Below are 57,130 nucleotides of genomic sequence, written 5' to 3' on the forward strand. Positions count from 1 at the left end.
TGCCGCTTCGTTTTCGCTGCGGCGCGGGGTGTGCATATTACGCTTTCCCGCTTCAGAGTCAAGCGTTTATTTTCGCTTTTCTCTGCTGACCCGGCGGCGTGCGTGCCGTTGTTCCGTGTCAGTGGAGGCGCATTATAGGGAGTTATTCTGAAGTGACAAGCACAAAATACAAAAAACTTTTCGTTCGCTCACTTTTCAAACTTAACGCTTATTTATGTCGCGAATCGCCCGTTAAATGTGCGATTTCTCGCGCAAAACTAGCTACCTGCGACCAGTCGGTATAGACCACTTCTTTACGCGTGTCGGTTTCGCCCCCCGTCATCTTCATAATAAGACGGATCATAAAGCGGTCATACCAGCGGTAGCGAGGGTAGCGCAGCGCGCCGGCAAAGACGGCGCACAGTTCTGGCTGCCACGGCGAGTTGAGTAAAAACTTGCGCGTGTAGCTGTTGGTCTGCGGCGTGCGCTTCTCGGGTTTACGCGCGACCAGATTGACCGAGTAGAACGCGCCGGGCAACGTATTAAGCTTCGCCGTATGCTTTTTCACAAAGCGATCCAGCGCCGGATGGAAATGCCCGTAACGAATAGATGCACCAATCACCACGCGATCGTACTCCTGCCAGGTAATCTGATCCGCACGGTTCAGGTTTACCACATCCGAGTAAATCCCCAGCTCTTTGAGTTCAGATGCCAGATAGGCGGCAATCTCACGCGTTTGCCCGTCTCGCGTAGAGAAAAGAATCAGTGTTTTCATCAACGGCTCCTTACTCGCGCCAGAATGTAGGGGTGAACAGCACCAGCAGCGTAAAGACCTCAAGACGACCAAACAGCATATTGGCGATGAGGATCCATTTCGCGACAGGGTTCATACTGGCAAAGTTATCCGCCACCACGCCCAGGCCAGGCCCGAGGTTATTCAATGTTGCGACGACGGACGCAAAGGCGGAGAAATCATCCACTCCCGTCGCGATAATCGCCAGCATACTGACGATAAAGACCAGCGCATACGCCGAGAAGAATCCCCACACCGCTTCGAGGATACGTTCCGGCAGCGCGCGGTTCCCCAGCTTGATGCTGTAGACCGCGTTCGGGTGGACCAGACGCTTCAGCTCACGGTTGCCCTGCTTAAACAGCAGCAGAATACGGATCACCTTCAGACCACCGCCCGTCGACCCCGCACAGCCGCCGATAAACGCGGAACAGAGCAGAAGCACCGGCAGGAACAGCGGCCAACGGGCGATGCTGTCCGTGGTAAACCCGGCGGTCGTCGCCATCGACACCACCTGGAAGAAGGCCTGGTTAAGCGTGGTCAACGCGGAGTTATAGACATCATGGAACCAGAGCACCAGAGTACAGATGATCACCAGCGTCAGCTGGACGCCAATAAACATGCGGAACTCAGGGTCACGCCAGTACACCTTCAGGCTGCGCCCGCTCAGTAAAGAGAAGTGCAGACCGTAGTTACAGCCTGAAATCAGCAGGAAAATGGCAATGATAGTGTTAATCGTTGGGCTGTCGAAGTAGCCCACGCTGGCATCGTGGGTAGAGAACCCGCCAATCGCAATCGTCGCAAAACTGTGCCCGATAGCATCAAACGCGGGCATCCCGGCAAACCATAGCGCCAGCGCACAGGCGACAGTCAGCAAGACATAAATCAGCCACAGGGTTTTCGCCGTCTCGGCAATACGCGGCCGCATCTTATTGTCTTTCAGCGGCCCGGGCATTTCCGCGCGATAAAGCTGCATCCCCCCGACGCCCAGTATTGGCAGGATAGCCACCGCCAGGACGATGATCCCCATACCGCCGAACCACTGCAGCATCTGACGATAAAAGAGAATCGCATGCGGCAGCGAATCCAGTCCTACCAGCGTCGTCGCCCCGGTCGTCGTTAAGCCGGAGAAGGATTCAAAGAAGGCATCCGTGATGCTCAGGTTAGGCTGTTCAGAGAAGATAAAGGGCAGCGAACCGACGCTCCCCAGCACCGTCCAGAACAGGACCACAATCAGAAAGCCTTCGCGAGATTTCAGTTCACCTTTCTGACGACGGTTCGGCCACCACAGCAGGGAGCCGATCGCCAGCGCGACAAAGAAGGTCTGGGTAAATGCCCGCCCCGCGCCGTCTCGGTAGATAAGCGCCACCAGTCCAGGGAGAATCATCGTCCCGGAAAAGAGTATGACCAGCAGTCCAACGATTCGGGTTATGGCACGAAAATGCATCTCTGCCGCTTCCTTTGGTATTCAAAAGTGAGGTGGGGATTATTCTTCAATCGGCAGCAATTGCAACGAACCACGACTAAAATCAGCGAGTTTTGCTGAAAAAGCAGCCAGTTCCGCCTGAGGAAGCGCCACGCGTAATTGCACCATTGCCTGATATTCACTGTGTGCGATGACACCGTTAAACTGCCGCAGCAGCGCTTCAATACCCGATAGCTGGGCGTAATCGCATAATAAAGTATATTCGGTAAGCGGCGTTTTGCGGGTAGTGACCAGCATATTAAGCGCCTGCTGCACGCCCCCGCCATAGGCTTTAACCAGCCCACCGGTGCCTAACAAAATGCCGCCGTAGTAGCGCACCACCACGGCGGTTATTTCGCCCACGCCGCTGCCCATTAGCTGGGAGAGCATGGGTTTACCGGCCGTGCCCGCCGGTTCACCGTCATCGGAAAACCCCAGCTGCTGCGAATCGTCCGGCGGCCCTGCAACCCACGCCACGCAGTGGTGACGGGCGTCAGGATGCTCAGCCCGGACGGACTCGACAAACGCTTTTGCCGCCTCTACGCCGTCGGTATGCGCCAGCAGCGTAATAAAGCGACTTTTCTTGATTTCCTCAACAAAGGTGACCGGTTCAGCCGGTATTAGCCAGCTTTCCATCAGGCCAGCTTCAGGTCTCGCGTCATATTCTCGATACCGTTTTCGTGAATCACCACGTTATCTTCGATACGAATACCGCCAAACGGCTTCAGCGCGTCAATTTTTTCCCAGTTGAAGTGCTTGCTGAACTGGCCATCACGCCACGGCGCCAGCAGGGATTCGATAAAGTAGATCCCCGGTTCAATCGTCAGCACCATGCGCGGTTCCAGAATGCGGGTGCAGCGCAGGTAAGGATATTTAGACGGTGCCGCCAGGTGTGTACCGGTATCATCCTGCATAAAGCCCGCAACGTCGTGCACCTGCAGGCCCAGCGGGTGACCAATGCCGTGCGGCATGAAGGGCCCGGTCAGATCGTTCTCGACCATCGCCTCTTCGCTCATGTCTTTCACAATCTGGTGCTTACGCAGCAGTTTGGCGATGCGCTGATGGAACTGGATGTGGTAATCCACATAGCTGGTGCCCGCCTTCATGGTGGCAATCAGCGCCAGCTGTTCATCGTTCACGTCTTTGATCAGCTGCGCGAACTCGGTGTCCGCATTCGCCGCCCAGGTGCGGGTCAGGTCGGCCGCGTAGCCGTTGTACTCTGCCCCTGCGTCCAGCAGGAAGCTGCGCATTTCCGACGGAACCTGGTGATCCAGTTTGGTGTAGTGCAGGACGGACGCGTGCTCGTTGAGCGCGACAATGTTGCTGTACGGCACGTCGGTATCGCGATGACCGGTGGCGGTCAGGTACGCCTGGTTGATATCGAACTCGCTCATGCCGGACTGGAAGGCTTCATGCGCCGCACGGTGACCGTTCACCGCGGTCTTTTGCGCTTCACGCATGCAGTAAAGTTCGTAGTCGGTTTTGTACGCGCGGTAATAGTGGAGGTAATCCAGCACCCCTTTCGGGTTGAGTTTGTCTGCCGCAATATCCAGGCCCAATGCACGCTCCGGAACAGGGCCAATATAGGCGATGTTGCCACGTGCGGCAGGCAGCTGGCCGCCAATACCGTCCGCTTTTGGCAGCGCAATGACCTCAATCTCTTCCGTCCAGAAAGAGGTCGGCAGCGGCTCAACGTTGTGCCAGTAATCGACCGGCAGGTAGAACCACAGTTTCGGCTTGTTCACGCCATCCACCAGCAGCCAGCAGTTGGGCACCTGCGTCACCGGCACCCACGCCTTAAACTGTGGGTTCACCTTGAACGGATAAGCGTGGTCATCCAGAAAGGTATTCATCAGCTCGCCGGAGTGGATCAGCAGCGCATCCAGCTTAAAGCGGGCCAGTACATCGCGGGTACGTTCCTGTAGGGTAACGATATGATTTTTATAAAGCGAAGCCAGTGAGTCCATCATTATTCCTTTCGTTTTTTGACCTCAAGTCATCGCATCTTAGCACACCTCACTCCGCCTGCGTGATTTCCACCGACCGTGATCAATGCAGCAATTTCTTAATGAGTAATTTGCATTTTATTAACATAAATCCCACACTCCGATTCATCTGGTATGACCAGATCCAATTGCTGGATTCAGGAGACTGACATGCTCTACAAAGGCGACACCCTGTACCTCAACTGGCTGGAAGATGGCATTGCCGAACTGGTGTTCGATGCCCCCGGCTCAGTGAACAAGCTTGATACCGCGACGGTGGCCAGTCTTGGCCAGGCGCTGGATGTTCTTGAAAAACAACCTGAATTAAAAGGGCTGCTACTGCGTTCGAACAAAGCGGCCTTTATCGTCGGTGCCGATATCACCGAGTTCCTTTCGCTGTTCCTGGTCCCGGAAGAACAGCTGAGCCAGTGGCTGCACTTTGCCAACAGCGTCTTTAATCGTCTGGAAGATCTGCCTGTCCCGACTATTTCCGCCGTTAACGGCTATGCGCTGGGCGGTGGCTGCGAGTGCGTGCTTGCGACCGACTATCGCCTGGCGACGCCGGACCTGCGCATCGGCCTGCCGGAAACCAAGCTGGGCATTATGCCGGGCTTTGGCGGCTCCGTTCGTATGCCGCGCATGCTCGGTGCCGACAGCGCGCTGGAGATCATTGCCGCGGGTAAAGATGTCGGCGCAGAACAGGCGCAGAAAATTGGCCTGGTCGACGGCGTTGTAAAACCTGAGAAGCTTGTTGAAGGCGCACTCGCCATTCTGCGTCAGGCCATTAACGGCGATCTGGACTGGAAGGCCAAACGCCAGCCGAAGCTGGAGCCGTTAAAACTCAGCAAGATTGAAGCCACCATGAGCTTCACCATCGCCAAAGGCATGGTGATGCAGACGGCGGGTAAACACTACCCGGCGCCAATCACGGCGGTGAAAACCATCGAAGCGGCTGCCCGTCTCGGACGCGATGAAGCGCTGAAGCTCGAAAATCAGAGCTTTGTCCCGCTGGCGCACACCAATGAGGCTCGTGCGCTGGTCGGTATCTTCCTGAACGATCAGTTTGTGAAAGGCAAAGCCAAACAGCTGACCAAAAACGTTGAGACGCCAAAACATGCGGCGGTACTCGGCGCGGGCATTATGGGTGGCGGCATCGCTTACCAGTCAGCCTGGAAAGGCGTGCCGGTGGTGATGAAAGACATCAACGAAAAATCCCTGACGCTGGGCATGACCGAAGCGGCCAAGCTGCTGAATAAACAGCTTGAGCGCGGGAAAATTGACGGACTGAAGCTTGCAGGCGTGATTTCCACCATTCAGCCCGTGCTGGAATACAGCGGTTTTGATCGTGTCGACGTGGTGGTCGAAGCCGTCGTCGAGAACCCGAAGGTTAAAAAAGCGGTGCTGGCGGAAACGGAAGACAAGGTTCGCCCGGATACCGTGCTGGCCTCTAACACCTCCACCATTCCAATCAGCGAACTGGCGAGCGTGCTGAAGCGTCCGGAAAACTTCTGCGGGATGCACTTCTTCAACCCGGTACACCGTATGCCGCTAGTCGAAGTGATCCGTGGGGAAAAAACCTCTGACGACACCATCGCTAAAGTGGTGGCCTGGGCCAGCAAGATGGGCAAAACGCCGATCGTCGTTAACGATTGTCCGGGCTTTTTCGTCAACCGCGTGCTGTTCCCTTATTTCGCCGGTTTTAGCCAGCTGCTGCGCGACGGCGCGGACTTCCGCAAAATCGACAAAGTGATGGAAAAACAGTTCGGCTGGCCGATGGGACCGGCGTATCTGCTGGACGTTGTGGGCATTGATACCGCCCACCACGCCCAGGCGGTAATGGCGGCAGGCTTCCCGCAGCGCATGCAGAAACACTATCGCGACGCGATTGACGCGCTGTTCGACGCTAACCGCTTCGGTCAGAAAAACGGTCTGGGCTTCTGGCGCTATAAAGAAGACAGCAAGGGCAAACCGAAGAAAGAAGAAGACGCGGCGGTGGATAGCCTGCTGGCCGATGTCAGTCAGCCGAAACGCGACTTCACCGACGATGAGATCATCGCCCGCATGATGATTCCAATGATCAACGAAGTGGTGCGTTGCCTCGAAGAAGGCATTATCGCCAGCCCGGCGGAAGCGGATATGGCGCTGGTATACGGCCTGGGCTTCCCTCCGTTCCACGGCGGCGCGTTCCGCTGGCTGGACACACTCGGCAGCGCCCGCTATCTCGATATGGCTCAGCAGTATCAGCACCTCGGCCCGCTGTATGAAGTGCCGGAAGGGCTGCGTAACAAAGCGCGCCATAACGAACCCTACTATCCCGCAGTTGAGCCAGCCCGTCCGGTTGGCGAGCTGAAAACGGCTTAAGGAGTCACAATGGAAAAGGTTGTCATTGTTGATGCGATTCGCACCCCGATGGGCCGTTCAAAAGGCGGCGCGTTCCGTAACGTGCGTGCGGAAGACCTCTCCGCGCACCTGATGCGTAGCCTGCTGGCGCGTAACCCGGCGCTGGATCCGGCTGCGCTCGACGATATCTACTGGGGCTGCGTGCAGCAGACCCTGGAGCAGGGCTTCAACATTGCCCGCAACGCGTCGCTGCTGGCGGAGATCCCGCATTCGGTTCCGGCCGTCACCGTTAACCGCCTGTGCGGTTCATCAATGCAGGCGCTGCACGACGCGGCCCGCATGATCATGACCGGCGATGCTCAGGCTTGCCTGGTCGGTGGCGTCGAGCATATGGGTCACGTCCCGATGAGTCACGGGGTCGATTTCCACCCGGGGATGAGCCGCAACGTGGCGAAAGCTGCGGGGATGATGGGTCTGACCGCCGAGATGCTCTCCCGCCTGCACGGCATCAGCCGCGAAATGCAGGATGCCTTTGCCGCGCGTTCTCACGCTCGCGCATGGGCCGCCACGCAATCTGGTGCCTTTAAGAACGAGATCATCCCTACCGGCGGCCACGATGCAGACGGCGTTCTGAAGCAGTTCAGCTACGACGAAGTCATCCGCCCGGAAACCACCGTCGAAGCGCTATCCACGCTGCGTCCGGCGTTTGACCCCGTCACCGGTACGGTCACGGCAGGGACCTCGTCGGCGTTGTCCGACGGCGCCGCCGCGATGCTGGTAATGAGCGAAAGCCGCGCCCGCGAGCTGGGATTAACGCCTCGCGCTCGGGTACGCTCGATGGCGGTCGTGGGCTGCGATCCGTCGATCATGGGCTACGGCCCGGTTCCGGCTTCAAAGCTGGCGCTGAAAAAAGCGGGCTTAACCGCCAGCGACATCGATCTCTTTGAGATGAACGAAGCGTTTGCCGCGCAGATCCTGCCGTGCATTAAAGATCTGGGGCTGCTGGAGCAGATCGACGAGAAGATTAACCTCAACGGCGGCGCGATCGCCCTCGGTCACCCGCTGGGCTGCTCCGGGGCGCGTATCAGCACGACGCTGATCAACCTGATGGAACGCAAAGATGCCCAGTTTGGTCTGGCAACGATGTGTATCGGGCTGGGTCAGGGTATCGCGACGGTGTTTGAGAGAGTGTAAGGCTATAACGTAGGCCCGATAAGCATCGCGCCATCGGGCTTTTGCCGGGAGGCGCTGCGCTTTCCCGGCCTACGAGAGGTACCTCGCCGCCAGTCGTGTCACTGGCGAAGAGAAACAGTTTAGTTGCCGTTCTTCCCGCCTGTCAGGGGCGGGTTTTTTATTTAAATGAAGGCAAACGCATCGCCAAACAGGCGGTCTTCACGCGCATCACGTTCGTTACAGAACAGATCGCGGGCGATTTTCGCCATCTCGAAACGCCCAGCAATGTAGATATCATGCCCCGCCAGCGTACCGTGATCCTGCAGCACTGCCGTCAGCACCGTCCCGCTACGCCCGCGCCAGCCCTCTTCCGGCTGCTCAACCACCGGCTCAATGCGCAGGTTAGGATGGGTGACGCTCAGCGCTTCCAGTTCAGACAGGTCATACAGGTGTTTCTCTTCACGGCCACCCCAGTAGATCGTGATATCACGGTCGGGATTACGCGCCAGGGCGGTCAACAGAATGGAGCGCACGTAGGAGAAGCCTGTACCACCGGCAATCAGGATCAGCGGACGGTCTTCGTCATCGCGCAGCCACGCATCACCGTGCGGAATATCCACTACGATCTCGCGCTCTTTCAGAATGCGGTCCATGACGGCCATCGCATACAGGTTAAGCTCTGACGCACCGATATGAAGCTCAATAAATTCCTGCTCCGCTGGCGTGGAGGCCATGGAGAAAGGACGCTTATCACGCTCATCCATCACGACCATCAGATACTGACCCGCGCGGAAAGAGAATGGCGCTTCTGGCACTAAACGGACGCGATATACGGTGTCGGTGATGGCATCTACCGAGGTCACTTTACAGCTTAAGGTTGTCATTCGCTCTCTCTGTCGGGAAGTCTATAGGGCTTAACGGTCAGCTCAGGGTTTACCGTTATTCATTATGGCCAGCTCGTCCCAGATCGCGTCAATGCGCGCGGTCACAGCAGGATCTTTTTTGATCGGGCGCCCCCATTCACGGTCGGTTTCGCCAGGCCATTTATTTGTGGCATCCAGTCCCATCTTTGAGCCAAGACCGGAAACCGGCGAGGCAAAATCCAGATAATCAATCGGCGTGTTTTCGACTAACACCGTATCGCGCGCCGGGTCCATTCGCGTGGTAATGGCCCAGATTACGTCATTCCAGTCGCGGGCGTTAACGTCATCATCGCAGACAATAACAAATTTGGTATACATAAACTGGCGCAGGAAAGACCACACGCCCATCATCACGCGTTTAGCATGGCCTGGATACTGCTTCTTCATCGTGACCACCGCCATGCGATATGAGCATCCTTCAGGCGGCAGATAAAAATCAACAATTTCCGGGAACTGCTTTTGCAGGATCGGCACAAACACTTCATTCAGCGCCACGCCCAGTACCGCCGGTTCATCCGGTGGACGCCCGGTATACGTGGAGTGATAAATCGCATCTTCACGCTGCGTAATGTGCGTCACGGTAAACACCGGGAAGTTATCCACTTCGTTGTAATAGCCGGTGTGGTCGCCGTAAGGGCCTTCTGGCGCCATTTCCCCCTGCTCAATGTAACCTTCCAGCACAATTTCTGCACTGGCCGGGACTTCAAGATCGTTAGAGATACACTTCACGACTTCGGTTTTCGTCCCGCGCAGCAGGCCAGCAAAGGCATACTCCGAGAGCGTATCCGGTACGGGCGTGACGGCCCCGAGAATGGTGGCCGGATCGGCGCCCAGCGCAACGGACACCGGGAAACGTTCACCTGGATGCGCAGCACACCACTCCTGGAAATCCAGCGCGCCGCCGCGATGCGACAGCCAGCGCATAATAAGCTTATTCTTGCCAATCAACTGCTGGCGGTAAATACCGAGATTCTGGCGTTCTTTGTGCGGGCCGCGCGTGACGGTCAGTCCCCAGGTGATCAGCGGCGCGGCATCTTCCGGCCAACACTGCATGATAGGGATTTTAGTCAAATCAACTGCATCGCCTTCCAGCACCTTCTGCTGGCACGGCGCGCCGCGCAGGCGTTTAGTGGGCATGTTCAGCACCTGCTTAAACTGCGGCAGCTTGTCGAAGAGATCGCGGAAGCCTTTCGGCGGCTCCGGCTCTTTCAGGAAGGCCAGCAGCTTACCGACTTCGCGCAGGGCTGTGACGTCTTCCTGCCCCATCCCCAGTGCGACGCGACGCGGTGTACCAAACAGGTTGCACAGCACCGGCATGGCGTACCCTTTCGGATTTTCAAACAGTAACGCGGGGCCACCGGCACGCAGGGTGCGGTCAGCAATTTCTGTCATCTCCAGATAAGGATCAACAGGAAGTGTAATACGTTTGAGTTCACCCTGCTTTTCCAGCAGCGTCAGGAAGTCGCGGAGATCGTGGTATTTCATGCAGTTAATCATGGCCTCTCTGTAAGCGCTTCATTATACGGCGTAAGCCTGCTTGATGCTGTAATTTTGTTAAATTAGCGTGAAGTTATGCGTTCTGTCCCATTTTCGCCCATTATAATCAACTTAGCGATCCCGCCAGGGTTTTGATATGCTTGCGCCCCGAACTAAGGGAAAGAGTGATTATGCAGGCCTGGTATTTACTGTATTGCAAACGCGGGCAACTTCAGCGCGCGCAGGAACATCTTGAACGTCAGTCTGTCAATTGCCTGACGCCCGTGATCACGCTTGAAAAGATGCAGCGCGGGAAGCGCACAACCGTGAGCGAGCCGTTGTTCCCGAACTACCTGTTCGTGGAGTTCGACCCGGAGGTGATCCACACCACCACCATCAGCGCCACGCGCGGCGTCAGCCATTTTGTTCGCTTTGGCGCTCACCCTGCGACGGTTCCCTCATCGGTGATCCACCAGCTGTCGATTTATCAGCAGCCCGAAGGCCTTACCGACCCGGAAACGCCCTACACGGGCGATAGCGTCGTGATTACTGAAGGGGCTTTCGAAGGCCTGCAGGCGATTTTTGCCGAGCCGGACGGGGAAGCGCGCTCCATGCTGTTGCTTAATCTGCTGAACAAGCAGGTGCTGCAGAGCGTTAAAAACACAGACTTCCGTAAACTTTAAACGTTTATCCCGAACAGCTTACGCACGTTGTCATCCGTCTGTGCGGAAAGCCAGTGCGGATCGTCTCCGCGCCACGTCGCGACGCGCTCAACAATGTGCCCCAGATAAGCGGGCTCATTGCGTCGCGATGCCGGTTTGGGTTTCATATCGCGCGGCAGCAGATAAGGCGCATCCGTTTCAAGGAGCAACCGGTCAGCCGGGATCGCTGGCAACAGTTCCCGAAGCTCAAGCCCGCGGCGCTCATCGCAAACCCAGCCGGTAATCCCCAGATAAAGCCCGCGATCCAGGCACTCCAGCGCCTCCTGCCGTGAGCCGGTAAAACAGTGCAGCACTGCGCCCGGCAGTTTCTCAAGCCACGGATCCAGCAGAGTCAGGAAACGCTCATGCGCGTCGCGACAGTGCATAAATACGGGCATTTCAAGCTCTGCCGCCAGCGCAAGCTGGGCAGTGAACGCCTTTTCCTGCTCTTCTGGCGTGGAAAAGTTACGGTTGAAATCGAGGCCGCATTCGCCAATCGCCACCACTTCCGGTGTCTTCGCCAGCCTGCGCAGGGTTTCACCGCTTTCCGGGGTCCACTGGCTGCTGTCATGTGGGTGTACGCCCGCGGTAGACCAACAGCGTTCGTAGCGTTGCGCCAGCTGCTGCGCCTGCTCGCTCTCATGCAGGTTGGTGCCCGTCAGCAGCAGTCCTTTCACCCCGGCGGCAAACGCGCGCGCAACCACCTCATCGCGATCTTTCGCAAACTGCGAGCTGGTCAGGTTAAGTCCGATATCAAACATGCGAATCCCCATATAACAACCGCCCTGACGGGCGGCTGGTTTTACTCTTCAGTGGTCTTGTCGGACGTCGCGTCTTCGTCATCCGACCGACGTCCTTTACCCACGTAGAACCGTGAGAAGAAGACGCCGACCTCAAACAGGCAGTACATCGGTATGGCCAGCAGCGTCTGGGAGAACACATCCGGCGGTGTCAGCAGCATGCCAACCACAAATGCGCCGACCAGGATATACGGGCGCTTCTTACGCAGGTCATCCGGCGTGGTGACCCCTACCCAGCAGAGCAGCACAATGGCCACCGGTACTTCAAAGGCCACGCCGAACGCCATAAACAGCGCCATCACAAAGCTGAGGTAGCTGGCGATATCTGTCGACACCTGGACGCCTTCCGGCGCGGTATGCGTCAGGAAGCCGAAGGCCAGCGGGAAGACAACGAAATAGGCAAACGCCATGCCGATATAGAACAGCAGCGAACTGGACACCAGCAGCGGGATGACCAGCTTACGTTCGTGCTTATACAGTGCTGGCGCCACAAAGGCCCACACCTGGTACAGAATCACGGGCGCAGAGGCAATCAACGACACCCAAAAGGTGAGCTTGATGGGGGTAAAGAACGGAGAAGCAACGTCTGTTGCAATCATCGTTGCGCCCAGCGGCATCTGCTTGATCAGCGGCGCAGAAACCACCTGGTAGATATCGTTGGCGAAATAGACCAGGCATAGAAAAATAACGAGAACCGCAATAATGCAGTTTAACAGGCGCTTACGCAGCTCTATGAGGTGCGTAATCAGCGGTTGAGTATCATCTACAGCCATGTTTACGCTTTATCACTCGACGAGGGGGATGATTCGGAAACGGGCGCGGCGGGTTTTGCCTCGGCAGCGTTAACCACGGGCTTTTCCGGCTGCACCTGCTTTTTCACTTCGGTTTCCTGCGGCGTCTGTTCAGGCGCAGCAGCCTGATGTTCAGCGCTGGCAGGCGTTACGCCTTCACGCTGCTCTTCGCTGCCCTTCACCACCGGGTTATGGATGGTGTTCGCTTCATCGCTCGCTTTTTCAGGATCGTTAATGCTGTAGGAGCGCTTCATGGATTCCGCCGCTTCGCGCAGCTCATCCATTGACGCTTTCAGTTCCGGCGTCAGGTTATCCATGCTCGCCTTCTCAACCTTTTTCAGGCTTTCCTGAAATTCCTGCAGCTTAAGCTCCTGAGCCAGTTCATTCTGAACGGTCGATGCCAGCGATCTCAGCGCTCGAACCCAGCCCGCAACGGTTTTCACCGCCACCGGCAGACGCTGAGGCCCCAGCACGATCAGGCCAATCACAAAGACCAGCAGGAGCTCACTAAAACCAATGTCGAACACGACTTACACCTGCTCTTTATCGTGGCGTTTAGCGTCTTCTTTTTTGGCTTCTTCTTGCTTGTCGGAGATGGATTTAGCAGTAAAGTCAGCGTCCTGGCTGGTTTTATCCTGCTTGCTCTCATCATCGCTCATCGCTTTCTTGAAGCCTTTGATAGACGCGCCCAGATCGGAACCAATAGAACCGAGCTTTTTGGTGCCAAACAACAGCACGACGATGACGGCAATGATCAACAATTGCCAGATACTGATACCACCCATACACGTTCCTCAGGGATAGATGATTAATGAGTCAGGTCGCATTATACGTATGCGACCCGTCGATAGCGACGCAAACTCAGCGCGTTTTTCGCCATCCGGCAAGCCAGACAACCACCCCGGCGGCCATCAGCCAGGCGGGCATCATCTGCCACTCCGGGCGGTTGATTAGCAGCAGCGTACCGCTCAGCAGCAGCGTTGCGCCAATCCCAAAGAGATAGCGTGACTGCCCCTGACGAACACGGCTGGACTGAAGTTCGCGAGCGATTTTATCCATGCTGTGCTGAAGGTTCTTGCTCTGACGCAAACTGTCATAAACCAGTTCAGGAATTTCAGGCATTTTTTCTATCCAGAACGGGCCTTTCTCTTTCAGCGAGCGAACCAGCGCCGGAATACCCACCTGATCCTTAATCCAGGATTCAAGGAAAGGTTTCGCGGTCTTCCACAAGTCTAACTGAGGATAGAGCTGTCGGCCTACACCCTCAACGTAAAGTAATGTTTTCTGAAGTAAAACTAGCTGTGGCTGAACTTCCATATTAAAGCGGCGAGCCGTGTTGAACAGATTCAACAGCACATGTCCGAAGGAGATTTCCGCCAGCGGTTTTTCAAAAATCGGTTCGCAAACGGTCCGGATCGCAAACTCGAACTCTTCGACGTTGGTGTCCGGCGGCACCCAGCCGGAATCGACGTGGAGCTCGGCCACCTTACGGTAGTCGCGGTTGAAGAACGCGATGAAATTCTCGGCCAGATAGCGTTTATCTTCTTTATTCAGCGACCCCACAATCCCACAGTCGATACCGATATACTTCGGATCCTCAGGGTGCTCGTAGCTCACAAAGATATTGCCCGGGTGCATGTCCGCATGGAAAAAGCTGTCGCGGAACACCTGGGTGAAGAAGACCTGAACGCCACGCTCGGCCAACAGCTTCATGTTCGTTCCCTGCTTCTCCAGGGCCACCACATCCGAAACCGGAATACCGTAGATACGCTCCATCACCATCATGTTCTGGCTGCAGTAGTCAGAATAGACTTCAGGGACATAGAGCATCGGGCTGTTTTCAAAGTTGCGACGCAGCTGAATGGCGTTTGCCGATTCACGCAGCAGGTTAAGCTCATCAATCAGCGTTTTTTCATATTCCCGCACCACTTCCATTGGACGCAAACGACGTCCGTCCGGAAGCAGACGCGGCACCCAGCGCGCCAGACGATAAATCAGCTTCATGTCTGCTTTGATGATGGGCAGGATGTCCGGACGAATGACCTTAATAACCACTTCCTTGCCATTTTCTTTCAGGCGCGCGGTGTGTACCTGAGCGATAGAGGCCGATGCCAGTGGCTGAATATCGAAATCGTCAAACCAGGTCTCAATGGGAATGTTGCCCATGGCCTCTTCAATTTGCTTTTTCGCGCGCGCACCGTCAAACGGTGCGACGCGGTCCTGCAGCATCGCGAGTTCATCAGCAATCAGCGGCGGGAAGAGATCGCGGCGGGTCGAGAGCATCTGCCCGAACTTAATCCATACCGGACCGAGCTCCTGCAATGCGAGGCGCAGGCGCTCACCCAGCGGCTGACCTTTATGGCGATTAGGCATCCAGAAGAGCATCCGCCGCCAGATGCGAAGCGGCAGCGTGATACGCATTTTGGGGATAAGCTCGTCGAGCCCGTAGCTCAAAAAGGTGCGAATAATGAAATAGAGGCGCCGAATTTCACCAGGCGTCATTTGCCCTCCAGTTTTTCCAGCCGTTTGGTTAAGGCATCAACCGCACGTTCAACAGCCGCGGTCTCTTCCGCAAACCATGCCACTTCCAGTGGACCGGGCGCCATTCGCCACTCCTCCGTCAGCACTTCCGCCGCATAGCGTTGCTGACGTTGCAGGCTTTTACGCGCAAAGGAGGTGCCACCCTGAAGGACTTTCCCGATACCTTCAGCGGCAATGTCGCCGATAAAGGGCGCGAGCAGTTCTGCCGGGTCGAACTCCGCCAGATCGGTGAGCGCAACGAAGTTCTGCACGACCTGAATGTCGCCTTCCACTTCCAGCTCACCGCTGCGGATAAGCGCCGTTAATTGCTGGCGATCGCGCAGTTTTGGCAGCACCCTCATGTGCGTGATGACCGAGCAGTTGGCGTCACCTTCCCACGCCCCCAGAACGTCAAGCTGGCGTTCGCTGAAGACCAGCACAAGCGGCGTCGAGAACTCTTTTAAAACAATACGTAATACCTTCCCGTTTAGCCGCTGACGCGCTGCTTTAAGCGCCGGAGCACGATAGAGAAAAGCATTCAGTACGTTTTCGATACCTGCGGTGACTAAGGGTTTAAAGGGCACGGGACACCTCCACTCAGAACTTGTAACCGCGATGCAGCGCGACGACACCCGCCGTCAGGTTGAAATATTCAACGTTCTCAAATTCTGCATCCTGCATCATGGCTTTTAATGTGTCCTGATCCGGGTGCATACGGATAGATTCCGCCAGATAGCGGTAGCTTTCCGCGTCGTTGGCCACCAGCTCACCGATGCGTGGCAGAACGTGGAAGGAATAGGCGTCGTAAGCTTTGCTCAGCGGCTCAATAATCGGTTTGGAGAATTCGAGCACCAGCAGGCGTCCACCCGGCTTCAGCACGCGATACATGGAGCGCAGCGCTTTTTCTTTGTCGGTCACGTTACGCAGACCGAAGGAGATCGTGATGCAGTCAAAGGTATTGTCCGGGAACGGCAGCGCTTCGGCATTTGCCTGCACATATTCCACATTCCCCACCACGCCGATGTTACGCAGCTTTTCGCGGCCCATTTTCAGCATGGAGTCATTAATATCGGCGAGGACAACGCGCCCGGTTTCGCCCACCAGACGAGAGAATTTTGCGGTTAAATCGCCCGTACCACCGGCTAAATCCAGCACCGTTTGTCCGCGACGCACGCCGCTACAGTCAATGGTGAAGCGCTTCCACAAGCGATGAATGCCGAACGACATCAGGTCATTCATCACATCGTACTTCGCCGCCACGGAATGAAATACGTGGGCCACCATGTCAGCTTTCTGCGCTTTGGCGACAGTCTGAAAGCCAAAGTGCGTTGTGTCTTGTGAATCGTCAGCCATCTTAGAGCCTGCTTATCAGTAAAATGTTCGTGAAGTGTAACAGATTGGGCGCGTTTGCCCTACGTTTCAACCACCGCGAAAGAAACGCGCCGGAGTCTCGCCTGGTGATAAATCCACCGCTAACGTGTTGTCTTCACTGTTTGTCTTTTGTTCGTCCGCCCCTTCACGCAGGCGAAACTCGTCGTCCTGGGCGGTGGCCTGTTCCACCAATTCCGGATTAATCTCGCGTTTAACCTCTACCCCCAGGCTGCGGAATGATTCGGCCTGCGCCAGCAGATTGCCACGTCCCGAGGCGAGTTTTTTCATCGCCTGACGGTAGTTATCCTGTGCGCGGTCCAGGCTCTGCCCGACGGAGGACATGTCGTCCACGAAGAGGCGCATTTTGTCGTACAGCTTGCTGGCGCGGTCAGCAATCTGCTGCGCGTTGCGGCTCTGGTGCTCATAGCGCCACAGGTTCGCAATGGTGCGTAAGGCCACCAGCAGCGTGGTGGGGCTGACCAGCATAATGTTATTTTTGAGCGCTTCAGTGATGAGTTCAGGCTGCCTGTCGAGTGCCAGCAGAAACGCGGGCTCTACCGGAATAAACATCAGGACATAGTCTAGCGATCGCAGGCCAGGCAGTTGCTGATAGTCTTTTCTGCCGAGCAGGCGAATATGATTGCGCACGGAGGCAATGTGCTCCTGCAGCGCCGATTCGCGGGTGTAGTCGTCCTCCGCATTGAAGTAACGCTCATACGCCACCAGGGTCATCTTGGCGTCAATCACCACATCTTTGCCCTGGGGCAGCCGCACGATCACATCCGGCTGCATTCGCGAGCGGGCATCATTTTCAATACTCACCTGCGTTTCGTATTCGTACCCTTCCCGAAGGCCTGAAGCTTCCAGGACGCGGGTCAGCACCACTTCTCCCCAGTTGCCCTGGGTTTTGTTATCCCCTTTCAGCGCGCGGGTGAGGTTGACCGCCTCCTGCGCCATCTGGGCATTCAGCTGCTGGAGATTGCGAATTTCATGCGCCAGGGTATGCCGCTCGCGGGCTTCCTGACCAAAGCTGTCCTGTACCTGACGGCGGAAGCCGTCCAGCTGTTCACGCAGGGGCGTCAGCAGGCTGTTCAGGCTCTGGCGGTTCTGCTCGTCAACGCGGCGGTTGCTGTGCTCAAAAATGCGGTTCGCGAGGTTTTCAAACTGTTCGCTGAGGCGCTGCTCGCTGTTGATCATCTGGCGGATTTTATCTTCCGCATGCATCTGAGTGGATTCCAGGCGGGTGGTCACTTCACGGAGATCGGCCTCCAGCGAGGTGTTGATATCACGGAGATTGCGCAGCTCGTTGTTGAGCAGTTCACACTCGTCGCGCCAGTGTTCACTCAGGGCAAGCTGCTGCCTGGCCGCGCTTAAATCGGCGACGATCTCTTCGCGTTCAGCCAGCTGATCGGCCTTCTGCTGCGCATGCTGATAGCTGGACATCAGCCAGCCTATCGCCACGCCCGCCAGCGCAATCACCGCATAAATCAGGATTGAGATATCCACAATGCCCCCTGCATCAACGTATTACCCGCACAAAATAGAATTGTGCTGTATAAACGTCCAGTTTGAAAGGGTTTTCCTGCGAGGCGCTACGCAAAAAATAAAGGCCGAACGTGTCGGCCTTTGGTTTCGAAGGGAGAGGACTACATCAGGCGACGCGCCGCTTCTACCACGATTTTCACCGCATGACTTTCGGTCTGCTTCATGGTTTCGGCGTTCGGGATCTCCTGCTGGGTACGGTTGACGATGACGCCCGCCACCATACCGGCACGCAGACCCTGGCTTGCGCACATGGTCAGCAGCGTGGCGGATTCCATTTCGTAGTTCATCACGCCCATCGACTGCCACTCTTCCATGGAGCCTTTGAAGCGGCTTACCACGCGGCCAGAGAAGGTGTCGTAACGCTCCTGACCTGGATAGAAGGTATCGGACGAAGCGGTCACGCCCACGTGGGTGGTTGCGCCCACGGATTTCGCGGCTTCAACCAGCGCGGTGGTGCACTCGAAATCTGCCACCGCCGGGAACTCCATCGGTGCAAAGTGGAGGCTTGCGCCATCCAGACGCACGGACGCGGTCGTCACCAGCACGTCGCCGACGTTGATATGCGGCTGAATAGCGCCAGTGGTACCGATACGCAGGAAAGTACGAATGCCCAGCTGTGCCAGCTCTTCAACAGCAATCGAAGTAGACGGGCCACCGATACCGGTAGAACACACAATCACGGCTTTACCATCCAGCTCTGCGCGCCAGGTGGTGAATTCACGATGGGCTGCCAGCTTAACCGGCTTATCCATCAGCGCGGCGATCTTTTCCACACGCTCCGGATCGCCAGGGACGATAGCGAGCGTAGCCCCTTGTAAATCGTTTTTAGTGAGGCCGAGATGAAAAACATCAGACTTAGACATAGGTGACTCCTCTGTGGGTCGGTTAGTCAGAAGAAGTAAAACGGTACTTTACAGAAGCAGTAAGCATAATTTCGTGACGCATCTCACCAGGAATGAAAATGATTGCATCGAATTTCCATCAAAAAGTGATTTACATCACATTAACAAGTTATATCGTCAGGTGCTGCACAAAAGATAGACCGTTTAAGGCACTGTGAGTTGTTAACCTGGTGTCTATATTTACCTTTGCGCTAACTGATTGGTACGGAGAATGCCATGACTGAAAAAACCGGTTTTGCACCTGCTGCGGCCCCGCATGCCTCAACCATCGTCTCAACGTCTGAAGATGCCATCGCCGCGGGTGAGACCTCTATTCCCACGCAGGGAGAGAACATGCCTGCTTACCACGCACGACCAAAATCGGCAGACGGCCCGCTGCCCATCGTGATCGTGGTTCAGGAAATTTTCGGTGTTCACGAACACATTCGCGACCTCTGCCGCCGGCTGGCGCTGGAAGGCTATCTGGCAGTTGCGCCAGAGCTCTACTTCCGTCAGGGCGATCCGAACGACTACAGCGATATTCCCACCTTGCTCAGCAACCTGGTCAGCAAAGTCCCGGACGCGCAGGTGCTGGCCGACCTCGACCACGTCGCCAGCTGGGCGGCGCGCAACGGGGGCGATCCCCATCGTTTGCTGGTCACCGGTTTCTGCTGGGGCGGACGCATTAGCTGGCTGTATGCCGCGCATAACCCGCAGCTCAAAGCCGCTGTCGCCTGGTACGGCAAACTGGTGGGTGAAAAAACGCTGAATTCACCAAAACATCCGGTTGATATCGCCACCGAGTTAAATGCCCCCGTGTTAGGGCTTTACGGCGGTCAGGACACCGGTATTTCGCTGGATTCGGTAGAAACCATGCGCCATGCGCTCCGCGCGGCAAATGCGAAGGCGGAGATCGTGGTATACCCGGATGCCGGGCATGCGTTTAACGCCGACTATCGTCCGAGCTATCACGCTGAATCGGCGAAAGATGGATGGCAGCGGATGCTTACGTGGTTCCGTCAGTACGGTGGTAAAAAAGGGTAAGCCTTTCCCATCATCATGACGTATAAGGAGTGCGTGTTATGGACAATTCCCTCGCGTTTCCACACGGTTTTTTATGGGGCGGCGCGATTGCCGCCAACCAGGCCGAAGGCGCATGGAACGTGGACGGCAAAGGGCCGTCCGTTGCCGACGCTGTCGCCTGGAAACCCAACCTCTCCGTGAAAGATTACAGCGGCCACATGGCCCTGACGGACGAAAATATTCGCGACGCGTTTGAAGGTAAAAATGATGCGCTGTACCCGAAACGCCGCGGCATCGATTTTTATCACCACTATAAAGACGACATCGCGCTGTTTGCTGAGATGGGTTTTAAGGTGCTGCGCGTATCCATTGCCTGGTCACGTATTTTCCCGACCGGAGAGGACGCCGAGCCAAACGAGGCCGGACTGCAGTTTTATGAAGAACTGTTCCGCGAGCTGCGTCGTCATAACATCGAGCCGCTGGTCACCCTTTCCCACTACGAAATGCCGCTGGCGCTGAGTGAAAAATATAACGGCTGGGTGCATCGTAATGTGGTTGATGCCTTTGTTCGCTTTAGCAATGTTTGTTTCGACCGCTACAAAGAGCTGGTGCGTTACTGGCTAACCTTCAATGAAATAGACAGTATTCACCGCCATCCCTTTACGACCGCGGGCATTCGCGAAGAGAAAAGCGCGCCGGGCAACGCAAAACAGGATATCTATCAGGGTCTGCACCATCAGTTTGTCGCGTCAGCACTGGTCACGCGCGACTGCCACGCCAAAATTCCGGGTAGCCAGGTCGGGTGCATGCTGACCAAACTGACGACCTATCCGCACAGCTGCCGTCCGGAAGACGTTGAAGCCACGCTGAAGAAAAACCTGGAAAACTATTTTTATGCCGACGTGCAGGTATTTGGCGACTATCCCCCGCTGATCCTGCGCGATCTGGAACAACGAAATATCCATATTGAAATGCACCCTGACGATCGGCGTATTTTAAAGGCGCATACCGTCGATTTCGTCTCCTTCAGCTATTACATGTCGATGACCGAATCCACTCAGCCTGACGCCGAACGCATTCCCGGGAATACCGTTCTCGGTGTGAAAAACCCGTATCTGCCTGCGTCTGAATGGGGATGGCAGATTGATCCGCTTGGGTTGAAAATCTCGCTGCTGGAGCTGTATGACCGTTACCGGAAGCCGCTGTTTATCGTTGAAAACGGTCTGGGCGCGAAGGATGTGGTCGAAAACGGCAAGATCCACGATAGCTATCGAATCGACTACTTCCGCGCACACTTCGCGCAAACGCTGGCCGCGATTAATGAAGGCGTGGAGGTGATGGGGTTCACCACGTGGGGCTGTATCGACATCATCAGCGCGGGCACCTCGCAGATGTCCAAACGCTACGGTTTTATCTATGTCGATCAGGACGATGAAGGCAACGGTACGTTGAAACGGCTGAAAAAAGACTCCTTCTGGTGGTACCAAAAAGTGATTGCCAGCAACGGCGCAGATCTGCGCTAAGCATGCTCATTCCAGGCCGGGCAGACGCCCGGCCATCGCGCGTCACAATTATGCCTGACGCAAATTCTGTGCTGCCTTCACCATGTTCGCCAGCGCGGCGCGGGTTTCCGGCCAGCCGCGGGTTTTCAGGCCGCAGTCCGGGTTCACCCACAGGCGCTCAGCCGGAATGCGCTGGGCCGCTTTTTTCAGCAAGGCTTCAATCCACTCCACGCTCGGCACGTTCGGGGAGTGAATGTCATACACGCCCGGCCCGATTTCGTTCGGGTACTCGAACTCTTCGAACGACTCCAGCAGCTCCATGTCTGAGCGCGACGTCTCAATGGTGATCACGTCAGCGTCCAGCGCGGCAATCGAATCCATGATGTCGTTAAATTCGCAGTAACACATGTGGGTGTGGATCTGCGTGTCGTCCTTCGCCACCGCGGCGTTGATGCGGAATGCCTCCACGCCCCACTTCAGGTAGGCATCCCAGTCGCTGCGGCGCAGCGGCAGACCTTCGCGCAGGGCCGGTTCGTCAATCTGGATGATGCCTATGCCTGCAGCTTCCAGATCTGCCACTTCATCACGCAGCGCCAGCGCGATTTGCTTCGCGATGGTTTCACGGGTGACGTCTTCGCGCGGGAAGGACCAGCAAAGAATAGTCACCGGACCGGTAAGCATGCCTTTCACCGGCTTGTCGGTCAGGGACTGCGCGTATTTCGCCCACTCCACGGTGATCGCTTCCGGACGGCTGACGTCGCCGATCACCACCGGCGGCTTCACGCAGCGGGAGCCGTAGCTCTGCACCCAGCCATTCTGGGTAAACACAAAGCCGTCGAGATGCTCACCGAAGTACTCCACCATGTCGTTACGCTCGGCCTCACCGTGCACCAGCACGTCCAGCCCCAGCCGCTCCTGCTCGATAATCGCCTGCTTGATGTGTTCGGCGATACCGGTGCGGTAGTGATTCGCATCCAGGTTGCCCTTTTTGAAGTCCAGACGCAGGCCACGGATTTCGGTGGTTTGTGGGAAGGAACCGATGGTGGTGGTCGGCCACGCAGGCAGGTTGAAGCGGGCACGCTGCGCTTCGGCGCGCACCTCATATGGGCTCTGACGCTGGCTGTCCTGGGCGGTGATGGCCGCCAGGCGTTTTTCCACCGCCGGGTTATGCACGCGCGCAGAGTGACGACGTGCCTGAATCGGCGCGCTCCATGCGCTGATCGCCGCCGTGTCGCCGCTGTTCAGCGCATCGCGCAGCAGCGTCAGCTCTTCACATTTTTGCAGGGCGAAGGCAAACCAGCTTTTGACCTCAGCATCAAGACGGGTTTCCACGCTCAAATCGATCGGGCTGTGCAGCAGGGAGCAGGACGAGGCCACCCACAGCTCACGTTTGCCGACGATGTCCTTAATCTGCGCGTATTTCTCGGTCAGATCGGCGCGCCAGACGTTACGACCGTTAACCAGACCCGCGGAGAGCAGCCAGTCTGCGGGCAGTCGCTTGTGCAGTTCCGCGACATCGTCTTTGCCGTGAACCAGGTCAACGTGCAGGCCCTGAACCGGCAGCGCGGTAATGGTGTTCAGGTTCGGCGTGACGCCCTCAAAATAGGTGGTCAGCAGCAGCTTCACCTGCCCCGCCAGCGCGTCATACGCCGGTTTGAAGGCATCGAGCCAAACCTTGGGCAGTTCGAGCACCAGCGCCGGCTCGTCGATTTGCACCCACTGAATGCCGCGCTTGCCCAGCTCAATCAGCACCTGTTTATAGACCGGCAGAATATCCTTCAGCAGGCTGAGCCGGTCAAACGGCTCGCCTTTTACTTTGCCCAGCCACAGGTACGTTACCGGCCCAAGCAGCACGGGTTTCACCTGGTGGCCCAGCGCCAGCGCTTCGTCCACTTCATCCAGAAGCTGCGTCCAGGTCAGCCTGAACTGCTGACCTTTTACGAACTCCGGCACCATATAGTGATAGTTAGTGTTAAACCATTTAGTCATTTCCGCCGCTGCCGCTGGCTCACCCGTTGGCGCACGGCCACGGCCGATGCGGAACAGAGTATCGATATCTACCGATCCATCTTTGTTCTGATGACGAGCCGGCACGTTGCCAAGCAGCAGGCTGGTCGTCAGAACATGGTCGTACCAGGCGAAATCGCCCACCGGCAGCAGGTCAATTCCCGCCTGTTTTTGCTGATCCCAGTGACGGGCGCGCAGCTCGCGTCCCACCGCCAGCAGTTCTTCACGGGTGGCGTTACCCGCCCAGTAGCTTTCTTGCGCTTTTTTCAGCTCGCGACGCAGGCCAACGCGAGGGAAACCGAGTGTGTGATTGCGGATTGTCATGGTGTGCCCCTTATGAAATTCGTTATTTAGACGTCCAGATGTTTACACATCTATAATTGGCAGGTACTGTATATTCCTCAAGCGCAAAATGTTCATGCCGAAGTGAAGGACTTTCATGATCGAGATAAAACACCTGAAAACGCTACAAGCGTTGCGGAACTGCGGCTCGCTCGCGGCGGCGGCGGCCACGCTGCACCAGACCCAGTCCGCCCTTTCTCACCAGTTCAGCGATCTGGAACAACGCCTCGGCTTCCGTCTTTTTGTGCGCAAGAGCCAGCCGCTGCGCTTTACGCCCCAGGGCGAGATCCTGTTGCAGCTGGCGAATCAGGTCCTGCCGCAGATCGCCAGCGCGCTCCAGGCGTGCAACGAACCGCAGCAGACCACGCTGCGTATCGCCATTGAGTGCCATAGCTGTATTCAGTGGCTGACCCCCGCGCTTGAGAACTTCCGCCAGAAGTGGCCGCAGGTGGAGATGGACTTTAAATCCGGCGTGACGTTCGACCCGCAGCCCTCACTGCAGCAGGGCGAGCTGGATCTGGTGATGACGTCCGATATTCTGCCGCGCAGTGGCCTGCACTATTCGCCGATGTTTGATTATGAAGTACGCCTGGTACTGGCGCCGGATCATCCGCTGGCGGCCAAAACGCGCATCACGCCGGAAGACCTGGCGACGGAAACGCTGCTGATTTACCCGGTTCAGCGCAGTCGTCTGGATATCTGGCGACACTTCCTGCAGCCCGCGGGCATCAGTCCGCAGCTGAAAAGCGTGGATAACACCCTGCTGTTGATTCAGATGGTGGCGGCCAGAATGGGTATCGCGGCGCTGCCGCACTGGGTGGTAGAGAGCTTTGAGCGCCAGGGTCTGGTGGTGACCAAAACCCTGGGTGAAGGACTGTGGAGCCGGCTGTACGCCGCCGTGCGCGATGGCGAGCAGCGTCAGCCGATTACGGAGGCGTTTATTCGCTCAGCGCGGAACCACGCGTGCGACCATCTTCCGTTTGTGCGGAGCGCGGAGCGACCCAGCGGCGATGGACCCACAGCGAAGCCAGGATCACCGCTCCCCCAATAAGGAAGCTCGGCCAGTGCGGCTGTTGCTGCCAGATGGCAAGGTTGACCAACAACCCAGCCGGGACATGCACGTTGTTCATGATCCCCAGCGTACCGGCGTCGACCTGCGTCGCGCCGTAATTCCACATGAAGTACCCCAACCCGGAAGCCACGACGCCCAGCCAGATCAGCACGCCCCACTGCACGGGGGTAGTCGGCAGCTTTTGCGGGTTACCGAGCATAAACCACGCCGCCACCGCGACCATCGCGGCCCCCAGGTAGAACCACGCGAAAGCGTTATGCTGCGGCATCGGACGGGTTTCCATCAGGCGTTTGTAGCCCACCATGCCGATGGCGAAACTGATATTGGCGAGCTGGACGAACATCAGCCCGGTCCAGAAGTGATCGCTCACTTTGTCGTAGCGAATAATCGCCGCGCCGATCACCGCCAGCGCCGCGCTCAGCAGGTATCCCCAGCGCAGACGGCGTTTACTCAGCAGATCGTAAATCAGCGTGATGTAGAGCGGCGTCAGCACGGTAAAGAGCAGGAATTCCGAGACGGACAGATAGACGTAAGCCCGGAAGCTGAACAGGTACATGATGCCGAGCTGCATCGCCCCCACCAGCATGTACAGCACAATCGTTTTCAGCGACTGTCCGCGCGTGCGCAGAAACGGCAGGAACACCAGCGCCGCCAGCCCTACGCGCATCAGCACCGAGAAGTAGCTGTCGACTGAACCGGCAAGGTATTCGCCAATCAGGCTAAAGGAGAAGGCCCACAGGATAGTGGTGATAATGAGTAGCGCCACAATGCTTGTCTCTCAGAAAGAAGGACAGGCATTGTAGCGAACTCTTTAGTTGACATCTGAGCAATAAACAATCAAATGAAGATTATTCAAGGAACAGCTTGCGCAGGTATTTCGGTACCGCGTTGTCAGCGTTAGAACCAATCACCTCCAGCTCCGGGTGCAGATCTTTCAGACGCTGATGCGCGTTCTGCATGATGCAGCCCTTGCCCGCCATCGACAGCATTTCGGCATCGTTCATGCCGTCACCAAAGGCGATACAGTCTTTCAGCTCGAAGCCCAGACGTTTCGCGACCGCTTCCAGGGCGTGGCCTTTGGAGACACCTCCCGCCATCACTTCCAGACAGGTGAGCGTTGAGAAGCTGACGTTAACGCGATCGCCCCAGCGGGCGTTGATCGCCTGTTCCAGCGGGAGCAGTTCTTCGTGGCTGTCGCAGGTGAAGAACACCTTACTGATCCCCTCTGGCTCAAGAAGGCCCGGCTCGTACAGGGAGTAGTTAAATACCGCTTCTTTGAAGAAACGCATTTCATCCGGGCGGTGGCGGTTCATGAACCAGTCGTCGTCACGGTAAACGTTCGTGACGATAGCCGGATTGTTGTGCACCACGCCGAACAGATCGGCGGCAATATCGCGATCCAGGTTGTGGGTGAAGATCAGGTTGCCGTCGGTATCATGCACGCGCGCACCGTTGGAGGTGATCATGTACGATTTGATCTCAAGATTATCGCGGATCTGCCCCACGTCGACGTGGTGGCGGCCAGTGGCAAACACAAAGTTCACGCCCCGTGCCGTCAGCAGCTTTAGGGTCTCTTTCGCGTAAGGCGACAGGGTGTGGTCAGGGGAAAGCAGCGTGCCATCTAAATCAGATGCAACAACCTGGTACATAGGGATTTCAACCTCTGGTGGAAAACGATAATCAATTATGCCTGTTGAAAAATTCAACAATGGCGTTGAGCGCGACTGAGCGCATAGCGTCCTTTTCGAAAAGGATCTCATGGTAAGCGCCGTTGATGACCAGCGGTTTTCCCCCTTCGCAGGGGTGACCGGCGGCGGCGCGCAGTTCACAATAGCGGTCATGCATGCGGTTATCCACCACACGCTCTTCTTCCGCCTGGATCAGAAGCGTTGGCGTGTCATCATCGCCCACGCCTGCCAGCACCTGCTCACCGGCCAGAATACCTTCCCGCACCCAGTGCCAGGTCGGGCCGCCGACGCGTAAGCGTGGTTCATCGGCATAAAAGCGCAGGTTACGGCGATAACGCTGCCGACTGTGGGTTAAGACGTTGATGGCGAACGGCAGCGCGCGCCAGCGTCCGGTTCCGATGGCATAACCTTCACGAATGCGCTGATGGCCCTCAGCCCAGTCGAGAAGATGGCGCACCATCCAGTCCGGGAAACGTATGACGATACCGTACATCGGCGCGGTCAGCGCAATGGCATCGCACTGGTGTTCATAACGCTGCAAAAACAGCGTCGATATCGCGCCCCCCATGGAGTGCGCAAGGATGTATCGCTTACGCCAGGGACCGGCCTGAACTTCCTGCTGCCAGAACGCGGCAAAATCGTCGACGTAATCGCTGAAGCGATCGACGTGCCCACGGTGCGTGTCCGGAAGCATGCGCCCGGACAGCCCCTGTCCTCGATGGTCGATGATCAGCACATCGAACCCCATATGGACCAGGTCGTAGGCCAGTTCGGCGTATTTAACGTAGCTTTCAATACGCCCCGGGCAGACCACGATGACCCGATCATTTTTTTCATTACGGAAACGAACGAAGCGTACCGGGATGCCGCCGACGCCCGTAAACGCATCTTCCTCACGCTGGCGCCAGAAATCGGTCAGCGGCCCCATGGAGAAAGCAGCAAATGCGTTTTCTCGTGTTTCCCAGTCCTTTTTCTGCTGAAACATCGGGTTTCTACTCACCTAAGCCAAGGAATATCGTTTTTTCGTAACCGGTCACAAAATGACTCAACAATAGCGTATTGTGGCATAAAAACAGACGTTTCGGGAGTTTCAAATGACCTTCGAATGGTGGTTCGCTTACCTGCTGACATCCATCATCCTTAGCCTTTCACCGGGCTCGGGCGCCATTAACACCATGACCACCTCCATCAACCACGGCTATCGCGGTGCGGCGGCATCCATTGCCGGTTTGCAGACCGGGCTGGGCATTCATATCGTGCTGGTCGGGATTGGTCTGGGAACCTTGTTCTCCCGCTCCGTGCTGGCCTTTGAAGTGCTGAAATGGGCCGGGGCGGCGTATCTGATTTGGCTCGGCATCCAGCAGTGGCGCGCGGCAGGCTCCATCAACCTCAACACGCTCGCGCAGACGCAAAACCGCGGCCATCTGTTTAAGCGCGCGGTGTTCGTCAACCTGACCAACCCGAAGAGCATTGTGTTCCTCGCCGCGCTGTTCCCGCAGTTTATCGTGCCGCATCAGCCCCAGGTGATGCAGTACGTGGTGCTGGGCGCGACCACCATTATTGTCGATATCATCGTAATGATTGGTTACGCGACGCTGGCGCAGCGGATTGCGGCGTGGATTAAAGGGCCTAAGCAGATGAAGGCCCTGAATAAAGTCTTTGGTTCGCTGTTCATGCTGGTTGGCGCGCTGCTTGCGTCAGCGCGTCATGCTTAGCGAGAAATAATAAGATGAATGCCGAAGCCGGCGAACAGCGCGCCGGCGAAGCCGTCAATCCACTTCGCGATACGCTGGTAGCCACGGCGCATCGCCGGTAAGGCAAACAGGCTGGCCACGATGGTAAACCAGGCAAAGGTTTCCACAACGATCAGCAGGAAGATGCCCCAGCGTGCGCCCGCACCGACGCTATCACCCACAAACAGGGAGAACACGGAGCCGAAATAGATAATCGCTTTCGGATTCGCCAGGTTGGTCAGCAGCCCTTTTACAAAGCTGCGGCCGCCCGTTGCCAGCTCTACCTTTGGCTCTTCCGGTTTTTTCTCTTCTTTCTTCAGCGCCCCGCGCAGCATCTGGTAGCCCATCCAGCACAGGTACAGCCCGCCGCCGACCATAATGATGTTATGCAGCCAGGCCATCTTCGCCAGGATCAGGTTCAGACCGAGCAGCGCAACGGCCGCCCAGACCATAACGCCCATGGTGATACCGAGCACGCCCATCATCGCCTCTTTGCGGGAGCGGCTGACGGCCGTTTGTGACACGAAGAAAAAGTCAGGTCCCGGGCTCATCAGCGCAACAATGTGCACTAACGCCACGGTGAGAAATAGCATCAACATAATTAACTCGCGGGGAAATAATTCAGTGAGTCATCATCCTGGCACTTTTTCGCCCGGCTGACTACTCCTCATCATCACCGTCGGCGTGAGAACGGATGAGCGCCATAAACTCTTTACCGAAGCGCTCCAGCTTGCGCGTGCCGACGCCGTTGACGCTGAGCATTTCGCTGGCGCTGAGCGGCATCTGCTCGGCCATCTCAATCAGGGTCGCGTCGTTGAACACCACGTAAGGCGGGATATTCTCTTCATCGGCGATGGCTTTACGCAGCTTGCGCAGTTTGGCGAACAGCTTGCGGTCGTAGTTGCCGCCGTACGATTTTTGCATCACCCGCGGCTTGAGGGCGACCACGCGCGGCACGGCGAGCTTCAGTTCAACGTCACCGCGCAGGACCGGACGCGCCGCTTCGGTCAGCTGTAGCGCGGAGTGCTGAGCAATGTTCTGTGTGGCAAAGCCGAGGTGGATCAGCTGACGAATAATGCTGACCCAGTGCTCGTGGCTCTGGTCCTTGCCAATACCGTAGACAGGCAGCTTGTCGTGGCCCATATCGCGGATACGCTGGTTGTTGGCACCGCGCAGCACCTCCACCACGTAGCCCATCCCGAAGCGCTGGTTCACGCGGTAAATGGTCGAGAGTGCCTTACGTGCGTCCATCAAACCATCGTACTGTTTCGGCGGATCCAGGCAGATATCGCAGTTACCGCACGGCTCCTGTCGCCCTTCGCCAAAGTAGTTGAGCAGCACCAGACGACGGCAGGTTTGCGCTTCGGCAAACGCGCCCATCGCGTTGAGCTTGTGGCGTTCGATATCCTGCAACTGCCCCTGCGGTTTTTCCTCCAGACAGCGGCGCAGCCACGCCATATCGGCCGGATCGTAAAACAGCATCGCTTCCGCAGGCAGGCCGTCACGCCCGGCGCGGCCAGTTTCCTGATAGTAGGATTCGATATTGCGCGGAATGTCGAAGTGCACCACAAAGCGCACGTTCGGCTTGTTGATTCCCATCCCGAACGCCACCGTCGCAACCACGATCTGCAGATCATCGCGCTGGAATTTCTCCTGCACGTCGGCGCGGATGTGGTTCTCTAACCCGGCGTGATAGGCGGCGGCGCTAAAGCCGCGGTTTTGCAGTCGCGCGGCGGTGTCTTCCACCTTCGCACGACTGTTGCAGTAGATGATGCCGGACTTGCCGCGCTGCTCCTGGACGTAGCGCAGGAGCTGATCCAGCGGCTTGAATTTTTCCATCAGCATGTAGCGGATGTTGGGGCGGTCGAAGCTGCTGACCTGAATATAGGGGTCGTTTAGCCCCAGCAGACGAACGATATCCAGACGGGTGGTGTCATCTGCCGTGGCGGTAAGCGCCATAAATGGCAGCTCGGGGAAGCGCTGACGCAGCTGGCCGAGGGCGGCGTATTCCGGGCGGAAATCGTGTCCCCACTGGGAAATACAGTGCGCTTCATCCACCGCCAGCAGGACCGGATTCCAGTGCGCGAGATGGTCGAGGAAGTTATCCAGCATCAGGCGTTCCGGCGCGATATACAGCAAACGGATCTGCCCGGTGCGGCACCCGGCCATCACCTCTTGCTGCTGCTCCCGGGTTTGGGTCGAGTTAAGGCAGGCCGCCGCCACGCCGTTGGCGAGCAGTTGGTCAACCTGGTCTTTCATTAGCGAAATAAGCGGGGATACCACGACCGTCAGGCCGTTAAGCACCAGCGCGGGCACCTGATAACAGAGGGATTTACCGCCGCCGGTCGGCATCACCACCAGGCAGTCACGGCCTTCCAGCACCGTTTCAATGATGGTTTCCTGACCAGGGCGGAACTGCTGGTAGCCAAAGGTTTCATGCAAAACCTGTTTAGCCAGCGACTCCTGATTCAATACTTCCGCCTGCGCCACATTAACCCCATATGCCTGAAATGAAACAGGCGCTATTTTCAGCGCCTGAGAGAGAAACTTCAACGTTTAACGCAAAAACATTCGAGCAACCTAGAGAATATCGTTCAGCATCACGCCCACGCCGACGCGGGTCTGGTTGAAGTTGTAATCGATAAGCGACTCGCCGTAGCCGCTGTAGACTTGCGTATAAAGGCGAACATGCTTGCTTACCGGATAGCTTAAGCCCACTTCCGCACCGCCGTAGCCGGTGTTCCAGTTGTACTGGCCTTTCGCACTCAGCACGGCATCACCTAGCTGGTAACCGACTTTAAGCTGGTAGTAGCCCATGTATTTGGTGATGTCCGGGTTGTCATCCGTGCTGCCGACCACATACCACGGCTTCACTTCCACCATCCAGTTACCGTTCTGCGCCATCAGGCGCGTATAGGCGCGGTTCCAGCTACGGGATGTCGGATCGGAACGCCCGTTAGAATCATGGTTAAAGCCCACTTCGACGTCGCGCAGCGTCCAGCCGGCAAATTCATAATCCGTTGCGAAGCCGAGGAACAGCTGCGGCTCATAGTTGGTTTCGCGGAACGGCGAGGATTCCCCGCTGTTTGAGAGCTGCCACCAGGACTTCTGCGTATAAGAGGCACCAAACACCGAGTTCGGCCCCAGAATGCCGCGCCAGAACGGGAAGGCGAGGCTGAGCTGGAACTTCACCTCATCTTTACGCGCATTATCAGACCAGTTATAGGAGCTTATCGCCTCTTTGTTGAGATCGCTGGTCTGGGTATAAATCACGTAGTTAGTGTCATACGGATAGAGCGTGAACGGATTGTCATGCTCCTGAAGAAGGTTCGCGATAATGCTACCGTGAACGGCAGGCTTATCGTGCACCTCTTTGATTGTCGCTTCCTGCGCATAGGCTGTGAGGGGCAGCGAAACCGCCGCCAGTAACCAGGCCAGATACGTCCGCATCGGTGGTGTTCTCCTGCAAAAGAGTAAAATTGATTGAATAGTTATGTGGCGAACATTCTACAGACTTCTGCGACAACTGCTGCATCCTCGTTTCTGAAAGTGGCATTCCTCGTTGCTGAGGCATAAAATCAACATTTCGTTAACAATAAGGATGTGATGCCTCATGTCAGCCATGCTTACCGCCGAAGAAGTGTTAAAACTCGTGGGCGAGATTTTTGTTTACCATATGCCGTTTAACCGCGCGCTGGGACTGGAGCTGGAGCGTTACGAGAAGGACTTTGCCCAACTGAGCTTCAACAACCAGCCGATGATGGTAGGGAACTGGGCGCAAAGTATTTTGCACGGCGGCGTGATTGCCTCCGCGCTGGACGTGGCGGCAGGTCTGGTCTGCGTGGGCAGTACGCTGACGCGCCATGACACCATTAACGAAGACGAGCTTCGCCAGCGTCTGGCGCGCATGGGCACCATTGATTTACGCGTCGACTATCTTCGTCCGGGGCGCGGAAATCGCTTTACCTGTACCAGCAGCCTGCTGCGCGCAGGGAATAAAGTCGCCGTGGCGCGCGTTGAGTTACACAACGAAGAACAGGTTTATATCGCCAGCGCAACCGCCACTTATATGGTGGGTTGAGGCGGGAAATCGGGTAAAATTGATTCACTTTTTTGTAACGGATTTTCCCGATGGATGCTAAACAGACGCGGCAGGGCGTTTTACTCGCCCTTGCCGCTTATTTTATTTGGGGTATCGCCCCGGCGTACTTCAAGCTTATCGCCTACGTTCCGGCTGACGAGATCCTCACTCACCGCGTCATCTGGTCGTTCTTCTTTATGATTGCGCTGATGAGCCTCAGCCGTCAGTGGTCGGGCGTCAAAACGCTACTGCAGACCCCGAAGAAGATCTTCCTGCTGGCACTCTCTGCCGTGCTGATTGGTGGTAACTGGCTGCTGTTTATCTGGGCAGTGAATAACCATCACATGCTCGAGGCGAGCCTGGGATACTTTATTAACCCGCTGGTGAATATTGTGCTGGGGATGATTTTCCTCGGCGAACGCTTCCGTCGTATGCAGTGGTTAGCGGTGATTCTGGCCTTCTGCGGCGTGCTGGTGCAGCTGTGGACATTCGGCTCGCTGCCGATTATCGCCCTCGGTCTGGCGTTCAGCTTTGCCTTCTACGGCCTGGTTCGCAAGAAGATTGCGGTGGAAGCGCAGACGGGGATGCTGTTTGAAACCCTCTGGCTGCTGCCGGTGGCGGCGATTTATCTCTTCGGCATCGCCGACAGTCCAACCAGCCATATGGGCAGCAACCCGTGGTCGCTGAACCTGATGCTGATGGCGGCGGGCGTGGTAACTACCATCCCACTGCTGTGCTTCACCGGTGCAGCGACGCGCCTGCGTCTCTCCACTCTGGGCTTCTTCCAGTACATTGGCCCGACGCTGATGTTCCTGCTGGCAGTGGTGTTCTACGGCGAAGTGCCGGGGGCAGATAAGATGGTGACGTTCGCCTTTATCTGGGTAGCGCTGGCGATTTTCGTTGCGGATGCGATTTATACCCAACGCAGAGTGCGTAAAGGGCTGTAGTGCCTTTTTGCCGGATGGCGGCTGCGCCTTATCCGGCCTACAGGATCTGTAGGCCCGGTAAGCGTAGCGCCACCGGGCGGATTCTTAAAGCCAGTTACGACGCTTAAAGTACAGATACGGCGCCAGGCCCGCGAGGATCATAAAGATAATCGCCCCCGGGTAACCAAAGCTCCACTTCAGCTCCGGCATAAACTCGAAGTTCATCCCGTAGCTGGAGGCCACCAGCGTCGGCGGCAGGAACACCACGGACACCACCGAGAAGATCTTGATGATGCGGTTCTGCTCGATGTTGATAAAGCCCATCGCCGCCTGCATCAGGAAGTTGACCTTCTGGAACAGAGATTCGTTGTGCGGCAGCAGGGACTCGATATCTCGTAAGATCTCACGCGCCTGCTCCAGCTGACCGCCCGGCAGACGCGCCTTGCGCACCAGGAAGTTCAGCGCGCGCTGGGTATCCATCAGACACAAACGCACCTTCCAGCCGATATCTTCCAGCTCTGCCAGCGTGGACAACGCTTCGTCATATTCGTCGCCCTGATGGCCTTCCATGATCACCCGGCTCAGCTTTTCCAGATCGCTGTAGATGTTTTCAATTTCATCCGCCAGCTGTTCAATTTTGGTCTCGAACAGATCGAGCAGCAGTTCGTACGCGTTGCCGTCTACCATCGCCTGGCTGCGGGCGCGCATGCGGTAGAGACGGAATGCCGGCAGCTCACGTTCGCGCAGGGTAAACAGACGACCGTCGCGAATGGTAAACGCCACGGTGGAGTTACCCGCGTGGTCTTCGGCATCTTCAAAGAAGAAGAAGGAGTGAATGTGCAGACCGTCTTCGTCTTCAAAAAAACGCGCGGATGCTTCGATGTCTTCCAGTTCCGGGCGCGTTGCCAGGCTTTGCCCCAGCTCAGATTGTACGCGAAGGCGCTCATCGTCGTCCGGCTCGACCAGATCCACCCATACGGCATCAATGAGGGGCTGTGACTCTTCGGCTTCAAGCCGAGTCAGTCGGTTATTTTCGAGTTGAAATGCGCTCAACATGACCGGGACTCCCAATGCAAAAAATATCGGACAGTTCGGTGGGCACACAGAAACAAATTGGGTTTCAGACCATTAAACAGCCTGACTCAGCGCGACGGGAATAGAGCAGTCGCTGACAACCACTAAGGCCATCAGCAAGAGGAGATAGCCTTAGGAGTTGTTCCTGGATGACAGGGAATTGAGCCAGTATCTACTGGGTGTGTCCAAGGCGAATGTCCTCTTAGCGTAATCGTGCGCGCATGTTACGCCAGCTATAACTGTGGCGTCAACACGCAACGGAACGCTGAAGGGCATTAATTGACCTTCACTGTATAAGGCTAGCAGATTATTGCAAAATAATGATATTTTTCTGAATGTTAGACTGTTTCCAGCTTCGCGTAGGCCGCCACCAGCCATTTGATCCCCTGCCCCTGGAACGCCACCTGCAGGCGGCTGTGCTCGCCGCTGCCTTCCAGATTCACAATGGTACCTTCGCCAAACTTCGAATGGCGCACGCGCTGGCCCAGCTTGTAGCCGGTGTCGGTTTCCGCAATCGGCGAGCCCATGCGCTGATGGCTGACCGGGCGGCTGATGCTCGCCCGCAGACGTACCTCCTCCACGCACTCTTCCGGCAGTTCACCGATAAAGCGCGACGGACGGTGATAGACCTCTTTACCGTACAGACGGCGGGTTTCGGCGTAGGTCAGCGTTAGCTTTTGCATCGCACGCGTCACACCCACGTAGGCCAGACGACGCTCCTCTTCCAGACGCCCGCCCTCATCCAGCGACATCTGGCTCGGGAACATCCCTTCTTCCATGCCAACGATGAACACCTGCGGAAACTCCAGACCTTTGGCGGAGTGCAGGGTCATGAGCTGAACCGCATCCTGCCAGGTGTCCGCCTGCCCTTCCCCCGCTTCCAGCGCGGCGTGAGAGAGGAACGCCTGCAGCGGCATCAGATCTTCGTCTTCTTCGTTGTAGCTGAACTGGCGCGTTGCCGTGACCAGCTCCTCTAAGTTCTCGATTCGGGTCTGGCCCTTCTCGCCTTTTTCCTGCTCGTACATGGTGCGCAGGCCCGAGTCTTTAATCACCCGGTCGGTCTGCACGTGCAGCGGCATGTCGGCGGTTTCCTGCGCCAGGGCGTCAATCAGCTCAAGGAAGCGCTGCAGGGCGCTGGCTGCGCGTCCGGCAAGGGCCTTTTCCTGCAGCAGCTCGCGGCACGCCTGCCACAGCGTCAGCTGGCGGTCGCGCGAGGCCTGACGCACCACGTCCAGCGTACGGTCGCCAATCCCGCGGGTTGGGGTGTTCACCACGCGTTCAAACGCCGCGTCGTCGTTACGGTTGGCAATCAGACGCAGATACGAGAGCGCATCTTTGATTTCCTGGCGTTCGAAGAAGCGCATGCCGCCGTAAATGCGGTACGGCATGCCCACCTGCAGCAGCGCCTCTTCCAGCACGCGCGACTGGGCGTTGCTGCGATAGAGAATGGCGCACTGCTCCAGCGCGCCGCCGTTGTCCTGCCAGGTTTTGATGCGGTTGACCACGAAGCGCGCTTCGTCGAGTTCGTTAAACGCGCAGTAAATCGAAATCGGTTCGCCGTCGACGCCGTCGGTCCACAGCTTTTTACCCAGACGCCCGTTGTTGTTCTCAATCAGGGCGTTGGCCGCGCTCAGAATGTTGCTGGTTGAGCGGTAGTTCTGCTCCAGACGGATAGTTTCCGCGCCGGGGAAATCGTTGAGGAAGCGCTGGATGTTCTCCACCTGCGCCCCGCGCCAGCCGTAGATCGACTGGTCATCATCGCCCACGATCATTACCTTGCCGGTATCACCGGCCAGCAGGCGGATCCACGCGTACTGGATGTTGTTGGTATCCTGGAATTCGTCCACCAGGATATTGGTGAAGCGTTCACGGTAGTGCTGCAGGATGTGCGGCTTGTTGAGCCACAGCTCGTGGGCGCGCAGCAGCAGCTCGGCAAAATCCACCAGGCCAGCGCGATCGCACGCTTCCTGATAGGCCTTGTAGACGTTCTGCCAGGTCTGCTCGACCGGGTTGCCGAAGCTCTGAATGTGGTGCGGGCGCAGCCCTTCGTCTTTCTGGCCGTTGATGTACCACATCGCCTGACGCGGCGGCCACTGCTTCTCATCGAGGTTCATCGCCTTGATCAGGCGCTTCAGCAGACGGAGCTGGTCTTCGCTGTCGAGGATCTGGAAATCCTGCGGCAGGTTGGCGTCCATGTGGTGCGCACGCAACAGGCGGTGCGCCAGACCGTGGAAGGTACCGACCCACATGCCGCCCTGGCTGGTGCCCATCAGCTGCGCGATGCGGTGGCGCATCTCCGCCGCCGCCTTGTTGGTGAACGTGACCGCCATGATGGAGTACGGCGAGCAGTTTTCCACGCTCTGCAGCCAGGCGATACGGTGAACCAGCACGCGCGTCTTACCACTGCCCGCTCCAGCCAGCACCAGCAGGTTGGTGCGCGAGGCGGCAACCGCGTCACGCTGTTTGTCATTAAGGCTGTCGAGCAGGTAAGAAACGTCCATTGGCACCGTCACGTCATGTCGGGCAGGCGAAGAGCATTCGCCAAAACCCTGTTAATTTATACAGAACAATTGATGATTATATCAGCGTCGTGAGGGATGCCAACCGCGAAATTTCCACGTGCGGCAGAAGACGGCTATCGGAGGCGATCATCAGGTCAGCGTTTTCCGGCTTGATCCAGCAGGCCTGCATGCCGCAGCGGATAGCGCCCGCCACGTCTGTGGTCAGGTCATCCCCCACGTGCAGGATCTCACCCAGCGGCAGGTTAAGCTTATCTGCCGCCAGATGGTACATGTCACTGAACGGCTTCGCGCGCCCGTGAGGACCCGCACGCAGCACGAATTCAAAGTAATCGCTCAGGCCAAACAGCTCTGGCTGGGCATTGCCGTTGGTGATGGCTACCAGCGGCCACTTTTCGGCAAGCTTCGCCAGCGTGTCGTGGGTTTCCTGCGGCACGTCGATACGGCTGCGCCATTTGGCGAAGTTTTCCATGGCCGCTTCCGCGCCAATGGCGGCATCCTGCGCGCTCAGGCCCACATTCAGCATCGCCTGCTCAACCGCGCGACGACGCCATTCGGTCACGTCGTGGTAAATGTCCGGCTCGGTCTCCCGCAGGGACTGGCGCAGCTTCTGGAAATCCTTGTTCTGTATCGCCTTCAGCGCGGGATGGTAGTTCTGCACAAACGCCAGGGACTCCTGCTCGGTACGCAGGATCACCTCGCGGTTGTCATAAAGAGTGTCATCAAGGTCAAACGTCAGGGCTGAGATCTGACCGAGTGGGCGGTAAAAACGCATTATTTCCCCCGTTTGGCGCGTGGATGCGCCGCGTCATACACCGAGGCAAGGTGTTGGAAGTCTAAGTGGGTATAAATTTGTGTTGTCGACAGGTTCGCATGGCCGAGCAATTCCTGCACGCCGCGTAGATCGCCGCTCGACTCAAGCATATGTGTTGCAAAGGAGTGGCGCAGCTTGTGCGGATGCACGTGGCTGTTAAGCCCCTGCTTAATGCCCCACTCCGCAAAGCGCTTCTGCACGTTACGCGCCGAGATCCGCTTGCCGAGTTTCGACAGGAACAGCGCATCTTCGTCGGAGCCAAACAGCCCGCGCAGGTCAAGCCAGTGCTCAATCCAGGAGACCGCATTGCGGCCAATCGGCAGGCGGCGCTCTTTGCTGCCCTTACCCATTACCCACACTTCGCCCGATTCCAGATCGAGATGCTTGAGATCAAGGTTGACGAGTTCAGACAGACGCAGCCCGGCACCGTACATCACCTCCAGCATCGCGCGGTCGCGCACGGCCAGCGGATCGTTCAGATCGATATCCAGCAGGCGGTTTACGTCGTCAACGTCAATATTTTTAGGCAGATGGCGCGGCGCCTTCGGCGTGGCGATCCCTTTTGCCGGGTTGGCTTTTAAGCCCCCCTGGCTGACCAGCCAGTCGAAGAAGCTGCGCAGCGCTGAGAGCCTGAGCGCCAGGCTCGCCGGGCTGAGGTTTTTTTTACGGCTACGCACAACAAACCCGCGTACCGTCGCAGCATCACATTGTTGCCAGCTTTTCAGGCCGATTTCGTCGGCGATCTGTATGATGGCATCAAGCTGACGCTGATAGTTAAGCAGCGTAATGGGGCTAAGTTGACGTTCCACGCCGAGATAGCGCAGAAAGCGCGAGACGTCAGTGGCGAGCAGTCCGTCCGTCATACGCGCTCAATCCAGCGCTCCAGCAGCTCAGGCAGCATCAGGGCGATCTCCTGCAGCAGGTGCGTGGCTTGCCCCTGCTCATAGTGATGCGCGTCGCGGCTGGTAAATAAGATGACGCCCAGATCGCCATCGCGCCCCATCAGCGACATCGCCACCGAGCCAATCGCTTTGGCCTCCGGCAACACCACCAGCAGCTCAGGTCCATTAAGCGGCCCCAGATAGTGGTGTTCATGGCCCAGACGCTGTATGCGCAGCGGTTCAAACGCCTGACGGCTCAGTGCCAGATGGGTAAATCCCGACGGCGCGCCGATGCGCCAGCGGTCAGGGAAAAGACGAATCGTTGCGCCCGCCAGCCCCAGCTCGCGCGCCCAGCGGTGGAAGCGGCTGAGGAACTCGTCAAGGCTGTGCGCCGACGCCAGACGCGCCTGCAGATGCAGCAGACGATAGAACAGGCTTTCGTTGGTGCTGGCCTGCTCCATCAGCAGCGTCATGTTCTCTTCGAGCTGGTTGATGTGGTTGCGCGCGCGCGCCATGTGCCATTCCACCAGCGACACGGTCCCGCGAACCGGATGCGGCACGCGCATCTCTTCGACGACGCGTGCATTGCGAATAAAAAACTCAGGATTGCGCAGCAGATAATCAACAACAGCTCTGTCGTCCAGTTCCGTCACTGTTTCCTGCAGTTCTTCCCCTGGTTGTTTCATAGATGGATAAACCCGTCATAGACATGTGCCGCCGGGCCAGTCATATACAGTGGATGACCCGGTCCTTTCCAGGCGATATCAAGCCGACCGCCCGGTAATTCCACGCGAACCTCTTCTGCCAGTAGCCCCTGGGAGATGCCCACGGCCACTGCCGCACAGGCTCCGCTTCCGCAGGCCTGAGTCTCGCCCGCGCCGCGCTCATAAACCCGCAGACGAATGTGCTCGCGCTTCACCACCTGCATAAAACCGATGTTCGCGCGCTCCGGGAAACGTTCGTGGCTTTCCAGCACCGGGCCGAGCGTTTCGACCGCCGCGGTTTCCACATCATCAACCTGAATCACGCAGTGTGGGTTACCCATTGAGACGACGCCGCACAATACTGTCTGCTCGGCCGCCCGCATAATATAGGTCTTTTCCGCTTTGTTTGCGCGAAACGGCACGACGGAGGGCTCGAAGTTAGGTTCGCCCATGTTCACGCGCACCAGCTCATCATCGGTGACGCTGAGCACCATGCGACCATTCGCCGTGCTGACGCGAATATCACGCTTGTTGGTCAGCCCTTTCAGGCGCACAAAGCGGGCGAAACAGCGCGCGCCGTTGCCGCACTGGTTAACTTCGCTGCCGTCTGCGTTAAAAATACGGTAGTGGAAATCGAGGTCGGGATCGTACGGCGGCTCAACCACCAGCAGCTGATCGAACCCCACGCCCAGATGCCGATCCGCCAGACGACGGATCAGTTCCGGTGAGAAAAACACATTCTGCGTTACCGCGTCGACGACCATAAAATCGTTGCCAAGGCCATGCATTTTAGAGAACTGCATCATTTGCTCCATTGCGCGGGTACAGAACGTTGTCGTCAGAGATTAACCTGAGTCGGGCCGCCGTTGTCGCCACGGTCGTTAGTGTTTGGCGTGGAAGACTCAATGCCGCTGTTAACCGGTTTCGTCGGCGGCGGTGCGGTTTTATCCGCAGGCGGAAAGTACAGTGGTCCCTTCAGTCCGCAGCCAGTCAGGCTAAACAGCGTGATGAGAACGGCAAGCGTTCGGAAAGCGTTTTTCATTATAAAGTTGCCCGTAAGTTCAAATCTGTTTCTATCATCGCAGGAGAAGACACAAAAGCAAGAGTTTGCCGCTTTCCTGCAACGGGAATTATTTAGGGTTATACTGCCGGCATCACGAAAAACAGGAACAAAACCATGAACGACAGTGAATTCCATCGCCTTGCCGACAACCTGTGGATGACCATCGAAGAGCGTATTGACGACTGGGACGGCGACAGCGATATCGATTGTGAAATCAACGGCGGTATCCTGACCCTGAGCTTCGAAAATGGCAGCAAAATTATTATTAACCGCCAGGAGCCGCTTCACCAGGTCTGGCTGGCCGCTAAACAGGGCGGCTATCATTTCGATCTGAAAGACGGGGAATGGGTTTGCGATCGCAGCGGCGTACCGTTCTGGGATCTGCTGGAACAGGCAGCGACTGCACAAGCGGGTGAGGCGGTGAGTTTCAGGTAGTTTTGTCGCCCGGCAACAGCGACTCGAACCGTAGGCCGGGTAAGCGTAAGCGCCACCCGGCGAAAAGGCTCAGGAGAAATACTGCTGCAACAGCGGCGCGGTGTCCTGATTGGCAGGCGCGGCAGGCGTGACGGCCTGGGTGCGGAACGGAATCACCTGCGTACGACCGTCGACGTTCACAATCTGGTAGAACTGCGGCAGGTTAAAGTTGATAAAGCTTGAGCCGTAGGTAAAGCGGTCATGCGAAGAGGAGTAGAAGCGGCTGACGTCGCGCACCAGCTCCTCTTTACTGCCTTCACAGTGGTGATACACCTCGGCGCGGTTGGTCTCATCCAGAATGTAGATGTTAAACCCGGCGTTATCACCCGACTCTTCAAAGAAGAACTGAATAATCCCTTCACTGGCAAAGCCGTCCACCACCTGCGGGAGCTTGACGTGGTTGGTTTCCACCTGCACCGACAGGCCATGCAACTTGTTATGCGAAATCGCGCCGTAGAATTCGATGGCGTTTTCCAGCTTCTGTACCGACACGTTGAGACGTTCAAAGAACAGGCCCCAGGTCTGACCGGAGACGCGCAGCGCCTTAAAGCGCCCGGTTTCCTGACGGGTACTGGAGAGACGCAGTTCGATACATTCCGAGACCAGCTGCTGCACGCGGGTACGAATCAATCCACGCAGGTGCTGGCTGTAGCAGAACACTTCCACGCTGTCCGGCGGCGCGGCATCCTGGTGCATCTTGCCGAGAATGGTTTTCAGCGCCTCGATCATCGCCTGCTCGCCGTTGAAGTGCAGGGTACGCACTTCGTTCCACGAGTTGCGGTAGAGCAGGTCCACGCTGCCGACCAGGCAGTTTTGCTGCTCGCCAAAGCTAAAGACGTCCAGCTTGCGGAAGTCAAAATGGACCACCTGATTGCGGAAGGCCGCCGTCGGGTCATATTCCAGGTTGACGATGATCGCCAGATGGCGAATCTCGCACGGGCTGTAGAGCGCTTTTGGCGTCGGCGCAGGCAGACGCAGCGGGAAGTGGTGCGACACATCCGCGACCATCTCCTGCAGCTTAGCGAGATCGACCACCTCGTTGCCTTTGATAAACAGGCGCGTGCGCGAGGTCAGCAGGCCGTTAAACCAGGCCCAGGCCACCAGCTTGTTCAGATAGCGGTTATATTCCAGCGGCTGATGGCTGATGATGGAATCCATGCTTGGCGCACGGTTGTACAGATACCACCCGGTGCGGTTCGCGCGGCCCGGCGGCACGTAGATAAAGGTCAGGTTCGGTTCTGACAGGTCAGGCGAAATCTGCGGGTTAACCAGCGTGACTTTACCCGGCAGCGCTTCAAACGCGGCGTACAGCTTACGGGTCAATACCCCGATATCCTGCGGACTGGCGGAAACGCTGAGGTTGTTACGGCGCGCAAAGCGGATCAGGTTACGGTAGCTTTGCATCATCGCATCGAGCAGTTCGTTGTGTGCTTCACGCACCTGATCGATTTTCCAGTTGGCCCGGTTGTCGAGCATGGACAGACGCGCTTCGTCCCATCCCCACTCTTTGACTAACTGACTGACCACTTCACGACGCCAGCCCACGCAGGCGCGCTCGCGGCTCAACTTCTCACAGACTTTGAGATAGAAACATCGACGCACCAGGTCAAGACGCGTAGTGTCATCAATGGCTTTCAGGTATTCGGTCACGCGCTCCAGCATCATGCAGTAGGCGTCGAGCCCGAAGGAGACAATTTCCCCGTCGTGCAGGCGCTGCTTGATGTCTTTCGCCAGCAGGCGCGGCGTCGGGTATTCCCAGGAATAGGCTTCAAGCAGCAGCGTTTTGAGCACCGCTTTGTACGGCGAGTCGATACTCTTATAGAGCTGCCAGAGGCTTGCGCCGAAGTACTCTTCCGCAGACAGAGAGCTGAGACCGCCGAGGTCCAGCCATTCGTTTGGCGTCAGTACGCCCTGCGCATAAAGCGACATGACGTAGTCATCGTAATGCTCTTCCTCTTCACACGGGACCATATTCCACAGAATACGCTTCCCGGCCAGACGCACAGCAGTACGGTAGAATTCATCCAGCAACAGGATGTGCTGGGTCGAGCCGCAGTCCTCACCACCCAGACTGCCGCTTTCGTTATGGCGGAAACGGTTTTCATCAATCAGGAAGAAGCTCACTTCCACACCGAGCGATGCCGCCCAGCTCTCCAGCAGGCTGCATTTACGCTGCAGCAGCTGACGCTCTTCGTTATCGAGCCAGGACTGATGGCAGACCCAGATGTCCAGGTCCGAAGAACAGCTTTGCCCTACCGATGAGGTGCTCCCCATTGAGTAAACACCGGTAATCGGCAGTTCACCTTTTGGGGACTCCTGCGGCGGCATGCCACGGTAGAGTTCCAGCTCGTTCAAATAATGCTGTTGGGTTTCATCAGGCGTGAAAAGGCAAATGCCCTGGGGAACGTTACCATCAAGGTAGCCAGGCATCAGCGGGTGGTGATAGTGCAATAATGTCGGCAGCAGACTGTATACCTGCTGGAAAGCAGGGCCCATAGCAGCAAGCGCGCGATCCACACGCAGTTGATTTATGGCATCCAGTCTCTGTTTCAGAGTCTCAATATAGAGGTACAAGACGTATCGCCTGATGTTTCCGGGTGTCGCAGCTATTCAAAACACGAGTAACAGCGGACCCACAGTATTTCAAAAAGATAACCGTTACCCTTTTTCGCCCTTATCATTTTTGGTGGTACCGACGAAAAAATGGTCTAAAACGTGATCAATTTAACACCTTGCCGATTGACCGTAAAGAAAGATGCGCTACATACAAGTGTAGCACCGTTCTGTACGTGTAAATTCCTGAATACGGCTATGGCTGACGAATACGCCGCCTTGTCCCTCTCACGCTTCATCAACCGTAAAACTGCCATCCCAGAGTCAACAATGTTAGGATGGTTAGCGATTGATAATGACGGTAACAAGCATGTTAGACAATGTTTTGAGAATTGCCACACGCCAAAGCCCTCTCGCGCTCTGGCAGGCACATTATGTGAAGCAGCGCCTGGAAGCCTGCCACAGCGGATTGCGCGTCGAGCTGGTGCCGATGGTCACGCGCGGTGACGTGATCCTCGATACGCCGCTGGCGAAAGTGGGCGGCAAAGGCCTGTTCGTCAAAGAACTGGAACTGGCATTGCTTGAGAACCGCGCCGATATCGCCGTACATTCGATGAAAGACGTGCCCGTCGAGTTCCCGGAGGGGCTGGGGCTGGTGACCATCTGCGAGCGCGAAGATCCGCGCGATGCGTTTGTCTCTAACCGCTATGACTCGCTCGACGCGCTGCCAGCGGGTAGCGTGGTTGGCACGTCCAGTTTACGCCGTCAGTGTCAGCTGGCGGAGCGTCGTCCCGATCTGATCATTCGCTCGCTGCGTGGTAACGTCGGCACGCGTCTGGGCAAGCTGGATAACGGCGATTACGATGCCATTATTCTCGCCGTTGCCGGCCTGAAGCGTCTGGGGCTGGAGGAACGTATTCGCGTGGCGCTGCCGCCAGAGCTGTCGCTGCCGGCTGTTGGTCAGGGTGCTGTCGGCATCGAGTGCCGTCTGGACGATGCACGTACCCGCGCGCTGCTTGCTCCACTGAATCATGACGAAACCGCTACTCGCGTAAAAGCGGAGCGGGCGATGAATACCCGCCTCGAAGGCGGGTGCCAGGTTCCGATTGGCAGCTATGCTGAATTGACGAATGGCGAACTGTGGCTGCGCGCGCTGGTAGGCGCCCCGGACGGTTCGCAGATGGTGCGCGGCGAACGTCGCGGAAAAGCGCAAGATGCCGAGCAGCTTGGCGTGTCGCTGGCGGAAGAATTGCTGGATAACGGCGCCCGCGAGATTCTGGCTGACGTTTACAATGGAGAACCCCCTGCATGAGTATTCTCGTCACCCGCCCTTCTCCCGCAGGAGAGCAGTTAGTGAGCCGTCTGCGCACACTGGGGCAGGTGGCCTGGAGTTTTCCGCTCATTGAATTCTCCCCCGGTCGCGAGCTCTCTGCGCTCGCCGACCAGATGAATACCCTTCAGGACGGTGACCTGCTGTTTGCGCTGTCGCAGCATGCCGTGGAATTTGCCCACGCACAGCTACAGCAGCAGGGACAGGCCTGGCCAACCGCCCCCCGCTATTTCGCGATTGGCCGTACAACGGCACTGGCACTGCATACCGTGAGCAGCGCGGACGTTCGTTACCCGTTAGATCGGGAAATCAGTGAAGTCTTGCTACAATTACCTGAATTACAAACTGTTGCCGGCAAGCGTGCGCTCATTTTGCGCGGCAATGGGGGCCGCGAGCTGCTGGGCGAAACGCTGCGTGAACGTGGTGCGAACGTGACGTTCGTTGAGTGCTATCAGCGCTGTGCAAAACACTACGACGGTGCGGAAGAGGCGATGCGCTGGCACGCGCGAGGCATCAATACGCTGGTGGTCACCAGCGGTGAAATGTTACAACAGCTTTGGACGCTGATACCGCTTTGGTATCGCGAAAACTGGTTACTCCGCTGTCGGCTTCTGGTCGTCAGTGAGCGTCTGGCGAACCAGGCCCGGGAACTGGGCTGGCAGGATATTCGGATCGCTGATAACGCCGACAACGATGCGCTGCTGCGCGCATTACAATAACTCTCAAATGGGAAGCCATAATGACGGAACACGACAAATCCTCCGCCGTGGTTGAAGAGACCAGGGAGACTGTGGAGACGACGCCACAGCCAGAGATGACTGAGAAAACCGCTGAGAAGAAAAACGGCAGCAACAAAACAAGCCTCACGCTGAGCGCGATTGCCATCGCCATTGCGCTGGCAGCGGGGGTTGGCCTGTATGGGCTGGTGAAGCAACAGAGCGCTAACCAGACGTCCACCAGCGACGCGCTGGTGAATCAGCTCACGGCCCTGCAAAAAGAGCAGGAGACGCAGAAAACCGAGCTGGAAGCCGTGATTAAGCAGCAGGCCGCGGCGCTCGCCGAAGCGAACAGCAAACAGGAAGAGTTGACCAAACAGCTGGGTGAAGTACAGCAGAAAGTCGCCACCATTTCCGGTACCGATGCCAAAACCTGGCTGCTCTCGCAGGCTGACTTCCTGGTGAAGCTCGCCGGACGTAAGCTCTGGAGCGATCAGGACGTCACCACTGCCGCCGCGCTGCTGAAAAGCGCCGATGCAAGCCTGGCAGATATGAACGACCCGAGCCTCATTACCGCCCGTCGCGCGATTACCGAAGACATCGCCAGCCTCTCCGCCGTCTCTCAGGTGGATTACGACGGCATTATCCTTAAAGTGAATCAGCTGTCGAATCAGATTGATAACCTGCAGCTGGCGGATAATAACGACGACGACTCCCCGATGGATTCCGACGGTACCGAGCTTTCGAGCTCCCTGAGCGAATGGCGCATTAACCTGCAAAAAAGCTGGCAGAACTTTATGGACAGCTTTATCACTGTCCGCCGTCGCGACGAGACTGCCGTACCGCTGCTCGCACCGAACCAGGACATCTATCTGCGCGAGAACATTCGTTCCCGCCTGTTGGTCGCTGCCCAGGCCGTGCCGCGTCATCAGGAAGAGACCTACAAACAGGCGCTGGATAACGTCTCAACGTGGGTACGCGCCTACTACAACACCGATGATGCGACGACCACCGCCTTCCTCGAAGACATTGATAAGCTCAGCCAGCAGAACATCACCATGAACGTGCCGGATAAGCTGGCCAGCCAGCCGATTCTGGAGAAATTGATGCAGACGCGCGTACGTAACCTGCTGGCACAGCCGGGCGTTCCGGCTGAGCAGACGAGCGGAGCGGCTCCAGCTACGACTCCTGCGCCTGAAAGCGCACCGCAGGGAGAGTAATGATGCTAAAAGTCCTCTTACTTTTCATCCTGCTGATCGCCGGGATCGTCCTGGGGCCTATGCTTGCGGGTCATCAGGGTTACGTCCTGATCCAGACCGATAACTACAACATTGAAACCAGCGTAACGGGTCTGACGATCATTCTGATCCTCGGCGTGGTGGTACTGTTTGCGATCGAGTGGATCCTGCGCCGTATTTTCCGTACCGGTGCCCATACCCGCGGCTGGTTCGTTGGCCGTAAGCGCCGCCGCGCCCGTAAACAGACCGAGCAGGCGCTGCTTAAGCTCGCAGAGGGTGATTATCAGCAGGTTGAAAAGCTGATGTCGAAAAACGCCGACCACGCCGAACAGCCGGTGGTGAACTATTTGCTGGCGGCCGAAGCAGCGCAGCAGCGCGGTGACGAAGCCCGCGCTAATCAGCACCTGGAGCGAGCGGCTGAGCTGGCTCACGGCGACCCGATTCCGGTGGAAATCACGCGCGTTCGTCTGCAGCTGGCACGCAATGAGAATCACGCGGCTCGCCACGGCATCGACCGTCTGCTGGAAGTCGCGCCGCGTCATCCGGAAGTGCTGCGTCTTGCCGAGCAGGCCTATATTCGTACCGGCGCCTGGGGCTCACTGCTGGACATCATTCCATCGATGGCGAAGGCCGAGGTGGGCGACGATGAACATCGTGACGAGCTTCAGCGTCTGGCGTGGATAGGCCTGATGGATCAGGCGCGCGCTGACCTGGGCAGCGACGGTCTGAAAACCTGGTGGAAGAATCAGAGCCGTAAAACGCGCCAGCAGGTTCCTCTGCAGGTGGCGATGGCGGAACATCTCATCGAGTGTGACGATCACGACACGGCTCAGGAGATCCTCCTCGACGGTCTGAAGCGCCAGTACGACGATCGTCTGGTGATGGTGATCCCGCGCCTGAAAACCAACAATCCTGAGCAAATCGAAAAAGTGCTGCGCCAGCAGATTAAAACCGTTGGCGATCGCCCGCTGCTATGGAGCACGCTCGGTCAGTCGTTGATGAAGCACGGCGAATGGCAGGAGGCGAGCCTCGCCTTCCGCGCCGCACTCAAGCAGCGTCCGGATGCCTTCGACTACGCATGGCTTGCCGATACGCTGGACAAGCAGCATAAGCCGGAAGAGGCGGCCGCCATGCGCCGTGATGGGCTGTTGCTGACGCTGCAAAATAACGGTACGCAGCAGTAATTCATCAGGAGGCCAGATGGCCTCCTTTTTTTATCGCCTTTCTCCTGCTACATTCTTTACACCCGCATCTGCAAACGAACCCGCCAATGTAACGATGTCTTTTCATTAACTTTTTTTCATACACGCGCACTTTCTGCGGCGTGGACTAAATCGTTTTTGAAAGGAAATCGTCATGAACTCGCTTTTATATGCGCTTATTGAAGCGCTGCGCTGCCACCGCTGGCTGCGCCTGCTTGCCTGTGCTTTTATCTTTTCTTCGCTGGGGAATGGCTTAACCCAGGTTGTGGTCTTCGGCTTACTGTTAGCGTGGTCAGCTCCGCCCGCTCTGCTCACCCTTGCTTTTCTTTTCGCGACGGTACCGGGATTTATCGGCAGTACGATCGGCGAAAAGCTATGCTCACGCTGGTCTCCGATTTCCCTGCTGATACTGACCGAAGGGCTGGGCCTGCTCGCCCTGCTCTTTCCCCTGCTTGGTGTGGGTTATCACAGCGTTGCCGCGCTACTCGCCGTACAATCCACCGAGGCGCTGCTCAGCGGGATGAGCTGGCCCGCGCTGACGTTGCTCTTTAAGCGCGGACTTAGCGAAGCAGAGCTGCCAGCTGCGACCTGTCTGGAAAATGTGATTTTTGCTTCGCAGGTATTGTTAGGGACTGGCCTGGGCGTGGTGCTGTTCCAGAAGACGTCCGTGTTTACCCTGCTGGCCATTGATGCCGCCAGCTTTCTCGGGTCACTGCTCATGCTATGGCTGGCTGGCCGCCGGTTTTCTGCGCCATCACTCCCGTCCTCCGGGGAAGAGGAAGCCCCTGCGGCATTACGCTGGCGGACGTTGACCGTTCGGCAGAAACGCAGTCTGCTCCTTCTGCCGTCACTGGCGGCCGTCGGCTCACCGGCTATGGCGCTGCTTCCGGCGCTGGCACAGCAAATCCATCCTCAGGATGCGGCGGGCCTTGCTCTGCCGCTGCTTTTCGCAAGAAGCATGGGTCAGCTTTGCGGTCCCATGCTGCTAAAGAAAGAGAGCCTGACGCGTTTTGTCGCTCACACGCCGCGCATCATCGTTTGTCTCGGCATCTTTCTGGCCGCTTACGGAACGCTACCGTTGTTGTCCGGATGGATGGCATGTGCACTGGGGGCGATTTTTATCGCACATCTGGCCTCGAATATTCTCTTCGCAGCCGGGACGTTTGGGGTACTCAGTAGTTTTCATCTCACGCAAACCGCTTCAGCCAGTGGGAAAGCCTGGCGCTGGCAAACGCTCAGCGCCTCTCTTTTCACCGGCATCGCTGCGGCAGTGGCTGCCGGGTTTGGCTCAGTAGCGGCACTCTATGCCGTCTCGTCAGCGGCCCTGGTGATGGTTGCCCTGATCGTGCGCCGGTATCGGGAATAAGGCATAAAAAAACGCCTGCTATAAAAGCAGGCGTTAAAACAGGTCTGTAAGACAACATATTTGGTGCTTCACTCAACGTTATGTCCATGGTGTCTGATGAGGCCGAAGCGACATCTGTCAGTGGACGATAAGCACCGTAAATGGCTCTGCGTCATTCCGGAGTTTATGAGGCACGAAGGCGAACATAAGAGATGGAATGAGCATCTACACGCATATTATTGCACGTAACGTGCCAGGTTCGCACCCAAAACATTTACATGACGCAACATTTTAAGATAAAAGGAAATTATGCTGTTAAGCGTCGTCTTAAGCCCAACAATGTATCGGTAAGGACAGAATTCTGTCGCCAGGAGGAGACAGCAAAATGGAAGTATAAATAATTGTTTTATTTTCAATGGATTGTATGTCGCTGAATCGCGACAATGAAACCGGACGCTGTCGGGGAATCACTACAGGGATGAAAAATGGCAGAAAACAAAAAACCCCGCCGAAGCGGGGTTCAAAATTGGTCGGCGAGAGAGGATTCGAACCTCCGACCCACTGGTCCCAAACCAGTTGCGCTACCAAGCTGCGCTACTCGCCGATGTACTGCTTTTTTGAATTTTTAGTTCAATTCATTTAAAAAGTCGTGGTGCGAGGGGGGGGACTCGAACCCCCACATCCTAAGGACACTAACACCTGAAGCTAGCGCGTCTACCAATTCCGCCACCTTCGCAATTCACAACTCTTTCAATAATGGGGTGGCTAATGGGATTCGAACCCACGACAACTGGAATCACAATCCAGGGCTCTACCAACTGAGCTATAGCCACCACTGTATTCTTTCACGCGGTACTGACTACTTCTCAGACCACCGCAGCTCTAGCGCCGGGACTAAAATGGCGCGCCCGACAGGATTCGAACCTGAGACCTCTGCCTCCGGAGGGCAGCGCTCTATCCAGCTGAGCTACGGGCGCTTAGCGCCGTTGCGGGGCTGGATATTACGTACCTCCGTCCCCGCTGTCTAGTGCTTTTTTGAAAAAAATGCGCGTTTGGTTATGGTTTGCACATTTTGCCGCTTATTCCTCCACTTTCTGCGTGGTGGCACGGCGACCCAGGCCAAAAAGCTTATAGGCAGCCGTCACGGCGGCCAGGAAGATCACCCCGACAAACAGCGACATGCGGGTATCTTCATTAAAGTACATTCCGATTAATACGCAAATCAGGAACGCCATCGTCAAATAGTTCGCATAGGGGAACAGAATTGAACGGAACGGATGGCTTTCAATCGCCTTTTTATGCGCATGACGGAAACGCAGCTGGCTAATGAGGATAACAAACCACGGCACCATGCCCGGAAGGACGCTGGCGCTGTAGACGTAAACGAACACCCGCTGCGGATTAGGAATGATGTAATTCAGGCAAGATCCAATCAGCAGGATTGCAATGGAGACCGCCACGCCCGCCACCGGCACCCCGGCACGTGAAACTTTACTCATTGCCGCAGGCAGTTGGTTATTCTTCGAGAGCGCATAGAGCATACGCCCACAGCTGTACATCCCGCTGTTACAGCCTGACAGCGCGGCCGTCAGGACCACAAAGTTGATGATGCCCGCCGCCGCCGTGATACCAATTTTGGCGAAGGTTAAAACAAACGGGCTGCCCGTCGAGCCTATTTCGTTCCACGGGAAGATGGTCACGATAACGAAGATAGCGCCCACATAGAAAATCAGGATGCGCCAAAGCACTTTGCCCACCGCGCTACGCAGCGTGACCTGTGGATTTTTCGCTTCACCGGCGGTAATACCGATCAGCTCTACGCCCTGGTACGACGCTACAACGATACACAGCGCCGTCAGGAAGCCCTTCCAGCCGCCGGCAAAGAAGCCGCCGTTTTCGGTCAGGTTACCAAAGCCGATAGCATGTCCACCGTTGCCAAAGCCGAAGAAAATCACGCCCAGGCCGACGACAATCATCACGATGATGGTGGTGACTTTGATCATCGCAAACCAGAACTCGATCTCACCGTAAAGACGCACGGCGGCCAGGTTTGCCAGCGCCACCAGCCCCACGGCAATGAGCGCGGGTATCCACTGAGCCATATCCGGGAACCAGAACTGGACGTAGACCCCTATCGCGGTGATCTCTGAGATGCCCACCGCCATCCACATAAACCAGTATGACCAGGCCGTCAGGTAGCCGAAGAACGGGCTCATATAACGATGCGCGTAAACGGCGAAAGAGCCGGTTACCGGCTCCAGGAAGAGCATTTCGCCCATGGAACGCATGATGAAGAAAACAAACAGCCCGGCGATAATGTACGCCAGTAATACGGAAGGGCCTGCCCACTTGAGCGTGCTTGCGGAGCCCATAAACAGGCCCACGCCGATAGTGCCGCCCAGCGCTATCAGTTCAATATGACGAGCTTCCAGCCCACGCTGCAGCTCCGGTTTTTTCTCTGCCATAGATCCTCGATTGTGTTTGCTGTTTCCCGGCTTAAGACCGGGTATTGTTTTTTAGGGGGACTAAAATACGGAGCGAATGGTTTCTTAAAATCTGCCAAATGGCAAACGATGCATTAAAAAAATGAATGCATTGCACAGATTATCAGCAGTTTTGCAGGCGAGTTGCAGCGCGAATAGCATATCGCGCTACATTTTCATTACATTTTTCCGGTGTAATGCCAGACGAGGTAGCGAAGCAGACGGATCTGTCGTTTAATGCGTGTCGGTTGCGATAGCAGACGATACAACCACTCCAGCCCAAGATATTGCCAGACTGTTGGCGCACGCTTAACGTGGCCGGTAAAGACGTCGTACGTGCCGCCGACGCCCATGTAGAGGGCATCCGGGCAGACCAGGCGGCAGTCACGCATCAGAATCTCCTGGCGCGGGGACCCCATCGCCACGGTGACAATCTTTGCCCCGCTGTCACGAACGCGCTCAAACAGCGTCTGCCGATCTTCCGGTTTGAAGTAACCATCCTGGCTGCCGACAATATTAACATTCCATTGACGACGCAGTTTCTCCTCCGTCTGGGCCAGTATCTCCGGCTTCCCGCCAATCAGGAACACGGGCGTACCCTGCGCGCCTGCGCGGGCCATAAGCTGCTCCCAGAGATCGGCCCCCGCCACGCGGGAAACATTAGCGTCAGGATACTTTTTACGGATAGAGCGGACCACGCTGATCCCGTCCGCGTATTTAAATTCGGCCGCTTCAATCAGGCTTTTGACTTCCGCGTTATCCTCAACCGCCAGCATTTTTTCCGCGTTGATGGCCACCAGCGTACCGGATTTCATCTGGCCGTCGGCGAACAGAAAGTCCAGCGCGTGCTGCATGTCGCGCCAGCCAATAAGCTGCAGGCCACGTAGCGCATAGCGCGGTGCAGAAATTCTATCAGTCATTACTATCCTTACTCAGACTTGCGACAGCGTTGTGCTGCCCTGCCGCTCGCGCTTGTGCACAAGCCCGGCGCTGTCAAACAGCCAGTACAACAGTTTGGCCAGTAACAGGCAGACGCCGAAAACAACCATGAAGAACACTACGCGCGAAACGAACGAGTCCAGCCCTTCGCGCGCCAGAACGATCATATTGAAAATGGCACCAAAGCAGAAACTGTGCAAAATGGCTGCTTTATAGCGGTTGGTCTCTTCGTTGCCACGCACGTAAAGCCAGTCGAACCACTTGATAATCAGCCCCACGGCAACCGCCCCGGGCAGAATGAACCACGCCCCGCCCATCACCACCAGGGAACCGATCAGCGTGGGTGAAATTGCCAGACCGGAATGGTTGTTCAGCACTTCCCAGGTAAAATAGTTCGCGGTATTGAGCACCACACCAGGGCGATCCGGCCATAGCCAGGAAGGGATAAAGACGTAGAAGTCGCGAACAATCGGCGCCAGCCCCTGAAAATCAATCTTGTCGTAGTTTTGCAGCAGTAATGCCAGGTTTTCCCACGGCGAGAACGTATCGCGCGTGAGGTAGAGGAACGTATAAAACGCCTCATCACCCGCCACGTTCATTCCGTACCGCTTCAGCGCCAGCCAGAACATCCCCACAATGCCAAACACGCCTGCCGCAACCAGCATCCACAGCGAGATCCAGCCGCGGATGATGCCGATAAACAGGAAGATGGCGAAGGCGATGATAATGTTCGCGCGCGTGCCACCCACAATCATGTAGGTCAGGATACCAAACGCGACGGTACTGACCAGGAAGAATAGCCACGCTTTGCTGTCCTGGCGCAGGAAGAAGATCACCAGCATCGCCGGGATGAAGAAGTAGAAGAAACGCTTAAGCGCCACGCCCGAAACCTCGGCCGAAAAAATCTGGCTGTAGGAGTGAAGCTTAAACAGCAGGAAGCCGTTATGCATGAAGAAGATGCCGACGCTGACCAGGGCGATGGTCATCAGCATCACCCATGTCAGGTGGGTTTCCACCCTATTCATGTTAAAGAGCGCCCGACGCGGGGCAGCTGTCTGCGCTGAACGCAGACGCGTTTTATAGGTGACGTAGTAGACCGCATAGAAGCAGATCGCCGCCAGAAGCGCCTGGAGCAGAATATCCGGCGGCGCGACGCTCACGTCAAAACGGAAGACCAGAATGCTGGTGAGCGGGAAGCCGAAAAAGAACGTCAGCAGGAACAGTAACGAGAAGAAGACGTTAAAGTTGAAGCGCACCCGGCGGAATTCAAACCAGGTGAGCGTGGCGATAAACAGGGCGCTCAGAAGCCAGACAACCAGTAAGCCGCTGAATTGCAACTGACTCATGCTTTGTCTCCTGAAGCGATACGCAGCGCGCGGTGCCACGGCGTGAGATAATTCGGGCTGAAAAAATCGATGCTGTTTTTATCCACCAGCGTGAGCTGACGTTGAGCTTCACGTACCACCTCGACGTTCAGTGTGTCTGAGGTAAACAGCACCGGAATATGCTGCTCGGCCATGTCCTGCCAGAACGGGTTGTCGCGGTTGAGCACGCACGGTACCCCCGCCTGAATCAGCAGACACAGTGTGCCAATTCCCTGCTGTCGGGCAAAGATGAAATAGCCGAGATCGCATTTTCTCAGCAGTGCGAGATATTCCTCAAATTCCAGCTTATCGCTGAGGATGTGCAGATTTTCTGCGCTAAACAGCGTCAGTCCCTGCTGGCGAACCTCGTCAATGTAGGCGTCATTGTTGGCGGGATAGCCCATCGGCACCACCACGTTCACCGTGTCGCCAAACTGCTGATGCACCGCCCTGAGCGCCGCGACATGTTCATTACTGCGATCGCCGGAATTCCCCACCAGGATCGTCAGCTTGCCTTCACGCACCGCGTCATTGGCCATGGCGTTCAGCGCCGGATCCATGCGGGTGGGGAAATAAAGCAACTCGCCGCGCACGTTGGGGTGCTGTTTAGCAAAATAGTTGAGATCGCCGCGGGTAGCAAAAACGCAGCCCACGCGCCCCTGCGCCATGCGACGCAATGGATAGAAAAGACGGAATTTCCAGCCGCGGGAGACTTCGTAGAGATCGGCTCCCCAGATATGCCAGCTGCACTGAGAGGGTTTAATCCCTCCGCTGAGAAGTGCCAGCCACAGGCCGGTGTTAAACTGCCCGTGGAAGAAGAATCGTTGCTCGCGGTCGGCTTTCGCCCTGGCAACGACCGCCTTTGCCAGCGTGGCCTTATCTGGCCAGAAGCGAATCGTCAGCGCCGGAAACGCCTCGCTCAGGCCCTTATCCTGACCTGCAACCATAAACTCACGCGCATCAGGATCCCCCGATGCAAGCTCGTCGTTGAAGAACCGCAAAACGGTCTGGTTATGGTGTGGGATATCCGATCCCAGGATGTGAATCAGTGCAGTCATGCGCGTTTACGCCACAATAAAAATACACCGCAACAGGCGGCGAAATAAACGATATAGGTTGCCATGTAGGCCTGAGCCGCCCCCAGCGCGCCGTGCGCGGGTATCAGCCAGTGCGAGAACGAGGTCAGTAATGCAAACTGGCTAATTTCCGCCAGGATATACAGCCGCAGGGAGGCTTTTGCTATCACCAGATAGCCGAAAACGTAAGCCCCCACTTTCAGTACATCACCCACCAGCTGCCAGGCAAAGAGTTCGCGCATGGCGATGAATTTCGCCGAAAACAGCAGCCAGATGGCGACATCGCGCAATAGCCAGACGGTAAAGCTGGCAGCCGCTACCGCCGGCAATACAAAGCGCAGCGACCGGAAAATCTCACGCGTAATATCCTGTCTGGAGGTCAAACGCGATAAGGTTGGCAGCAAATAAACGCTAAAGGAAGCCGTGATAAACTGGAGATAGGCGTCGGAAATACTGCTTACGCCCTGCCAGATCCCCACTTCATCCCAGCTATAATGCGCCGCTAGCAGGTTACGCATCATCACGTAGGCCACCGGCAGCGTGACGGAGGTGATGAGCGCCATCAGGGTAAATTTACCCAGCTGGCTGGCAAGCAGCGTGTCCCATTGCGGCTTGAGGTAGCTCAGGGGGATGACGCCCCGACGCATCAGCATAAATGCTGCAGGCACAACCACCAGCGCCGGAACCAGCGCCAGCCCCAGCAGTGCGCCTTCGTAGCCCCCCAGGCGATAGCAGAAATAATAGGCAATCACGCCGATAACGCTGCCCAGGATTAACGCAATCGCGTTTCCGGCCGCATCACGAAACCCTTTCATCAGCGCCAGCAGCAGGTTAGCCCAGGCAATCCCCATCTGCACCAATGCGACCAGACGCACCAGCCCCTGATAGTGGGTGTGACCGAATAATCCCTGACTGATGGGCGCCGCCGCCAGCAGAAAGATAATCGCCATCAGGGTCGAAAAACCCGTGACCATCGCCGAGGAGGTGCCCACGACCCTGCGAAGCTGGGCTGCATCATCATGATACTGCGCAACGTATTTGGTCACGCCGTTGAAGATACCGGCACCGGCCAGCACCCCAAGGACGGTGACAAGCTGGCGGAAATTACCCGCCAGCCCCACGCCAGAGGGGCCAAATGAGACAGCCAACAGCTTGACGACCAGCAGCCCGGCGCCAATTTTTACAAGCGTGGACGCGGCGGTCCACACCGATGCTTTTGCCAGAGACATATCAGCCGAAATAGCTCAGAAGGGTATTAATCACCGTACGCTGGTTAACTGGCGCGAGGTTGTAGAACAGAGGCAGACGAAGCAACCGCTCACTTTCTTTGGTGGTGTAACGGTCTTCACCCGCGAAGGTTCCAAACGCTTCGCCCGCCGGGCTGGAGTGCAGCGGAATATAGTGGAACACCGCCATAATTTCGGCTTCTTTCAGCCAGGCGATAAGCTCGCTCCGGTCGTCGTTATCGCGCAGCTTGATGTAGAACATGTGCGCGTTGTGGACGCAATCTGCCGGGATAGTCGGCAGCTCAATACGCCCGGCTTTGGCCAGAGGCTCAAGCGCATCGTAATAGGTTTGCCACAGGGAAAGGCGCTGCAGGTTGATGCGATCCGCGGCTTCCAGCTGCGCCCATAGGTACGCGGCCTGCAGATCCGCCATCAGATAGCTGGAGCCAATATCGCGCCAGGTGTATTTGTCGACCTGGCCGCGGAAGAACTGGCTGCGGTTGGTGCCTTTTTCGCGGATCACCTCCGCACGCTCCACGAGCGCCCGATCATTAATCAGCGTCGCGCCACCTTCTCCGCCTGCCGTGTAGTTTTTGGTTTCGTGGAAGCTAAAGCAGCCGATATGGCCGATGGTACCCAGCGCGCGTCCCTTGTAGGTCGACATCACGCCCTGGGCGGCATCTTCCACCACAAACAGGTTATGTTTTTTGGCGATGGCCATGATGGTGTCCATTTCACAGGCCACGCCCGCGTAGTGAACCGGCACGATCGCGCGCGTTTTGTCGGTGATCGCCGCTTCAATCAGCGTCTCATCAATATTCATGGTATCCGGGCGGATATCCACAAAGACGATTTTCGCCCCGCGCAGGACAAACGCGTTCGCCGTGGAAACGAAGGTGTAGCTCGGCATGATCACTTCATCGCCGGGCTGGATATCCAGCAGCAGCGCGGCCATTTCCAGCGATGCCGTACAGGACGGGGTCAGCAGCACTTTGGCGCTGCGAAAACGCTGTTC

At 56.9% G+C, this 57,130-nt stretch carries 52 protein-coding genes and 4 tRNA genes (1 of these 56 cut by a window edge); 15 read left to right on the forward strand and 41 right to left on the reverse strand.

Going from position 1 to position 57,130, the window contains the following annotated elements:
• Positions 1-208: 208 nt before the first annotated feature.
• Genes hemG through pepQ form a run of 4 tightly spaced genes read right to left on the reverse strand, consistent with a single transcriptional unit; the run spans position 209 to position 4,201 of the window.
• Positions 209-754: a menaquinone-dependent protoporphyrinogen IX dehydrogenase gene (gene hemG / locus LJA86_RS21585; protein ID WP_229226712.1), complete on the reverse strand. Its 546-nt coding sequence runs from the start codon at positions 752-754 to the stop codon at positions 209-211.
• A 10-nt stretch (positions 755-764) separates the two neighbouring features.
• Entirely contained in the window at positions 765-2,216 is a 1,452-nt protein-coding gene (trkH, locus tag LJA86_RS21590; protein ID WP_023309600.1) for a Trk system potassium transporter TrkH, read from the reverse strand.
• Between the two features lie 39 nt (positions 2,217-2,255).
• Positions 2,256-2,870 carry an IMPACT family protein gene (locus LJA86_RS21595; RefSeq protein WP_024908007.1) on the reverse strand — a complete coding sequence of 205 codons (615 nt, stop codon included), beginning with the start codon at positions 2,868-2,870 and terminating at the stop codon, positions 2,256-2,258.
• On the reverse strand, positions 2,870-4,201 hold the full coding sequence (gene pepQ / locus LJA86_RS21600; protein ID WP_196347469.1) for a Xaa-Pro dipeptidase: 1,332 nt from the start codon (positions 4,199-4,201) through the stop codon (positions 2,870-2,872). Before pepQ ends, LJA86_RS21595 begins: the two co-directional genes overlap by 1 nt.
• 189 nt (positions 4,202-4,390) lie before the next feature.
• Between pepQ and fadB the strand changes: the two genes are divergently transcribed.
• On the forward strand, positions 4,391-6,580 hold the full coding sequence (gene fadB, locus LJA86_RS21605) for a fatty acid oxidation complex subunit alpha FadB (RefSeq protein ID WP_111968131.1): 2,190 nt from the start codon (positions 4,391-4,393) through the stop codon (positions 6,578-6,580).
• A 9-nt stretch (positions 6,581-6,589) separates the two neighbouring features.
• The gene (fadA, locus tag LJA86_RS21610; protein WP_048226879.1) at positions 6,590-7,753 is read left to right on the forward strand and encodes an acetyl-CoA C-acyltransferase FadA; all 1,164 of its coding nucleotides are present in this window, start codon (positions 6,590-6,592) and stop codon (positions 7,751-7,753) included.
• A gap of 161 nt (positions 7,754-7,914) precedes the next feature.
• Here the strand turns inward: fadA and fre are convergent, their stop codons facing one another.
• On the reverse strand, positions 7,915-8,616 hold the full coding sequence (gene fre, locus LJA86_RS21615) for an NAD(P)H-flavin reductase (RefSeq protein ID WP_008501516.1): 702 nt from the start codon (positions 8,614-8,616) through the stop codon (positions 7,915-7,917).
• A 42-nt stretch (positions 8,617-8,658) separates the two neighbouring features.
• On the reverse strand, positions 8,659-10,149 hold the full coding sequence (gene ubiD / locus LJA86_RS21620; protein WP_196347471.1) for a 4-hydroxy-3-polyprenylbenzoate decarboxylase: 1,491 nt from the start codon (positions 10,147-10,149) through the stop codon (positions 8,659-8,661).
• A 173-nt stretch (positions 10,150-10,322) separates the two neighbouring features.
• Here ubiD and rfaH point away from each other — a divergent pair, with 173 nt between their 5' ends.
• A complete protein-coding gene (gene rfaH / locus LJA86_RS21625; RefSeq protein ID WP_028015881.1) occupies positions 10,323-10,814 on the forward strand; it encodes a transcription/translation regulatory transformer protein RfaH in 492 nt (163 codons plus the stop codon).
• Here rfaH and tatD read toward each other — a convergent pair.
• The 9 genes from tatD to udp all read right to left on the reverse strand — a co-directional run bounded on the left by tatD (position 10,811) and on the right by udp (position 18,722).
• On the reverse strand, positions 10,811-11,593 hold the full coding sequence (gene tatD / locus LJA86_RS21630; protein ID WP_229226713.1) for a 3'-5' ssDNA/RNA exonuclease TatD: 783 nt from the start codon (positions 11,591-11,593) through the stop codon (positions 10,811-10,813). The two genes, rfaH and tatD, sit on opposite strands and share 4 nt — an antisense overlap.
• Positions 11,594-11,634: 41 nt before the next feature.
• Complete coding sequence (tatC, locus tag LJA86_RS21635; protein ID WP_045909218.1) at positions 11,635-12,405, reverse strand: Sec-independent protein translocase subunit TatC; 771 nt, start codon at positions 12,403-12,405, stop codon at positions 11,635-11,637.
• Positions 12,406-12,407: 2 nt separating this feature from the next.
• Entirely contained in the window at positions 12,408-12,950 is a 543-nt protein-coding gene (gene tatB, locus LJA86_RS21640; protein ID WP_008501521.1) for a Sec-independent protein translocase protein TatB, read from the reverse strand.
• 3 nt (positions 12,951-12,953) lie between these two features.
• The gene (tatA, locus tag LJA86_RS21645; RefSeq protein WP_020882874.1) at positions 12,954-13,208 is read right to left on the reverse strand and encodes a Sec-independent protein translocase subunit TatA; all 255 of its coding nucleotides are present in this window, start codon (positions 13,206-13,208) and stop codon (positions 12,954-12,956) included.
• Between the two features lie 76 nt (positions 13,209-13,284).
• Positions 13,285-14,925: a ubiquinone biosynthesis regulatory protein kinase UbiB gene (gene ubiB, locus LJA86_RS21650; RefSeq protein WP_045909219.1), complete on the reverse strand. Its 1,641-nt coding sequence runs from the start codon at positions 14,923-14,925 to the stop codon at positions 13,285-13,287.
• The gene (gene ubiJ, locus LJA86_RS21655) at positions 14,922-15,527 is read right to left on the reverse strand and encodes a ubiquinone biosynthesis protein UbiJ (RefSeq protein WP_229226714.1); all 606 of its coding nucleotides are present in this window, start codon (positions 15,525-15,527) and stop codon (positions 14,922-14,924) included. Before ubiJ ends, ubiB begins: the two co-directional genes overlap by 4 nt.
• A 13-nt stretch (positions 15,528-15,540) precedes the next feature.
• On the reverse strand, positions 15,541-16,296 hold the full coding sequence (gene ubiE, locus LJA86_RS21660; protein ID WP_023309612.1) for a bifunctional demethylmenaquinone methyltransferase/2-methoxy-6-polyprenyl-1,4-benzoquinol methylase UbiE: 756 nt from the start codon (positions 16,294-16,296) through the stop codon (positions 15,541-15,543).
• Between the two features lie 66 nt (positions 16,297-16,362).
• Positions 16,363-17,820, reverse strand: coding sequence for a DNA recombination protein RmuC (gene rmuC, locus LJA86_RS21665; RefSeq protein WP_229226715.1), 1,458 nt, complete (start codon positions 17,818-17,820; stop codon positions 16,363-16,365).
• Between the two features lie 140 nt (positions 17,821-17,960).
• Complete coding sequence (gene udp / locus LJA86_RS21670; RefSeq protein ID WP_229226716.1) at positions 17,961-18,722, reverse strand: uridine phosphorylase; 762 nt, start codon at positions 18,720-18,722, stop codon at positions 17,961-17,963.
• A 255-nt stretch (positions 18,723-18,977) separates the two neighbouring features.
• Here udp and LJA86_RS21675 point away from each other — a divergent pair, with 255 nt between their 5' ends.
• Complete coding sequence (locus LJA86_RS21675) at positions 18,978-19,784, forward strand: dienelactone hydrolase family protein (protein ID WP_045909221.1); 807 nt, start codon at positions 18,978-18,980, stop codon at positions 19,782-19,784.
• A gap of 38 nt (positions 19,785-19,822) precedes the next feature.
• Positions 19,823-21,286 (forward strand): glycoside hydrolase family 1 protein, encoded by a 1,464-nt coding sequence (locus LJA86_RS21680; protein WP_229226717.1) that lies wholly within the window; start codon positions 19,823-19,825, stop codon positions 21,284-21,286.
• Between the two features lie 48 nt (positions 21,287-21,334).
• Here LJA86_RS21680 and metE read toward each other — a convergent pair whose 3' ends face one another.
• Entirely contained in the window at positions 21,335-23,596 is a 2,262-nt protein-coding gene (metE, locus tag LJA86_RS21685) for a 5-methyltetrahydropteroyltriglutamate--homocysteine S-methyltransferase (protein ID WP_045909223.1), read from the reverse strand.
• Between the two features lie 115 nt (positions 23,597-23,711).
• On the opposite strand from metE, the gene metR reads away from it, so the two are divergent.
• The gene (gene metR / locus LJA86_RS21690; RefSeq protein ID WP_024907993.1) at positions 23,712-24,665 is read left to right on the forward strand and encodes an HTH-type transcriptional regulator MetR; all 954 of its coding nucleotides are present in this window, start codon (positions 23,712-23,714) and stop codon (positions 24,663-24,665) included.
• Here the strand turns inward: metR and LJA86_RS21695 are convergent.
• The 3 genes from LJA86_RS21695 to pldB all read right to left on the reverse strand — a co-directional run bounded on the left by LJA86_RS21695 (position 24,553) and on the right by pldB (position 27,359).
• Positions 24,553-25,452, reverse strand: coding sequence for a carboxylate/amino acid/amine transporter (locus tag LJA86_RS21695; RefSeq protein ID WP_167215653.1), 900 nt, complete (start codon positions 25,450-25,452; stop codon positions 24,553-24,555). The genes metR and LJA86_RS21695 overlap by 113 nt on opposite strands.
• A gap of 82 nt (positions 25,453-25,534) precedes the next feature.
• Positions 25,535-26,335: a sugar/pyridoxal phosphate phosphatase YigL gene (yigL, locus tag LJA86_RS21700; RefSeq protein WP_021242854.1), complete on the reverse strand. Its 801-nt coding sequence runs from the start codon at positions 26,333-26,335 to the stop codon at positions 25,535-25,537.
• A 31-nt stretch (positions 26,336-26,366) separates the two neighbouring features.
• The gene (gene pldB, locus LJA86_RS21705; protein ID WP_229226718.1) at positions 26,367-27,359 is read right to left on the reverse strand and encodes a lysophospholipase L2; all 993 of its coding nucleotides are present in this window, start codon (positions 27,357-27,359) and stop codon (positions 26,367-26,369) included.
• 109 nt (positions 27,360-27,468) lie between these two features.
• On the opposite strand from pldB, the gene rhtB reads away from it, so the two are divergent.
• A complete protein-coding gene (gene rhtB, locus LJA86_RS21710) occupies positions 27,469-28,089 on the forward strand; it encodes a homoserine/homoserine lactone efflux protein (RefSeq protein ID WP_008501533.1) in 621 nt (206 codons plus the stop codon).
• On the opposite strand, the gene rhtC is transcribed toward rhtB, so the two are convergent.
• The 3 genes from rhtC to pldA form a co-directional block, all read right to left on the reverse strand.
• On the reverse strand, positions 28,086-28,706 hold the full coding sequence (gene rhtC, locus LJA86_RS21715; RefSeq protein ID WP_010426287.1) for a threonine export protein RhtC: 621 nt from the start codon (positions 28,704-28,706) through the stop codon (positions 28,086-28,088). The genes rhtB and rhtC overlap by 4 nt on opposite strands.
• A 61-nt stretch (positions 28,707-28,767) precedes the next feature.
• Entirely contained in the window at positions 28,768-30,597 is a 1,830-nt protein-coding gene (gene recQ / locus LJA86_RS21720) for an ATP-dependent DNA helicase RecQ (RefSeq protein WP_032644788.1), read from the reverse strand.
• Between the two features lie 90 nt (positions 30,598-30,687).
• The gene (gene pldA / locus LJA86_RS21725; RefSeq protein WP_023615553.1) at positions 30,688-31,557 is read right to left on the reverse strand and encodes a phospholipase A; all 870 of its coding nucleotides are present in this window, start codon (positions 31,555-31,557) and stop codon (positions 30,688-30,690) included.
• A gap of 163 nt (positions 31,558-31,720) precedes the next feature.
• Here pldA and yigI point away from each other — a divergent pair, with 163 nt between their 5' ends.
• Together yigI and rarD are read left to right on the forward strand one after the other, a co-directional pair.
• On the forward strand, positions 31,721-32,188 hold the full coding sequence (gene yigI, locus LJA86_RS21730) for an acyl-CoA thioesterase YigI (protein ID WP_008501538.1): 468 nt from the start codon (positions 31,721-31,723) through the stop codon (positions 32,186-32,188).
• A gap of 50 nt (positions 32,189-32,238) precedes the next feature.
• Positions 32,239-33,135, forward strand: a complete 897-nt coding sequence (rarD, locus tag LJA86_RS21735) for an EamA family transporter RarD (RefSeq protein ID WP_045909225.1) — start codon at positions 32,239-32,241, stop codon at positions 33,133-33,135.
• Between the two features lie 84 nt (positions 33,136-33,219).
• Here rarD and corA read toward each other — a convergent pair whose 3' ends face one another.
• The 8 genes from corA to lptM form a co-directional block, all read right to left on the reverse strand.
• Positions 33,220-34,170 carry a magnesium/cobalt transporter CorA gene (corA, locus tag LJA86_RS21740; protein ID WP_008501540.1) on the reverse strand — a complete coding sequence of 317 codons (951 nt, stop codon included), beginning with the start codon at positions 34,168-34,170 and terminating at the stop codon, positions 33,220-33,222.
• A 150-nt stretch (positions 34,171-34,320) separates the two neighbouring features.
• The gene (gene ysgD, locus LJA86_RS21745; protein WP_212743980.1) at positions 34,321-34,377 is read right to left on the reverse strand and encodes a YsgD/CorL family protein; all 57 of its coding nucleotides are present in this window, start codon (positions 34,375-34,377) and stop codon (positions 34,321-34,323) included.
• Between the two features lie 149 nt (positions 34,378-34,526).
• The gene (gene uvrD / locus LJA86_RS21750) at positions 34,527-36,689 is read right to left on the reverse strand and encodes a DNA helicase II (RefSeq protein ID WP_021242849.1); all 2,163 of its coding nucleotides are present in this window, start codon (positions 36,687-36,689) and stop codon (positions 34,527-34,529) included.
• 76 nt (positions 36,690-36,765) lie between these two features.
• Positions 36,766-37,482, reverse strand: a complete 717-nt coding sequence (yigB, locus tag LJA86_RS21755) for a 5-amino-6-(5-phospho-D-ribitylamino)uracil phosphatase YigB (RefSeq protein ID WP_045909227.1) — start codon at positions 37,480-37,482, stop codon at positions 36,766-36,768.
• The gene (gene xerC, locus LJA86_RS21760; RefSeq protein ID WP_063622978.1) at positions 37,482-38,384 is read right to left on the reverse strand and encodes a tyrosine recombinase XerC; all 903 of its coding nucleotides are present in this window, start codon (positions 38,382-38,384) and stop codon (positions 37,482-37,484) included. Before xerC ends, yigB begins: the two co-directional genes overlap by 1 nt.
• On the reverse strand, positions 38,381-39,088 hold the full coding sequence (locus tag LJA86_RS21765) for a DUF484 domain-containing protein (RefSeq protein WP_032646075.1): 708 nt from the start codon (positions 39,086-39,088) through the stop codon (positions 38,381-38,383). The genes xerC and LJA86_RS21765 overlap by 4 nt, the downstream gene beginning before the upstream one ends.
• Positions 39,085-39,909, reverse strand: a complete 825-nt coding sequence (dapF, locus tag LJA86_RS21770) for a diaminopimelate epimerase (RefSeq protein WP_008501545.1) — start codon at positions 39,907-39,909, stop codon at positions 39,085-39,087. Before dapF ends, LJA86_RS21765 begins: the two co-directional genes overlap by 4 nt.
• A 35-nt stretch (positions 39,910-39,944) precedes the next feature.
• On the reverse strand, positions 39,945-40,148 hold the full coding sequence (lptM, locus tag LJA86_RS21775; protein ID WP_032646076.1) for an LPS translocon maturation chaperone LptM: 204 nt from the start codon (positions 40,146-40,148) through the stop codon (positions 39,945-39,947).
• 135 nt (positions 40,149-40,283) lie between these two features.
• Between lptM and cyaY the strand changes: the two genes are divergently transcribed.
• A complete protein-coding gene (gene cyaY, locus LJA86_RS21780; protein ID WP_045909228.1) occupies positions 40,284-40,604 on the forward strand; it encodes an iron donor protein CyaY in 321 nt (106 codons plus the stop codon).
• Positions 40,605-40,673: 69 nt separating this feature from the next.
• On the opposite strand, the gene cyaA is transcribed toward cyaY, so the two are convergent.
• Positions 40,674-43,217, reverse strand: a complete 2,544-nt coding sequence (gene cyaA, locus LJA86_RS21785; protein ID WP_045909229.1) for a class I adenylate cyclase — start codon at positions 43,215-43,217, stop codon at positions 40,674-40,676.
• 349 nt (positions 43,218-43,566) lie between these two features.
• Here cyaA and hemC point away from each other — a divergent pair, with 349 nt between their 5' ends.
• From hemC to LJA86_RS21810, 5 genes are all read left to right on the forward strand, one after another.
• Positions 43,567-44,508, forward strand: coding sequence for a hydroxymethylbilane synthase (hemC, locus tag LJA86_RS21790; protein ID WP_164712111.1), 942 nt, complete (start codon positions 43,567-43,569; stop codon positions 44,506-44,508).
• Entirely contained in the window at positions 44,505-45,245 is a 741-nt protein-coding gene (gene hemD, locus LJA86_RS21795) for a uroporphyrinogen-III synthase (RefSeq protein ID WP_048226899.1), read from the forward strand. Before hemC ends, hemD begins: the two co-directional genes overlap by 4 nt.
• A gap of 20 nt (positions 45,246-45,265) precedes the next feature.
• Complete coding sequence (gene hemX / locus LJA86_RS21800) at positions 45,266-46,462, forward strand: uroporphyrinogen-III C-methyltransferase (protein ID WP_229226719.1); 1,197 nt, start codon at positions 45,266-45,268, stop codon at positions 46,460-46,462.
• A gap of 2 nt (positions 46,463-46,464) precedes the next feature.
• Positions 46,465-47,664 carry a protoheme IX biogenesis protein HemY gene (gene hemY / locus LJA86_RS21805; RefSeq protein ID WP_008501551.1) on the forward strand — a complete coding sequence of 400 codons (1,200 nt, stop codon included), beginning with the start codon at positions 46,465-46,467 and terminating at the stop codon, positions 47,662-47,664.
• A gap of 172 nt (positions 47,665-47,836) precedes the next feature.
• Entirely contained in the window at positions 47,837-49,048 is a 1,212-nt protein-coding gene (locus tag LJA86_RS21810; protein ID WP_229226720.1) for an MFS transporter, read from the forward strand.
• Positions 49,049-49,554: 506 nt separating this feature from the next.
• Here LJA86_RS21810 and LJA86_RS21815 read toward each other — a convergent pair.
• The 10 genes from LJA86_RS21815 to rffA form a co-directional block, all read right to left on the reverse strand.
• Positions 49,555-49,631 (reverse strand) — tRNA-Pro (locus tag LJA86_RS21815).
• 46 nt (positions 49,632-49,677) lie between these two features.
• Positions 49,678-49,763, reverse strand: a tRNA-Leu gene (locus LJA86_RS21820).
• 21 nt (positions 49,764-49,784) lie between these two features.
• Positions 49,785-49,860 (reverse strand) — tRNA-His (locus tag LJA86_RS21825).
• 67 nt (positions 49,861-49,927) lie between these two features.
• A tRNA-Arg gene (locus tag LJA86_RS21830) sits at positions 49,928-50,004 on the reverse strand.
• Positions 50,005-50,106: 102 nt separating this feature from the next.
• Positions 50,107-51,492, reverse strand: a complete 1,386-nt coding sequence (thrP, locus tag LJA86_RS21835) for a bifunctional threonine/serine APC transporter ThrP (RefSeq protein ID WP_045909233.1) — start codon at positions 51,490-51,492, stop codon at positions 50,107-50,109.
• A gap of 197 nt (positions 51,493-51,689) precedes the next feature.
• Positions 51,690-52,430, reverse strand: coding sequence for a lipopolysaccharide N-acetylmannosaminouronosyltransferase (gene wecG / locus LJA86_RS21840; protein ID WP_048226905.1), 741 nt, complete (start codon positions 52,428-52,430; stop codon positions 51,690-51,692).
• A 12-nt stretch (positions 52,431-52,442) separates the two neighbouring features.
• Positions 52,443-53,795, reverse strand: a complete 1,353-nt coding sequence (wzyE, locus tag LJA86_RS21845; RefSeq protein ID WP_045909235.1) for an ECA oligosaccharide polymerase — start codon at positions 53,793-53,795, stop codon at positions 52,443-52,445.
• On the reverse strand, positions 53,792-54,871 hold the full coding sequence (locus LJA86_RS21850; RefSeq protein WP_229226721.1) for a TDP-N-acetylfucosamine:lipid II N-acetylfucosaminyltransferase: 1,080 nt from the start codon (positions 54,869-54,871) through the stop codon (positions 53,792-53,794). The genes wzyE and LJA86_RS21850 overlap by 4 nt, the downstream gene beginning before the upstream one ends.
• Complete coding sequence (gene wzxE / locus LJA86_RS21855) at positions 54,868-56,118, reverse strand: lipid III flippase WzxE (RefSeq protein ID WP_229226722.1); 1,251 nt, start codon at positions 56,116-56,118, stop codon at positions 54,868-54,870. Before wzxE ends, LJA86_RS21850 begins: the two co-directional genes overlap by 4 nt.
• A gap of 1 nt (position 56,119) precedes the next feature.
• A protein-coding gene (gene rffA / locus LJA86_RS21860; RefSeq protein WP_045909238.1) for a dTDP-4-amino-4,6-dideoxygalactose transaminase crosses the window boundary here: on the reverse strand, positions 56,120-57,130 show its 3' portion. It continues 120 nt past the right edge of the window; only the last 1,011 of its 1,131 coding nucleotides appear in the window; its start codon lies beyond the right edge, outside the window; its stop codon occupies positions 56,120-56,122.

Source organism: Enterobacter sp. TCD1-1, assembly GCF_020567405.1.
GTDB classification, from domain to species: domain Bacteria; phylum Pseudomonadota; class Gammaproteobacteria; order Enterobacterales; family Enterobacteriaceae; genus Enterobacter; species Enterobacter quasiroggenkampii.

Excerpts from the sequence above, each read along its gene's own strand:
- hemG (WP_229226712.1), bottom strand. The coding sequence starts at position 754 with ATGAAAACACTGATTCTTTTCTCTACGCGAGACGGGCAAACGCGTGAG.
- trkH (WP_023309600.1), bottom strand. The coding sequence starts at position 2,216 with ATGCATTTTCGTGCCATAACCCGAATCGTTGGACTGCTGGTCATACTC.
- LJA86_RS21595 (WP_024908007.1), bottom strand. The coding sequence starts at position 2,870 with ATGGAAAGCTGGCTAATACCGGCTGAACCGGTCACCTTTGTTGAGGAA.
- pepQ (WP_196347469.1), bottom strand. The coding sequence starts at position 4,201 with ATGGACTCACTGGCTTCGCTTTATAAAAATCATATCGTTACCCTACAG.
- fadB (WP_111968131.1), top strand. The coding sequence starts at position 4,391 with ATGCTCTACAAAGGCGACACCCTGTACCTCAACTGGCTGGAAGATGGC.
- fadA (WP_048226879.1), top strand. The coding sequence starts at position 6,590 with ATGGAAAAGGTTGTCATTGTTGATGCGATTCGCACCCCGATGGGCCGT.
- fre (WP_008501516.1), bottom strand. The coding sequence starts at position 8,616 with ATGACAACCTTAAGCTGTAAAGTGACCTCGGTAGATGCCATCACCGAC.
- rfaH (WP_028015881.1), top strand. The coding sequence starts at position 10,323 with ATGCAGGCCTGGTATTTACTGTATTGCAAACGCGGGCAACTTCAGCGC.
- tatD (WP_229226713.1), bottom strand. The coding sequence starts at position 11,593 with ATGTTTGATATCGGACTTAACCTGACCAGCTCGCAGTTTGCGAAAGAT.
- tatC (WP_045909218.1), bottom strand. The coding sequence starts at position 12,405 with ATGGCTGTAGATGATACTCAACCGCTGATTACGCACCTCATAGAGCTG.
- tatA (WP_020882874.1), bottom strand. The coding sequence starts at position 13,208 with ATGGGTGGTATCAGTATCTGGCAATTGTTGATCATTGCCGTCATCGTC.
- ubiB (WP_045909219.1), bottom strand. The coding sequence starts at position 14,925 with ATGACGCCTGGTGAAATTCGGCGCCTCTATTTCATTATTCGCACCTTT.
- ubiE (WP_023309612.1), bottom strand. The coding sequence starts at position 16,296 with ATGGCTGACGATTCACAAGACACAACGCACTTTGGCTTTCAGACTGTC.
- udp (WP_229226716.1), bottom strand. The coding sequence starts at position 18,722 with ATGTCTAAGTCTGATGTTTTTCATCTCGGCCTCACTAAAAACGATTTA.
- LJA86_RS21675 (WP_045909221.1), top strand. The coding sequence starts at position 18,978 with ATGACTGAAAAAACCGGTTTTGCACCTGCTGCGGCCCCGCATGCCTCA.
- LJA86_RS21680 (WP_229226717.1), top strand. The coding sequence starts at position 19,823 with ATGGACAATTCCCTCGCGTTTCCACACGGTTTTTTATGGGGCGGCGCG.
- metE (WP_045909223.1), bottom strand. The coding sequence starts at position 23,596 with ATGACAATCCGCAATCACACACTCGGTTTCCCTCGCGTTGGCCTGCGT.
- metR (WP_024907993.1), top strand. The coding sequence starts at position 23,712 with ATGATCGAGATAAAACACCTGAAAACGCTACAAGCGTTGCGGAACTGC.
- yigL (WP_021242854.1), bottom strand. The coding sequence starts at position 26,335 with ATGTACCAGGTTGTTGCATCTGATTTAGATGGCACGCTGCTTTCCCCT.
- pldB (WP_229226718.1), bottom strand. The coding sequence starts at position 27,359 with ATGTTTCAGCAGAAAAAGGACTGGGAAACACGAGAAAACGCATTTGCT.
- rhtB (WP_008501533.1), top strand. The coding sequence starts at position 27,469 with ATGACCTTCGAATGGTGGTTCGCTTACCTGCTGACATCCATCATCCTT.
- rhtC (WP_010426287.1), bottom strand. The coding sequence starts at position 28,706 with ATGTTGATGCTATTTCTCACCGTGGCGTTAGTGCACATTGTTGCGCTG.
- pldA (WP_023615553.1), bottom strand. The coding sequence starts at position 31,557 with ATGCGGACGTATCTGGCCTGGTTACTGGCGGCGGTTTCGCTGCCCCTC.
- yigI (WP_008501538.1), top strand. The coding sequence starts at position 31,721 with ATGTCAGCCATGCTTACCGCCGAAGAAGTGTTAAAACTCGTGGGCGAG.
- rarD (WP_045909225.1), top strand. The coding sequence starts at position 32,239 with ATGGATGCTAAACAGACGCGGCAGGGCGTTTTACTCGCCCTTGCCGCT.
- corA (WP_008501540.1), bottom strand. The coding sequence starts at position 34,170 with ATGTTGAGCGCATTTCAACTCGAAAATAACCGACTGACTCGGCTTGAA.
- uvrD (WP_021242849.1), bottom strand. The coding sequence starts at position 36,689 with ATGGACGTTTCTTACCTGCTCGACAGCCTTAATGACAAACAGCGTGAC.
- yigB (WP_045909227.1), bottom strand. The coding sequence starts at position 37,482 with ATGCGTTTTTACCGCCCACTCGGTCAGATCTCAGCCCTGACGTTTGAC.
- xerC (WP_063622978.1), bottom strand. The coding sequence starts at position 38,384 with ATGACGGACGGACTGCTCGCCACTGACGTCTCGCGCTTTCTGCGCTAT.
- LJA86_RS21765 (WP_032646075.1), bottom strand. The coding sequence starts at position 39,088 with ATGAAACAACCAGGGGAAGAACTGCAGGAAACAGTGACGGAACTGGAC.
- dapF (WP_008501545.1), bottom strand. The coding sequence starts at position 39,909 with ATGCAGTTCTCTAAAATGCATGGCCTTGGCAACGATTTTATGGTCGTC.
- lptM (WP_032646076.1), bottom strand. The coding sequence starts at position 40,148 with ATGAAAAACGCTTTCCGAACGCTTGCCGTTCTCATCACGCTGTTTAGC.
- cyaY (WP_045909228.1), top strand. The coding sequence starts at position 40,284 with ATGAACGACAGTGAATTCCATCGCCTTGCCGACAACCTGTGGATGACC.
- hemC (WP_164712111.1), top strand. The coding sequence starts at position 43,567 with ATGTTAGACAATGTTTTGAGAATTGCCACACGCCAAAGCCCTCTCGCG.
- hemD (WP_048226899.1), top strand. The coding sequence starts at position 44,505 with ATGAGTATTCTCGTCACCCGCCCTTCTCCCGCAGGAGAGCAGTTAGTG.
- hemX (WP_229226719.1), top strand. The coding sequence starts at position 45,266 with ATGACGGAACACGACAAATCCTCCGCCGTGGTTGAAGAGACCAGGGAG.
- hemY (WP_008501551.1), top strand. The coding sequence starts at position 46,465 with ATGCTAAAAGTCCTCTTACTTTTCATCCTGCTGATCGCCGGGATCGTC.
- LJA86_RS21810 (WP_229226720.1), top strand. The coding sequence starts at position 47,837 with ATGAACTCGCTTTTATATGCGCTTATTGAAGCGCTGCGCTGCCACCGC.
- thrP (WP_045909233.1), bottom strand. The coding sequence starts at position 51,492 with ATGGCAGAGAAAAAACCGGAGCTGCAGCGTGGGCTGGAAGCTCGTCAT.
- wecG (WP_048226905.1), bottom strand. The coding sequence starts at position 52,430 with ATGACTGATAGAATTTCTGCACCGCGCTATGCGCTACGTGGCCTGCAG.
- wzyE (WP_045909235.1), bottom strand. The coding sequence starts at position 53,795 with ATGAGTCAGTTGCAATTCAGCGGCTTACTGGTTGTCTGGCTTCTGAGC.
- LJA86_RS21850 (WP_229226721.1), bottom strand. The coding sequence starts at position 54,871 with ATGACTGCACTGATTCACATCCTGGGATCGGATATCCCACACCATAAC.
- wzxE (WP_229226722.1), bottom strand. The coding sequence starts at position 56,118 with ATGTCTCTGGCAAAAGCATCGGTGTGGACCGCCGCGTCCACGCTTGTA.